Annotated in this window: 45 protein-coding genes and 1 riboswitch (2 of these 46 running past the window's edge); of the genes, 15 read left to right on the top strand and 30 right to left on the bottom strand. The window is 61.5% G+C overall.

Annotated features, from left to right (window positions below):
- Both HKK57_RS11815 and asd read left to right on the top strand, forming a co-directional pair.
- Positions 1-811, top strand: partial view of a rhodanese-like domain-containing protein gene (locus HKK57_RS11815; protein WP_070996439.1) — the 3' portion only. 5 nt of this gene lie to the left of the window's left edge; 811 of the gene's 816 nt are visible here — the last part of the coding sequence; the start codon falls outside the window, past its left edge; the stop codon is at positions 809-811.
- A gap of 16 nt (positions 812-827) precedes the next feature.
- On the top strand, positions 828-1,688 hold the full coding sequence (gene asd, locus HKK57_RS11810; protein WP_070996440.1) for an archaetidylserine decarboxylase: 861 nt from the start codon (positions 828-830) through the stop codon (positions 1,686-1,688).
- A 140-nt stretch (positions 1,689-1,828) separates the two neighbouring features.
- Here the strand turns inward: asd and serB are convergent, their stop codons facing one another.
- A complete protein-coding gene (gene serB / locus HKK57_RS11805) occupies positions 1,829-3,043 on the bottom strand; it encodes a phosphoserine phosphatase SerB (RefSeq protein WP_169390202.1) in 1,215 nt (404 codons plus the stop codon).
- Positions 3,044-3,176: 133 nt separating this feature from the next.
- Between serB and HKK57_RS11800 the strand changes: the two genes are divergently transcribed.
- Positions 3,177-4,709: an AhpA/YtjB family protein gene (locus HKK57_RS11800; protein ID WP_029299144.1), complete on the top strand. Its 1,533-nt coding sequence runs from the start codon at positions 3,177-3,179 to the stop codon at positions 4,707-4,709.
- A 173-nt stretch (positions 4,710-4,882) separates the two neighbouring features.
- Here HKK57_RS11800 and HKK57_RS11795 read toward each other — a convergent pair whose 3' ends face one another.
- From HKK57_RS11795 to HKK57_RS11755, 9 genes are all read right to left on the bottom strand, one after another.
- Positions 4,883-5,590: a PqiC family protein gene (locus HKK57_RS11795; protein ID WP_029299146.1), complete on the bottom strand. Its 708-nt coding sequence runs from the start codon at positions 5,588-5,590 to the stop codon at positions 4,883-4,885.
- Between the two features lie 176 nt (positions 5,591-5,766).
- Positions 5,767-8,031, bottom strand: coding sequence for a DNA topoisomerase IV subunit A (parC, locus tag HKK57_RS11790; RefSeq protein WP_057437367.1), 2,265 nt, complete (start codon positions 8,029-8,031; stop codon positions 5,767-5,769).
- 10 nt (positions 8,032-8,041) lie between these two features.
- A complete protein-coding gene (locus HKK57_RS11785) occupies positions 8,042-8,563 on the bottom strand; it encodes a retropepsin-like aspartic protease family protein (protein WP_029299149.1) in 522 nt (173 codons plus the stop codon).
- On the bottom strand, positions 8,560-9,555 hold the full coding sequence (locus tag HKK57_RS11780) for an esterase-like activity of phytase family protein (RefSeq protein ID WP_169390201.1): 996 nt from the start codon (positions 9,553-9,555) through the stop codon (positions 8,560-8,562). The genes HKK57_RS11785 and HKK57_RS11780 overlap by 4 nt, the downstream gene beginning before the upstream one ends.
- Positions 9,555-11,459: a DNA topoisomerase IV subunit B gene (gene parE / locus HKK57_RS11775; RefSeq protein WP_032862074.1), complete on the bottom strand. Its 1,905-nt coding sequence runs from the start codon at positions 11,457-11,459 to the stop codon at positions 9,555-9,557. Before parE ends, HKK57_RS11780 begins: the two co-directional genes overlap by 1 nt.
- Before the next feature lie 44 nt (positions 11,460-11,503).
- A complete protein-coding gene (locus HKK57_RS11770; protein WP_029299153.1) occupies positions 11,504-12,112 on the bottom strand; it encodes a YqiA/YcfP family alpha/beta fold hydrolase in 609 nt (202 codons plus the stop codon).
- A 205-nt stretch (positions 12,113-12,317) separates the two neighbouring features.
- Positions 12,318-13,133, bottom strand: coding sequence for a 3',5'-cyclic-AMP phosphodiesterase (gene cpdA / locus HKK57_RS11765; protein ID WP_029299155.1), 816 nt, complete (start codon positions 13,131-13,133; stop codon positions 12,318-12,320).
- A gap of 97 nt (positions 13,134-13,230) precedes the next feature.
- The gene (locus tag HKK57_RS11760; RefSeq protein ID WP_029299156.1) at positions 13,231-13,680 is read right to left on the bottom strand and encodes a DUF1249 domain-containing protein; all 450 of its coding nucleotides are present in this window, start codon (positions 13,678-13,680) and stop codon (positions 13,231-13,233) included.
- Positions 13,671-14,288, bottom strand: a complete 618-nt coding sequence (locus tag HKK57_RS11755) for an NUDIX domain-containing protein (RefSeq protein ID WP_029299158.1) — start codon at positions 14,286-14,288, stop codon at positions 13,671-13,673. Before HKK57_RS11755 ends, HKK57_RS11760 begins: the two co-directional genes overlap by 10 nt.
- 202 nt (positions 14,289-14,490) lie before the next feature.
- Here HKK57_RS11755 and HKK57_RS11750 point away from each other — a divergent pair, with 202 nt between their 5' ends.
- Positions 14,491-15,237, top strand: a complete 747-nt coding sequence (locus HKK57_RS11750; protein ID WP_029299159.1) for an RsiV family protein — start codon at positions 14,491-14,493, stop codon at positions 15,235-15,237.
- Here HKK57_RS11750 and cytX read toward each other — a convergent pair.
- Positions 15,206-16,495, bottom strand: coding sequence for a putative hydroxymethylpyrimidine transporter CytX (cytX, locus tag HKK57_RS11745; protein WP_029299161.1), 1,290 nt, complete (start codon positions 16,493-16,495; stop codon positions 15,206-15,208). The two genes, HKK57_RS11750 and cytX, sit on opposite strands and share 32 nt — an antisense overlap.
- A 130-nt stretch (positions 16,496-16,625) precedes the next feature.
- Positions 16,626-18,515, bottom strand: a complete 1,890-nt coding sequence (gene thiC / locus HKK57_RS11740; RefSeq protein WP_159906283.1) for a phosphomethylpyrimidine synthase ThiC — start codon at positions 18,513-18,515, stop codon at positions 16,626-16,628.
- 150 nt (positions 18,516-18,665) lie between these two features.
- Positions 18,666-18,771, bottom strand: a riboswitch (TPP riboswitch).
- A gap of 196 nt (positions 18,772-18,967) precedes the next feature.
- Between thiC and HKK57_RS11735 the strand changes: the two genes are divergently transcribed.
- Positions 18,968-20,407, top strand: a complete 1,440-nt coding sequence (locus tag HKK57_RS11735; RefSeq protein WP_070996444.1) for a TolC family outer membrane protein — start codon at positions 18,968-18,970, stop codon at positions 20,405-20,407.
- Between the two features lie 110 nt (positions 20,408-20,517).
- On the opposite strand, the gene waaA is transcribed toward HKK57_RS11735, so the two are convergent.
- Positions 20,518-21,795 carry a lipid IV(A) 3-deoxy-D-manno-octulosonic acid transferase gene (waaA, locus tag HKK57_RS11730; RefSeq protein ID WP_169390200.1) on the bottom strand — a complete coding sequence of 426 codons (1,278 nt, stop codon included), beginning with the start codon at positions 21,793-21,795 and terminating at the stop codon, positions 20,518-20,520.
- 23 nt (positions 21,796-21,818) lie between these two features.
- A complete protein-coding gene (locus tag HKK57_RS11725) occupies positions 21,819-22,709 on the bottom strand; it encodes a LysR family transcriptional regulator (protein WP_029299167.1) in 891 nt (296 codons plus the stop codon).
- Between the two features lie 201 nt (positions 22,710-22,910).
- Between HKK57_RS11725 and HKK57_RS11720 the strand changes: the two genes are divergently transcribed.
- The 4 genes from HKK57_RS11720 to HKK57_RS11705 all read left to right on the top strand — a co-directional run bounded on the left by HKK57_RS11720 (position 22,911) and on the right by HKK57_RS11705 (position 26,323).
- Positions 22,911-23,246: a DMT family transporter gene (locus tag HKK57_RS11720; RefSeq protein WP_029299169.1), complete on the top strand. Its 336-nt coding sequence runs from the start codon at positions 22,911-22,913 to the stop codon at positions 23,244-23,246.
- A gap of 85 nt (positions 23,247-23,331) precedes the next feature.
- Positions 23,332-24,507, top strand: a complete 1,176-nt coding sequence (locus HKK57_RS11715) for an NAD(P)/FAD-dependent oxidoreductase (protein WP_133713929.1) — start codon at positions 23,332-23,334, stop codon at positions 24,505-24,507.
- A complete protein-coding gene (locus tag HKK57_RS11710) occupies positions 24,504-25,316 on the top strand; it encodes an aldo/keto reductase (RefSeq protein WP_029299173.1) in 813 nt (270 codons plus the stop codon). Before HKK57_RS11715 ends, HKK57_RS11710 begins: the two co-directional genes overlap by 4 nt.
- A 41-nt stretch (positions 25,317-25,357) precedes the next feature.
- Positions 25,358-26,323, top strand: a complete 966-nt coding sequence (locus HKK57_RS11705) for a hypothetical protein (RefSeq protein WP_029299175.1) — start codon at positions 25,358-25,360, stop codon at positions 26,321-26,323.
- A 46-nt stretch (positions 26,324-26,369) separates the two neighbouring features.
- Here HKK57_RS11705 and HKK57_RS11700 read toward each other — a convergent pair whose 3' ends face one another.
- From HKK57_RS11700 to msbA, 3 genes are all read right to left on the bottom strand, one after another.
- Complete coding sequence (locus HKK57_RS11700; RefSeq protein WP_029299177.1) at positions 26,370-27,299, bottom strand: NAD-dependent epimerase/dehydratase family protein; 930 nt, start codon at positions 27,297-27,299, stop codon at positions 26,370-26,372.
- 11 nt (positions 27,300-27,310) lie between these two features.
- Positions 27,311-28,747, bottom strand: a complete 1,437-nt coding sequence (gene hldE / locus HKK57_RS11695; protein ID WP_029299178.1) for a bifunctional D-glycero-beta-D-manno-heptose-7-phosphate kinase/D-glycero-beta-D-manno-heptose 1-phosphate adenylyltransferase HldE — start codon at positions 28,745-28,747, stop codon at positions 27,311-27,313.
- 105 nt (positions 28,748-28,852) lie between these two features.
- Positions 28,853-30,673: a lipid A export permease/ATP-binding protein MsbA gene (msbA, locus tag HKK57_RS11690; protein WP_029299179.1), complete on the bottom strand. Its 1,821-nt coding sequence runs from the start codon at positions 30,671-30,673 to the stop codon at positions 28,853-28,855.
- Positions 30,674-30,797: 124 nt separating this feature from the next.
- Here msbA and HKK57_RS11685 point away from each other — a divergent pair, with 124 nt between their 5' ends.
- Positions 30,798-31,454, top strand: a complete 657-nt coding sequence (locus HKK57_RS11685) for a phosphotransferase (protein ID WP_092233006.1) — start codon at positions 30,798-30,800, stop codon at positions 31,452-31,454.
- A 2-nt stretch (positions 31,455-31,456) separates the two neighbouring features.
- Here HKK57_RS11685 and HKK57_RS11680 read toward each other — a convergent pair whose 3' ends face one another.
- From HKK57_RS11680 to HKK57_RS11665, 4 genes are all read right to left on the bottom strand, one after another.
- The gene (locus HKK57_RS11680; RefSeq protein ID WP_237150393.1) at positions 31,457-32,821 is read right to left on the bottom strand and encodes a hypothetical protein; all 1,365 of its coding nucleotides are present in this window, start codon (positions 32,819-32,821) and stop codon (positions 31,457-31,459) included.
- Positions 32,822-33,089: 268 nt separating this feature from the next.
- The gene (locus tag HKK57_RS11675) at positions 33,090-34,016 is read right to left on the bottom strand and encodes a glycosyltransferase family 2 protein (protein ID WP_169873739.1); all 927 of its coding nucleotides are present in this window, start codon (positions 34,014-34,016) and stop codon (positions 33,090-33,092) included.
- On the bottom strand, positions 33,988-35,742 hold the full coding sequence (locus HKK57_RS11670; protein WP_029299183.1) for a carbamoyltransferase family protein: 1,755 nt from the start codon (positions 35,740-35,742) through the stop codon (positions 33,988-33,990). The genes HKK57_RS11675 and HKK57_RS11670 overlap by 29 nt, the downstream gene beginning before the upstream one ends.
- Positions 35,743-35,892: 150 nt before the next feature.
- Positions 35,893-36,234: a YceK/YidQ family lipoprotein gene (locus tag HKK57_RS11665; protein ID WP_032867448.1), complete on the bottom strand. Its 342-nt coding sequence runs from the start codon at positions 36,232-36,234 to the stop codon at positions 35,893-35,895.
- Between the two features lie 162 nt (positions 36,235-36,396).
- Here HKK57_RS11665 and HKK57_RS11660 point away from each other — a divergent pair, with 162 nt between their 5' ends.
- Positions 36,397-38,508 carry a TonB-dependent receptor family protein gene (locus tag HKK57_RS11660; protein ID WP_178121978.1) on the top strand — a complete coding sequence of 704 codons (2,112 nt, stop codon included), beginning with the start codon at positions 36,397-36,399 and terminating at the stop codon, positions 38,506-38,508.
- Between the two features lie 180 nt (positions 38,509-38,688).
- Here HKK57_RS11660 and HKK57_RS11655 read toward each other — a convergent pair whose 3' ends face one another.
- From HKK57_RS11655 to glnE, 9 genes are all read right to left on the bottom strand, one after another.
- Positions 38,689-39,093, bottom strand: coding sequence for a hypothetical protein (locus HKK57_RS11655; protein WP_169390198.1), 405 nt, complete (start codon positions 39,091-39,093; stop codon positions 38,689-38,691).
- A gap of 343 nt (positions 39,094-39,436) precedes the next feature.
- Positions 39,437-40,888, bottom strand: coding sequence for a lipopolysaccharide kinase InaA family protein (locus HKK57_RS11650; RefSeq protein WP_169390197.1), 1,452 nt, complete (start codon positions 40,886-40,888; stop codon positions 39,437-39,439).
- Positions 40,888-41,640 carry a lipopolysaccharide kinase InaA family protein gene (locus HKK57_RS11645; RefSeq protein WP_092232987.1) on the bottom strand — a complete coding sequence of 251 codons (753 nt, stop codon included), beginning with the start codon at positions 41,638-41,640 and terminating at the stop codon, positions 40,888-40,890. Before HKK57_RS11645 ends, HKK57_RS11650 begins: the two co-directional genes overlap by 1 nt.
- A complete protein-coding gene (locus tag HKK57_RS11640) occupies positions 41,637-42,371 on the bottom strand; it encodes a lipopolysaccharide kinase InaA family protein (RefSeq protein WP_029299192.1) in 735 nt (244 codons plus the stop codon). Before HKK57_RS11640 ends, HKK57_RS11645 begins: the two co-directional genes overlap by 4 nt.
- Positions 42,371-43,177 (bottom strand): lipopolysaccharide core heptose(I) kinase RfaP, encoded by an 807-nt coding sequence (gene rfaP / locus HKK57_RS11635; RefSeq protein WP_029299193.1) that lies wholly within the window; start codon positions 43,175-43,177, stop codon positions 42,371-42,373. Before rfaP ends, HKK57_RS11640 begins: the two co-directional genes overlap by 1 nt.
- The gene (locus HKK57_RS11630; RefSeq protein ID WP_159906261.1) at positions 43,177-44,298 is read right to left on the bottom strand and encodes a glycosyltransferase family 4 protein; all 1,122 of its coding nucleotides are present in this window, start codon (positions 44,296-44,298) and stop codon (positions 43,177-43,179) included. Before HKK57_RS11630 ends, rfaP begins: the two co-directional genes overlap by 1 nt.
- Entirely contained in the window at positions 44,298-45,359 is a 1,062-nt protein-coding gene (gene waaC / locus HKK57_RS11625; RefSeq protein ID WP_169390196.1) for a lipopolysaccharide heptosyltransferase I, read from the bottom strand. Before waaC ends, HKK57_RS11630 begins: the two co-directional genes overlap by 1 nt.
- Before the next feature lies 1 nt (position 45,360).
- A complete protein-coding gene (waaF, locus tag HKK57_RS11620; RefSeq protein ID WP_029299199.1) occupies positions 45,361-46,395 on the bottom strand; it encodes a lipopolysaccharide heptosyltransferase II in 1,035 nt (344 codons plus the stop codon).
- A 198-nt stretch (positions 46,396-46,593) separates the two neighbouring features.
- A complete protein-coding gene (glnE, locus tag HKK57_RS11615) occupies positions 46,594-49,533 on the bottom strand; it encodes a bifunctional [glutamate--ammonia ligase]-adenylyl-L-tyrosine phosphorylase/[glutamate--ammonia-ligase] adenylyltransferase (protein ID WP_070996455.1) in 2,940 nt (979 codons plus the stop codon).
- 383 nt (positions 49,534-49,916) lie between these two features.
- Here glnE and aceE point away from each other — a divergent pair, with 383 nt between their 5' ends.
- The 4 genes from aceE to msrA all read left to right on the top strand — a co-directional run.
- Positions 49,917-52,562, top strand: coding sequence for a pyruvate dehydrogenase (acetyl-transferring), homodimeric type (aceE, locus tag HKK57_RS11610; protein ID WP_029299202.1), 2,646 nt, complete (start codon positions 49,917-49,919; stop codon positions 52,560-52,562).
- Between the two features lie 11 nt (positions 52,563-52,573).
- Positions 52,574-54,220: a dihydrolipoyllysine-residue acetyltransferase gene (gene aceF / locus HKK57_RS11605; RefSeq protein ID WP_169390195.1), complete on the top strand. Its 1,647-nt coding sequence runs from the start codon at positions 52,574-52,576 to the stop codon at positions 54,218-54,220.
- Between the two features lie 412 nt (positions 54,221-54,632).
- Complete coding sequence (locus HKK57_RS11600) at positions 54,633-57,323, top strand: putative bifunctional diguanylate cyclase/phosphodiesterase (RefSeq protein ID WP_029299205.1); 2,691 nt, start codon at positions 54,633-54,635, stop codon at positions 57,321-57,323.
- Positions 57,324-57,390: 67 nt separating this feature from the next.
- Positions 57,391-57,671, top strand: the 5' portion of a protein-coding gene (gene msrA / locus HKK57_RS11595; RefSeq protein ID WP_029299207.1) for a peptide-methionine (S)-S-oxide reductase MsrA. 367 nt of this gene lie beyond the right edge of the window; the window shows 281 of its 648 coding nt (coding positions 1-281); its start codon is at positions 57,391-57,393; its stop codon lies off the right edge, out of view.

The following is a 57,671-nucleotide window of genomic DNA, read 5'->3' as shown; positions in this document are numbered from 1 at the left end:
TGACTTTTCTGGCTTGCCGCTGGTGATCGAGCCCAGCGATCTGCTGGGTCGCCTCGCCGCCGAGCAGTTGATTCTGGTGGACCTCACCAGCGCCGCCCGTTATGCCCAAGGGCATATCCCCGGCGCGCACTTCGTTGATCCCAAGCGCACCCAACTGGGCCAGCCACCCGCGCCGGGGCTGTTGCCGGCCAAGGCCGACCTGGAAAAGCTGTTCGGCGAACTGGGCCACACCCCGGACGCCACCTACGTGGTGTACGACGACGAGGGCGGCGGCTGGGCCGGGCGGTTCATCTGGTTGCTCGACGTGATCGGCCACAAGAAGTATCACTACCTCGATGGCGGCCTGCTGGCGTGGCTGGATGAACAGCATCCGGTGTCCACCGAGGCCGTTGCCGCCGTCGCCGGGCCGGTCAGCCTGACCCTGCACGACGAGCCCACCGCCACCCGCGAGTACCTGCAAAGCCGCCTCGGCGCTGCCGACCTGGGGATCTGGGATGCACGCGGGCCGCTGGAGTACTCGGGGGAGAAAGTCCTTGCGGCCAAGGGCGGGCATATTCCCGGCGCAGTGAACTTCGAATGGACTGCGGGCATGGACACGGCGCGCAACCTGCGAATCCGCCGCGACATGCCGCAGATCCTCGAAAGCCTGGGCCTGACCAAAGACAAAGAAATCATTACCCACTGCCAGACTCACCACCGTTCTGGCTTCACCTACCTGGTGGCCAAGGCGCTCGGTTATCCGCGAGTCAAAGGTTATGCCGGTTCCTGGGGCGAATGGGGCAACCACCCCGACACCCCCGTCGAGATTTAAGGTTTAAGGACAGTTCATGAAAAAGCGTTTGTTTATCCTCAGCCAGTACCTGCTGCCCCATCACCTGCTGTCGCGCCTGGCCGGCTGCATTGCCGAGTGCCGCGTGCGCTGGTTCAAGAATGCCTTCACCACCTGGTTCGCCAAACGTTACCAAGTGGATATGTCCCAGGCACTGGTGGAGGACGTGACCGCTTACGAGCACTTCAACGCCTTCTTCACCCGTGCCCTGAAAGACGGCGCGCGCCCATTGGACCCGACCCCGGGCGCAGTGTTGAGCCCGGCAGACGGCGCAGTCAGCCAACTCGGCCCGATTGAACACGGGCGCGTGTTCCAGGCCAAGGGCCACAGTTTCAGCGTGCTGGAATTGCTCGGTGGCGACGCGGCCGTTGCTGCGCCCTTCATGGGCGGTGACTTTGCCACCATCTACCTGTCGCCGAAGGACTACCACCGCGTGCACATGCCATTGGCCGGCACCCTGCGGGAAATGGTCTACGTGCCAGGGCGGATTTTCTCGGTCAACCAGACCACCGCCGAAAACGTGCCGGAGTTGTTTGCGCGTAATGAGCGAGTTGTCTGCCTGTTCGATACCGAACGCGGCCCGATGGCCGTGGTATTGGTGGGCGCGATGATTGTGGCGTCGATCGAAACCGTATGGGCTGGGTTGGTAACACCACCCAAGCGCGAGTTGAAAACCTTCCGTTACGACGAAGCCGCCCGTGCGCCGATCCACCTGGAAAAAGGTGCGGAACTGGGGCGCTTCAAGCTTGGCTCCACGGCGATCGTGCTGTTTGGCCCGGACCAGGTGCAGTGGGCGCAAGAGCTGGCGGCAGGCACCCCGGTGCAGATGGGCCAGGGTATCGCGCTGCCAAAGGCCTGATCCCCCAGCAGATTTGAAGCTGCAACCCAATCAATGTGGGAGCTGGCTTGCCTGCGATGACGATGGTAAATCCAACACCGCTATCGCAGGCAAGCCAGCTCCCACATTTTCGATCCCATTCCTACAGGGGGATCGGGTGCTTATAGTTGGCCGTCGCGGTCGCGAAAGCCCAACAGATACAGCACACCGTCCAACCCCAACGTCGAAATCGCCTGCTTGGCCGACTGCTTGACCAACGGCTTGGCACGGAACGCTACACCCAACCCGGCGATAGCCAGCATCGGCAAGTCGTTGGCACCGTCGCCGACCGCAATGGTCTGCTCCAGACGCAAACCTTCCTTGTGCGCCAACTCCTTGAGCAAGTCAGCCTTGCGCTGCGCGTCGACAATCGGCTCGACCGCCACGCCCGTCACCTTGCCATCCATTACTTCCAGCTCGTTGGCGAACACATAGTCGATGCCCAGCTTGGCCTGCAATTGCTTGGCGAAGTAGGTAAAGCCGCCCGACAGAATCGCTGTCTTGTAGCCCAGGCGCTTGAGCTCGGCGAACAGGGTCTCGGCACCTTCGGTCAAGCGCAGGGATGCACCGATGGAGTCCAGCACGCTGACGTCCAGGCCCTTGAGCAGCGCCAGGCGCTCCTTGAAGCTGGCGCGGAAATCCAACTCACCCGCCATGGCGCGCTCGGTGATCGCAGAGACTTGCTCGCCAACGCCCGCCGCCTTGGCCAACTCGTCGATGACTTCGGCTTCGATCAGGGTCGAGTCCATGTCGAATACCGCCAGGCGGCGATTGCGCCGGAACAACGAATCTTCCTGGAAGGCGATATCGACGTTCAACTCCTGGGCGACGCTGAGAAACTCGGCGCGCAGGGCCTGCGGATCGGCCGGCTCGCCACGCACAGAGAACTCGATACAGCCCTTGCCCTGGTCCGCCGGCATATCCAGCGGCATGCGGCCCGACAGACGGTCGATATGATCGATATTCAGGCCATATTGCGCGGTGATGGAACTGACCCGCTGCAATTGCTCAGCGGTCACCCGGCGCGTCAACAGCGTGACGATATGGCGTTTTTTACCCTGGCCAGCGACCCAATGCTGGTAATCCTCCTCGGAGACCGGGGTGAAACGTACCTGCTGATCCAGCTTATAGGCCGTAAACAGGATGTCCTTGAGCACGGACGAGGCTTGCTCAGTGCTCGGGATCTCGACCAGGATGCCGAACGACAGGGTGTCGTGGATCACGGCCTGGCCGATATCGAGAATGGTCACACCACCCTGGGCGAGGACACCAGTAATGGCTGCGGTAAGACCCGGACGGTCCTCACCTGTGATGTTAATCAGGACAATTTCGCGCAAAGCGCACCCCCGGGCTGGAAAAAAACCGCATTCTACCCACTTTCAGTGACCATCGGGCACAGCCAGCGCTTTGCCGGTCTTGGGCCTGTCGCTATACTGCGCGTCAACTTCACGGACCAAGAGCCGAGCGCAAGTGAACCGGCCCACGCCAGTAAAAACCGATAACTTCTTCCTGCTGATCTTCCGGGCACTGCGCCACCGCCGTGTACCGATCGCATTACGCATCGCCAGCCATAACGTGATCCTGGTCGCCTTGGCCCTGGTGATCTATGCGTGCGTGATGGGTTTGCAGTTCAAACAGGCCATGCACGAGCAAGCCGACGCCCTGGGCGAGAGCTTGACGACCCAGACCGCCACCTCGGCGACTGAGTTGCTGGTGTCCAACGACATCCTCAGCCTCAACGTGCTGCTCAACAACCTGACCAAGAACCCGCTGGTGGCCCACGCGGCCATCTACAGCGTAGACAACCGGATCATGGCCGAAGCCGGGCAACGCCCGAAGAACGGCCTGCTGGGTGAAGCCGAAGGCCTGTACCAGAGCAATATCACGTTTCAGGATGTGAAAGCCGGCCAACTGCGCATCAGCCTGGACATGCAACAGTTCCAGCAGCCGATGACCATCAGCCTGCAAAGCATGGGCATCCTCAGCGCGATCCTGCTGGCCTTGGCCCTGGCCTTGAGCCTGCGCCTGGGCCGGCATATCTCCACGCCCCTGATGCAATTGCGCATCTGGCTGCGCGATATCGACGAGCACACCCCGGCCACTGACCGCCAGGATGAAATCGGCGACCTTGCCCGCCAGTTGCACACCAGCTTCGCTCCAGAGCCGGTGGTACAGGAGGTCGAGCCTGAACCGGAGTTTGACGACGCCGATTACGACGACGAACCCGAGTTTGAAGTGCGCAACCTGCGTGACCCGAGCTTCGACGAGTCGGCACCGGTCGCGGGCCTCAAGCCAGTACCGCGCACAGTCATCAAGGCCGACGAAGACAGCCTGGACGATGACGACCCGTTTGCCGACCTGCGTGACGACTCAACGCCTGCAACGTTGCCGACCCCGACACCTGCCGTCTCCCAGAACACCCAGCCACAGCACAGCGCCGTACTGGCCGTGCAACTGGGTGCCCAGGACCAACTGCGCCGCCTGCCCCGTGCACGCCTGACCGAACTGCTGGAACGCTACCGCGACTGCCTCGACCAGGCTGCCTCGCTGTATCAGAGCGAGCTGCACACCCTGAACGACGGCAGCACCTTGATGCTGTTCCACAGCGAAGACAGCGGCGAAGACTACCTGACCAATGCCATCTGCTGCGGCGAGCTGCTGCGGGCCCTGGGCCATGCGTTGCAAATTGAAGTCGCTGACAGCGGCATCACCCTGCAACTGCAACTGGGCCTGACCCTGGGCGACGACCTGTATGGCATGAGCCAGATCGACCTGCTGCTGACCGAAAACGCCCAGGACGCCCTGGCCTTGTCGCAACACAGCCGCAACCTGCTGCTGGTGGAGCGCAAGATCAGCGACGACGCGCTGATCCGCCAACGCGCGCGCATCCGCCCGATTGCCAGCCCGGAAGGCGCGTGCTGTGTTGAGCGGTTGATGGAGCCTTATCCGTCGATGCTGGAGCGCCAGTTGGCGCGGATGCATGAGACCCGCAACAAGGGGTGAATTCTCCCCCAACAAAAAGCCCACCCATGATCACTCATGGGTGGGCTTTTTATTGGCTCTGTGTAGGAGCGAGCTTGCTCGCGAAGATCGTCAACGTTAACGCGCTTATCCTGAATGAGCGCGTTGCCCTTGAGTTTTTCGCGAGCAAGCTCGCTCCTACAGGGGCTGTTACCTCAGAAGCGGAACACTTCCATGTCGGTGCGAATCGGCGAAGCCATTGGGATCTTCGGCTTTTCCGGGGCTGCCGGCTTGGCGGGTGCCGGGGCCTGTTTGCGCGGGGCTTCGGCAATCGGTGGCTGGTTGGCCAATGGCTTGAGGGCTACCGACAGCTGTTCTGCCAAACGCTGCAACAACACGCCTTGGGCCTGGACCTGGGAGGCCGTGCTGCCAGCATGCTGCTCCTGCAGATGCACGATGCGGTTGTCCCGCACCTGGCCGCGGCGGTCGATCAGGCGCCATTGCGCGTCAAGGATGGCCGGCTGCGACGCCCCGGAATCCAGGCGCGTGATGGTCAGCAAGACCTGCACATCGGGCGAGAAGCTGGTGGGCGCCGGCGACAGCACCACACGCTGGCTGTCCAGGTGGCCAGCCACCTGGCGCAGCATCAACTGGTTGATATCCGACGACAGGCTACCGGCCCAACGGCCGTCGATGGAGCCTTGCAGGCTGCCATCGTCCTGGCGTTGCAGCAGGGTTTCACGTTGCAGGTAATCGGCAACCACGACCGGCCCGAGCAACACCGCCATGCCAGCACTTTGCGCTGGTTGCGCAGGATTTCCGCTATCCAGCTGGTACAGCGACACCGGCTGGTGCGTGGTGCAGCCCGCCAACCCCAAAAGGCCAGCGAGCATCAAAAATAAAGGAAGGCGTGGAGCAGTCATCATCCCATCCAGGTGGCTGCCACAAGGCAAACCACAATGTAATACTAAAAATAACCTATACGCGCTCAGCCACGCCGGCGCTGGAAAGGCCATATCATCCGTGAATATGCGCCATGACTCCAGCGCGAAAGCGCCGATCTACGCGTTAAATCGTAGATCGGGCGCTCTATATCGCTTTAAGCGGGCGTTTCTACCAGCAATGCATCTACCCGCTGGAAGCCACGGGGCAATTTATTCCCACGGCGTCCACGTTCGCCCTTGTAGTGCTCCAGGTCGTCGGGACGCAGGGACAACGTGCGCTTGCCGGCCTGCAGCACCAGGGTCGAGCCTTCCGGGATCACTGCGATGTCGGTCACGTACTCTTCGCGACTGGCCACCCGCTCCCCTGGGATACCAATGATCTTGTTGCCCTTGCCCTTGCCCAACTGCGGCAGGTCGCTGATCTTGAACACCAGCAAGCGCCCTTCGGTGGTCACCGATGCCAGCCAATTGCCTTCGCGGTCCTCGACCGGACGCGGCAAGATCACCTTGGCGTTGTTCGGCAGGCTCAACAGGGCCTTGCCTGCCTTGTTCTTGGCCTGCAAGTCCTCGCCCTTGACCACGAAACCGTAGCCAGCGTCGGAGGCGATGACGTACAGCGAGTCATCATCAGGCAGCAATACACATTCAAAACTTGCCCCTGGCGGTGGCGCCAGGCGACCGGTCAAGGGTTCGCCCTGGCCTCGTGCAGACGGCAGGGTATGAGCCGGCACCGAATAACTGCGCCCGGTGGAGTCGATAAACACCGCAAACTGGTTGGAGCGCCCAGCCGCAGCAGTCTTGAATCCATCACCGGCCTTGTACGACAGGCCAGTGGCGTCAATATCATGCCCCTTGGCGGAGCGAACCCAACCCTTTTCCGACAGAACGACGGTAATTTTCTCGTTGGGCAACAGCTCGGTTTCGGTCAGGGCCTTGGCCTCGGCGCGCTCGACAATCGGCGAGCGGCGGTCGTCGCCATAGGTTTCTGCATCTTTGATCAATTCGCTGCGCACCAGCTTCTTGAGCTTGGCTTCGCTACCCAGCAGCGCTTGCAGCTTGGCTTGCTCCTTGAGCAAGGCGTCCTGCTCGTCGCGCAACTTCATCTCTTCCAGGCGCGCCAACTGACGCAAACGGGTATCGAGGATGTAGTCGGCCTGGATCTCGCTCAGCTCGAAACGCGCGATCAGCTCGGCTTTCGGGTGCTCGGCGGTACGGATGATATGGATCACTTCATCCAGGTTGAGGTAAGCGATCAGCAAGCCGTCCAACAGGTGCAGGCGACGCTCGACCTTGTCCAACCGGAACTGCAAGCGGCGGCGTACGGTATTGACCCGGAACTCCAGCCACTCCACCAGCAGGTTGCGCAGGTTTTTCAGTTGCGGCTTGCCGTCCAGGCCAATGATGTTGACGTTGACCCGGTAACTGGATTCCAGCTCGGTGCTGGCAAACAGGTGCTGCATCAGCACTTCATGATCGACCCGGCTGTTGGTCGGAATGATCACGATGCGGCACGGGTTTTCGTGGTCGGATTCGTCACGCAGGTCAGCGACTTGCGGCAGCTTCGACGGCTTGGCCTGCATCAGCGCGGCAATCTGTTCCAGCACTTTGGCGCCGGAGACCTGGTGCGGCAAGGCGGTGACGATGATGTCGCCATCTTCGATGTGGTACACGGCACGCATACGCACCGAGCCCTTGCCGGTCTCGTACATTTTCAGCAGGTCGGCGCGCGGCGTGATGATTTCCGCTTCGGTCGGGTAATCCGGGCCCTGGATATGCTCGCACAGCTGCTCGACCGTGGCCTTGGGCTCATCGAGCAGACGCACGCAGGCGGTGGCGACTTCGCGCAGGTTATGCGGCGGTACGTCGGTGGCCATGCCCACGGCGATACCGGTGGTGCCGTTGAGCAGGATATTGGGCAGGCGCGCCGGCAAGACCAGCGGTTCGTCGAGGGTGCCGTCGAAGTTCGGGCCCCAGTCTGCGGTGCCCTGGCCCAGCTCGCTGAGCAGTACTTCGGAGTAGCGCGACAGCCGCGCCTCGGTGTAACGCATGGCGGCGAAGGACTTGGGATCGTCCGGCGCACCCCAGTTACCCTGGCCATCGACCAGGGTGTAGCGGTAGCTGAACGGCTGGGCCATCAGCACCATGGCTTCGTAGCACGCCGAGTCGCCGTGGGGGTGGAACTTGCCGAGCACGTCACCGACGGTACGCGCCGACTTCTTGTGCTTGGAGTCCGCGTCCAGGCCCAACTCACTCATGGCGTAGATAATGCGCCGCTGTACCGGCTTCAAGCCGTCGCCGATATGCGGCAAGGCACGGTCCATGATCACGTACATGGAGTAGTTGAGGTAGGCATTTTCGGTGAAGTCAGCCAGCGACCGGCGTTCTACGCCGTCTAAGCTGTCTGCAAGGATGTCACTCATGCGGGCCTCATCATTGTCTGGTCTGGCGCAGCAGCATGGTGCCGCCGCGCTGGGTAAATTCAAGTTGTTTCAATGCGCTCATGCCCAACAGCACTTGCTCGCCACCCAGGCCCGGCGCCACCAGGGCGCGTACGTCCTGCAGGACGATATCGCCCAGTTGCAGGCGCTCCAGGTGGGTGCGATAGCCCTGGCTGCGGCCGTTGGCGGTGCTCAAGGTCACCGGCAAACCGCGCTTGAGCCCCAGGCGTTCGGCCAACTCGGCCGGTACCGCCACGTCGGTGGCGCCGGTATCGAGCATGAAATCCACCGGCTGGCCGTTGATCTGGCCAGTGGCGACAAAATGACCCTGGCCGTTGCCGACCAGTTTCACTTCTATATAACCCGCGTGTTGCTGCGAGGTGACCACGGCGTTGGGGTTTTCCTGACGCGCTTCCCATTGCCCAAAAAACCGTGTTGCCAGAAACAGCCCGGCGCCCCACGCCACGAACATCAATATGCGTCCGGCGCGCTTGCCAGGCGGCTGCGTACTCATGGCTGGGCACTCCAACCACCGGCCGGAGCAGCAAAACGATAGACCATCGGGCGTTTTTCACCGTCGGCCCGGGTGCCGAAGTTATTGTCGATGCCAATCCAGGCTCCATCGGCGTCAATCAGCAAGGCTTCTGCCAGGCCGTAGCTCTGGGCGTAACGTCGGTTGGGCTGCAGCGCCTCGTCGGCGTACGACCAGCACAACTCGACCTTGGCCGTCACGCTGTCGCGTCGGCAGACCTGGAACGCATTGCGCTCCAGGGTAAACAACTTGCCTTTGAACAGCGCCAGGTCGGCAAAGTCCTTGGACACCGCCTTGGCTCCCGGAAACTGCGCCGGCTGCATTTCCTGGCCGGCTTCGCTCAACAGTACGCAGGGGCCGTCGCAATCCCAAACGCTCTGCCCACGCTTGATCGAAATCAGCCCGCGCCGCTCACGCTCGGCCGCCAGCCAGATCTGATTGCCCTCGGGATTGACCGCCAGCCCTTCAAACAACGCATTGAAGTGCAGCAGCAAGCCACTGGCCCGCGCCTCGCGAACCATGCCAGGGGCAATCTTCAGCCACTCCGGATCGCCGCTTGCCGGCACTTGCAGCACCGCCGCGTGGGCTTCGCTGACGATATAACGATTACCGACGGCGTCACAGCTGATGCCTTCAAAATCCAGGTCGCCACCACGAATCACCGAAGCCGCCGTGGTGCGTGCGCGCAAACCCCAGGGCAGGCCCGATTCAGGCACCGGCGGCACGTCGATCTTCACCATCTCGGCCTGCCAGGTCTCGGCGCGGGTATCGAGGCGGTAGATCTGGTCGTCGTCGCGGTCAGAGACCGTCCACAACTCCTTGCCACACAAGGCCAGGCCCGACAGGTTACCGCCGCGCATGCCGTCTACCGGGTGTTCGGACAGCAGCTTGAGCTCGACAGCTGGCTGGGCCACGACCTGGGTCGCTGCCAACCCGCTCAACAACAGTATCGCCAGGGCGAAACCGCTGCGCATCAGCCCAATACCTCGGCCAGGTTGCCTTTGGACTCCAGCCAGGCCTTACGGTCGCCGGCGCGCTTCTTGGCCAGCAACATGTCCATCATTTCCGAGGTCGCGGCGTAGTCTTCCAGGGTCAACTGCACCAGGCGCCGGGTGTTCGGGTCCATGGTGGTTTCCCGCAGTTGCGGTGGGTTCATTTCACCCAGGCCCTTGAATCGAGTGACTTGCGGCTTGCCACGCTTCTTCTCGGCCACCAGGCGATCGAGGATGCCGTCGCGCTCGGCTTCGTCCAGGGCGTAGTAGATTTCCTTGCCCAGGTCGATACGGTACAGCGGCGGCATCGCCACGTAGACGTGACCGGCATCCACCAGCGGGCGGAAATGCTGGACGAACAGGGCGCAGAGCAAGGTAGCAATGTGCAAGCCGTCGGAGTCGGCGTCGGCGAGGATGCAGATCTTGCCGTAGCGCAACTGGCTCATGTCCTCGGCGCCGGGATCCACGCCAATGGCCACGGCGATGTTGTGCACTTCCTGGCTGGCCAGCACTTCGCTGCCGTCGACTTCCCAGGTATTGAGGATCTTGCCGCGCAGCGGCAGGATCGCCTGGAACTCCTTGTCCCGTGCCTGCTTGGCCGAACCGCCGGCGGAATCACCTTCCACCAGGAACAGCTCGGAGCGCATCGGGTCCTGCCCGGCGCAGTCCGCCAGTTTGCCGGGCAATGCCGGGCCCTGGGTGATGCGCTTGCGCTCGACCTTTTTGCTGGCCTTGAGGCGACGCCCGGCGTTGTTGATCGCCAGCTCGGCCAGGGCCAGGCCCAGTTCCGGATGCTCGTTGAGCCACAGGCTGAACGCATCCTTGACCACACCCGAGACAAACGCCGCCGCCTCACGGGACGACAGGCGTTCCTTGGTCTGGCCGGAGAATTGCGGCTCCTGCATTTTCATCGACAGAACGAAGGCGATGCGCTCCCAGACGTCTTCCGGCGCCAGCTTCACGCCGCGCGGCAACAGGCTGCGGTACTCGCAGAATTCGCGCATGGCATCCAGCAGGCCCTGGCGCAGACCGTTGACGTGAGTACCGCCTTGGGCGGTGGGGATCAGGTTGACGTAGCTTTCCTGGACACTGTCGCCACCTTCGGGCAACCACAGCAAGGCCCAGTCCACGGCCTCCTTGTTACCGGCCAGGCTGCCGCAGAAGGGCTCGTTGGGCAAGCGTTCGAAGTCGCTGACCGAGTCTTCCAGATAGGAGCGCAGGCCGTCTTCGTAGTGCCACTCGACCTTTTCGCCGGTGCCTTTGTCTTCAAAACTGACCAGCAGGCCCGGGCACAATACGGCCTTGGCCTTGAGTACGTGCTTGAGGCGGCTGATGGAGAATTTCGGGGAATCGAAGTATTTCGGATCCGGCGCGAAGTACACGCTGGTCCCGGTATTGCGCTTGCCGACAGTGCCGACGACTTCCAGCTCGGTGGCCTTGTAGCCATCGGCGAAGGTCATCTGGTATTCGTTGCCGTCGCGCTTGACCTTGACCCGCACTTGCGTGGACAGGGCGTTGACCACGGAAATACCCACACCGTGCAAGCCGCCGGAGAATTGGTAGTTCTTGTTGGAAAACTTGCCGCCGGCGTGGAGCTTGGTGAGGATCAGCTCGACACCCGAAACGCCCTCTTCGGGGTGGATATCCACCGGCATGCCGCGCCCGTCGTCGGACACTTCCAGGGAATGGTCGGCGTGCAGAATGACCTGGACCGACTTGGCGTGCCCGGCCAAGGCTTCGTCGACGCTGTTGTCGATGACTTCCTGGGCAAGGTGGTTCGGCCGACTGGTGTCGGTGTACATGCCGGGGCGTTTGCGCACCGGGTCGAGGCCCGAGAGGACTTCGATGGCGTCGGCGTTATAAGAGCTAGCGCTGGGAGTGGCCATGGGGTCTCGTCGTGAGTCGTTCGATTAAAAAGTAACCTGCGGTTTCACAATGCGGTGAAATCGAAGGATTGGTACTGATCTGCGCCAATGCCGGCAAAACTCAACAGGGCCGGTAACTGTCGGCCAAAGCCCTGGTAACCGTGGTCGCCGCCAGCCTGGATACGCAAGGCACAGGCCCGGTAATACTGCTCGGCGAGGCGATAATCCAGTGTTTCGTCCCCGGTCTGCAACCACACCTGATAGCGCTGGGCATCCTGGGGCGCTGCAACCTCAAGCTCAGCCAGGGCCGCGACGTGATCGTGGGTCAATTCCCAGGTCTCATCGGTGTAAAGGTTCTTCTGGGTGCCCAGGTAACCGTCGAACATGCGATGGGGGCTGACCGCCGGGTTGACCAGCAGGGCCTTGAGGCCATGGCGTTCGGCAAGATGGGTTGCATAGTAGCCGCCGAGTGAGCTGCCGACCAGCAGCGGCCGCCCCAGCTCGCCGATCGCCTGCTCCAACTGGGCAATCGCCTGGCGTGGATGGTGATGCAGGGCCGGCACCCGCAGTTGGTCGGCCAGCCCGAGACTGTCCATCACGCCCATCAGGTAGCTGGCCTTGGTCGAGGCCGGCGCGCTGTTGAAACCGTGGATATACAAGATCGAAGCGGACATGCCGGGCTCTCCGTGCGTTATCGGCCAAAGGGGCGCAGTTTACAGGGAATGACGCGGTGTGAGCAGGGTTACTGCCGAACGCGGCCTGCCAGGGGTGTGGGAGCGGGCTTGCCCGCGATGGCGCTATATCAGTGATAGATTTGTTGGCTGACCCACCGCAATCGCGGGCAAGCCCGCTCCTACATTTTGATGTGTGTTTGCAGGTTTAGTAGCCGTTGCTGCCGTAATCCACGGTAAAGGTGAAGCCTTCGACCCGTTCTACTCCAGTTTCCAGCCGCCCGTCCGGGTGCAGACGCAGCCAGCGATAGCCAGGCGCCTGTTCGCTGACCTTGAAATCCTCACTGCCGGGGGCGAACTGGATGCAGGTGGACGGCGACGCCAGCAAGCGCACGCCATTACGCTGGCGGTCGATCTCCTGGTGCACATGCCCCCACAACACCGCCCGCACCTGGGGAAAACGGTCGAGCACGGCAAACAGCGCCTCGGGATTGCGCAAACCGATGGGCTCCATCCAGGCACAGCCGATGGGCACGGGGTGATGATGGAAGCACACCAGATGATGGCGACCCGGTGCTTCACTCAAGGCTTGCGCCAGCAATTGCAGTTGCGGCTCGGCCAGATAGCCCGGCACCGAGCCCGGCACGGCGGAGTCCAGCAAGGTAATGCGCCAGTTGCCCACATCCACCACCGACTCCAGCAACGCGCTGCCCATGGTCGCCTGGGCCATGACCTGCGGCTCATCGTGATTGCCCGGAATCCAGCGCGCCGGGGCGCCAATCTGCTGGCTCAGGTCGCGAAACAGCTGGTAGGACTCAAGCGTACCGTCCTGGGACAAGTCGCCGGTGGCCAGCAGCAAATCAATCTGCGGTTGCCGGGCCCGCACCAGCTCGATCACCCGTTGCAGGCTGTCGCGGGTATTCATGCCCAGCAGCGTGCCGTCGGCCTCGGCAAACAGGTGGCTGTCAGACAGTTGCACCAGCAACGCCGGCGCATCGGGGTTCACGGTGGATACGCTCGGCAAGGCGTTCTCCCAGGGCAATCACATAAATGGACAATGGGTGCAATTATGCTGGGGCAGGACACAAAGAGGAAAGCCGTCAAACGCACGCCGTCGAACGCTATCGGACGACTTCAAACTCATGGCCCAGGGCCAGGCAATGACTCAACCATTCACCGAGGAACACATTGAGCTGTGCTTTCTCATCGGGCTGGTGCATGAACATATTGGGGTAAGGATAGATGCTGCGAAAGCGCCGTGCATGTTCGGCGCTGACCACTTCGGCCATTCGCGCATCGTGATACACCTGCACTTCCAGCTGCGGCACCGGCAGCCACGGCAGGCTGTGCTCCTGGCGCACGCGCAGGGTGCTGGTGTACGGGCAAGTGAGGATGACTTCCAGGGTCAGCACGCCGAGCATCTGGTCACCGTGGGTCACGGCGATCCGTCGTGCTTCGGGCGTATGGCGCATGTCCGGCAACAGGCGCATCAGCCGCGCATAGTTAGCCTCGCAAGCGGCTTGCAAGCCGATCAGGTCGACCCGGTAGCGTTCCCGTGCCTTTACTGCCATAACCCCCTCACTTCCGCGCGATTAAGCGCAAGCCATTGCAGGGCGATAATGCTGGCTGCGTTGGAAATTTTACCGTCGCGTACCGCTTGCAGGGCATCTTCAAAGGCCCACACGGTAACGCGGATATCTTCTGCTTCTTCGGCCAGGCCATGGATACCGCCAGCACCGCTACTGTCGCAACGTCCCAAAAACAGGTGGACGAATTCGGTGCTGCCCCCCGGCGACGGGAAATACTTGGTGATCGGCCATAGCGCAGAGAAGGTCAGCCCAGCTTCCTCCTCGGCTTCGCGGTGCGCAACCTCCTCCGGTTGCTCGTCTTTGTCGATCAGACCGGCAACCATCTCCACCAACCATGGATTGTCGGTGCGGCCCATGGCGCCAACCCGGAACTGCTCGATCAACACCACTTCATCGCGTTGCGCATCGTAGGGCAGGACACAGACGGCATCGTGGCGGACAAAAATCTCGCGGTTGATCACCGGGCTCATGCCGCCGTCGAACAGCTCGTGGCGCAGCTGTACACGATCAAGCTTGTAGAAGCCCTGGTAGGCATTGTCGCGCTGAACCACTTCAAATCTGTTCGGCGTCGATTTCGCACTGTCGGTCATATCAACCCTCGTTTATTGCGGTGTGTGTCTCGGCATCGCGCCATCCTACAGCGCCCGCGCCCGTCGGTGCAGCCCCTTTCCTGTTGCCGGGACAGGCGGCGGCGGTCAAACTCACTGTAATCAGCTTAGTGGCGAACTGACTGGGATGCCGACAGTCGAAGCCCCATATCTTTCGCTCCTCTCCGCTTTATGAAGGACGCCCATGTCGCTGTTAAAAGTCGCCTCCGTGGCCTGTATTGCCTTGACGCTCGGCGCTTGCCAGAGCCTGTTCCAACCCAGCTACCGCGCGCCGCTGGAAGCCACCCGCGATGCATCCGAAGTGGTGCAACCGGGCTGCACCACTGCCGATTGCCCACTGGTGAACATCGATACGGTGCATTTCGCCAACGAGCCCAAGCTCGACGCCTTGATCGAGCAACGCCTGCTGGAAATGACCCGCACCACCCCCGGCGCGCCACTGCCGGCGTCGCTGAACGCCTATCGGGAAAAATTCCTGCGCGAGTCCGGCCCACGCAACAGCATGTACTTGCAGGCCAAGGTACGGGAGCAGCATGACGGCTTGGTGATCATCGAACTGTCCAGCTACCTGGACACCGGCGGCGCCCATGGCGAACCTGGCCGCGGCTTCATCAACTACTCACGCCAACAGCAAAAAAACCTGACCCTGGCGGACATGCTGCGCCCTGGCAAGGAAGACGCGTTCTGGAAAGCCGCCCAGGTAGCCCACAACAGTTGGCTGATCAGCACCCGCCTGAGCCTGGAGCCGGAGTACGTGAAAAGCTGGCCGTTCCAGAAAACCCCGAACGTGGCGCTGACCTACGGCGCGGTGGTGCTCAAGTACCCTACGACCACCATTGCGCCCTACGCCATGGGCCACGTCGAGTTGCAGATTCCTTACACGCGCCTCGACGGCATCATCAAGCCGGAGCTGGTGCCCGTACGCCCCTGAAGGCGCGCCCGAGGATAAATTGCAGCAGCCCTGCCAGCGCCAGTGCCGGTAGGGTCGCGCCAATATCCGGGTACAGATTGGCCAGCAGATGATAGGTGCTGATACCGCCCAGCCAGGCCAGCAGCGCCGGCCAGCGCAGGCTTGCAGGCCGCGCCTGGCCACGTCGGCGCAGGATGAAGTGGTCTACCAGCACCACGCCAAACAGCGGCGCGAATACCGAGCCGATCAACAGCAGGAAATTCTGATACTGGGCCAAGGGCGCGAAGCAGGCGATCAGCGTGCAAACAAGCCCGATCGCCAGTGCCAGGTGTTCGACTTTCACCCGTAGCAACATGCCGCTGGATACCGCCGCGGAGTGGATATCGGCGAAGGCGTTTTCTGATTCATCCAGCAGAATCAACAACAGCGGAATCCCCAGGCCAGCCCCGGCCAACGCCAGCAGCAGCGCGTTGACTTCACCACTGGGCGCAAACGCCAGGGTGTAAGCCACGCCCAGGCTCATCAGCCAGAAATTGCCGATAAAAAAGCCCAGGGCCGTGCCGCCAAACACTCGGGTTGCGCGTTTGCCGAAGCGTGAGTAGTCGGCAATCAGCGGCAACCAGGACAACGGCATGGCAATGGCGATATCAAACCCGACAGCAAACGGCAGCGAACCATCGCCCGCCTGGGCCCACAACGCGGCCAGGTCGGCCTTGGCGAACAGGTTCCAGGTCAGCCACAGGCAGGCCGCCAGCAGCAGCCAGATCCCCCACTTGCGCAGGATCTTTCGCACGAAGGTCAGCGGGCCACTGACCGCCAGCAAGGTGGCGAGGCCGCCGAAGAACAGCGTCCAGAGCAACGGGCTGGCCCACAGACTGCCTTCGTTGAAGGCACGGGTGCCCAGCAGGCTGGCGGCATCGCGCATGACGATGATTTCGAACGAGCCCCAGCCAATCAGTTGCAGCAGGTTCAACAGCGCCGGCAGGCTAGCGCCTTTGGCGCCCAGGCTGAGCTTGAGGGCGGCCATGGACGATAGGCCGGTGTCACTGCCGATCACCCCGACGGCGGCCAACAGCAGCACGCCTACCAGGGTGCCGAGGAAAATCGCCAGCAACGAGCCCGACAGACCCAAGCCAGGCGCCAGCAACGCACCGGTCTGCAGGACCATCAGGCCGATGCCGAGGGAGAACCACAGGGAAAACAGATCGCGGGCGCCAAAAACTCTTTTGTCAGCAGGCACCGCGATGTCCGGGGAATAGGTGCTGGGTTGAGTGTTCAAGGGTGTTATCTCAGAGGGACATTTGTTGTTGGGGAGATTGCTATCGCGGGCAAGCCCGCTCCCACACATTCAAAAATGTGGGAGCGGGCTTGCCCGCGATGAGGCCAGTAGAAGCGCCTTCAATCCCAAGTCAGACCTTTTTGTAGAGCTGGCTGCCTTCCTGCTTGAACCGCTGCGCCTGCTCGGCCAAGCCCTTGGCCACATCCACATCCACCGCCTCGATGCGCTGGTTGGCCGCGTACTCACGCACTTCCTGGGTGATCTTCATCGAGCAGAATTTCGGCCCGCACATCGAGCAGAAATGCGCGACCTTGGCCGAATCCTTGGGCAGGGTTTCGTCGTGATAGGAGCGCGCGGTGTCCGGGTCCAGGCCGAGGTTGAACTGGTCTTCCCAGCGGAACTCGAACCGCGCCTTGCTCAAGGCGTTGTCACGGATCTGCGCGCCTGGATGGCCCTTGGCCAAATCCGCGGCGTGGGCCGCAATCTTGTAGGTGATGATGCCGGTCTTCACATCATCCTTGTTCGGCAGGCCCAGGTGTTCCTTGGGCGTGACGTAGCAGAGCATCGCGCAACCGAACCAGCCGATCATCGCCGCGCCGATGCCTGAGGTGATGTGGTCGTAGCCCGGTGCAATGTCAGTGGTCAGCGGGCCGAGGGTGTAGAACGGCGCCTCGTCACAGCACTCCAGTTGCTTGTCCATATTCTCCTTGATCAACTGCATCGGCACATGACCAGGGCCTTCGATCATGGTTTGTACGTCGTGCTTCCAGGCGATCTTGGTCAGTTCGCCAAGGGTTTCCAGCTCGCCGAACTGCGCGGCGTCGTTGGCGTCGGCAATCGACCCCGGGCGCAGGCCATCGCCGAGGGAGAAGCTGACGTCGTAGGCCTTCATGATTTCGCAGATTTCATCGAAATGCGTGTAGGTGAAGTTCTCTTTGTGATGCGCCAGGCACCACTTGGCCATGATCGAGCCGCCACGGGAAACGATACCGGTCACCCGCTTGGCGGTCAGCGGTACATAGCGCAGCAGCACGCCGGCGTGGATGGTGAAGTAGTCGACGCCCTGCTCGGCCTGTTCGATCAGGGTGTCGCGGAACAGCTCCCAGGTCAGGTCTTCGGCAGCGCCGCCGACTTTTTCCAGGGCCTGGTAGATCGGTACGGTACCAATCGGCACCGGCGAGTTGCGGATGATCCACTCGCGGGTTTCGTGGATGTGCTTGCCGGTGGACAGGTCCATCACGGTGTCAGAACCCCAGCGAATGCCCCAGGTCAGTTTCGCCACTTCTTCTTCGATGGACGAGCCCAGGGCGCTGTTGCCAATGTTGCCGTTGATCTTCACCAGGAAGTTACGGCCGATGATCATCGGTTCCAGTTCGGTGTGGTTGATGTTGGCCGGGATGATGGCGCGGCCACGGGCGATTTCTTCGCGCACAAATTCGGGGGTGATGATTTTCGGCACGCTGGCGCCGAAGCTGTGGCCGGCGTGTTGCTGGGTCAGCAGGCCGGCCGCGCGGGCTTCTTCAAGCTTCATATTTTCGCGGATGGCGACGTATTCCATCTCGGCGGTAATGATGCCCTGGCGCGCGTAGTGCATTTGTGTGACGTTGGCCCCGGCCTTGGCGCGGCGTGGGTTCTTCACATGGGCAAAACGCAGGGCGGTCAGCTCGGCATCGCTCAGGCGCTGCTGGCCGAAGTGCGAGCTCAGGCCGGACAGGCGCTCGGTGTCGCCACGGGATTCGATCCACGGCGAGCGCACATCGCCCAGGCCTTTGCGCACGTCAATAATCACGTTGGGGTCGGTGTACGGGCCGGAGGTGTCGTAGACCACCACGGGCGCATTGATCTCGCCGCCGAAGTCGGTGGGCGTCACGTCGAGGCTGATTTCGCGCATCGGTACGCGGATGTCCGGGCGGGTGCCCTGCACATAGACTTTTTGCGAGCGGGTAAACGGCTGCACGGATCCCGAGTCAACCTTGGCCGACTCACTCAAATGCACGGTGTTTTTTAGTTTTGTACTCATCACGGGCTCTCCAGACACATCCAGGCAGTGGATTTTTGTCGGAGCGAACCTGTGACGGACGGACGCACTGGAACCAGTGCTGTGCTTGGTGCACGAGGGCTGTTCGATGGTCGAACAACATCCCGGACGAAGCACAAGAGGACTCGCCGGGTGACGAGAAATCTTGTTCCCTACGCAGGCGCTAACCTGATCAGGTTCAACGGGATCCGGTATTTACCGATCTCAGCCTCATAGCAAGGCACCCCGACAAGAACGCGGCCAGTCTAGACCATGGAGCAGGCAAATTGCCAATAGCGGTGCATTCAGCGTGATGAATGGCGCAATTACAGGATTGTTGTGCCGCAGTGCGGCCACTACACTCGGCTACTGTCTCAACGCCTTGACGCTATGGATTGCTCGTCGTAGCCTTGGGCGCTAAATTATCGCCGTAATATTTATCTAGGGATCGCCTCATGCTGCGCAAACTTTCACTGGCTCTTGCCGTGTCTTGTGCGACCAATGGAATGGTCTGGGCAGCAGAAGCGCCCTTGTCGACCAAAACCGATCTGGTCAGCGTCTACCAGGAAGCGGTGGACAACAACGCCGACCTGGCCGCCGCCCGTGCCCAATACGGCGCGCAAAAAGAAGTGGTGCCCCAGGCCCGTGCCGGCCTGCTGCCCAACCTCTCGGCCGGCGCCGACGTGAACAACGTGCGCACCCAGATCGACACACCCTCGGCCACTGCCAATCGCGACGCCCACACCTGGCGCGCGACCCTCAGCCAGCCGCTGTTCCGTGCCGATCGCTGGTTCCAGCTGCAGGCTGCCGAAGCCGTGAATGAACAAGCCGCCCTACAGCTCTCGGCCACCGAGCAGGAACTGATCCTGCAAAGCGCCGAAAACTACTTCGCCGTGCTGCGCGCCCAGGACAACCTGGCCTCGACCAAGGCCGAGGAAGCGGCCTTCAAGCGCCAACTGGACCAGTCCAACGAGCGTTTCGACGTGGGCCTGTCGGACAAGACCGACGTGCTGCAATCCCAGGCCAGCTACGACACCGCACGCGCCAACCGGATCCTCGCCCAGCGCCAGGTGGATGACGCGTTTGAAGCGCTGATCACCCTGACCAACCGCCAATACAACGCGATCCAGGGCATTGTCCACACGCTGCCGGTGTTGCCGCCGGCACCGAACGACGCCAAAGCCTGGGTCGACACCGCCGGGCGACAGAACCTGAACCTGCTGGCCAGCAACTATGCGGTGACGGCTGCCGAAGAGACCCTCAAGCAGCGCAAGGCCGGCCACGCGCCGACCCTGGACGCGGTGGCGCAATACGAGAAAGGCGACAACGACGCCCTCGGCTTCAGTAACCCCAACGCCTTCGGCCAGCCCTATCGTGGCGATGTCGAGCAACGCACCATCGGCCTGCGCCTGAATATCCCGCTGTACAGCGGCGGCCTCACCAGCTCCCAGGTGCGCGAGTCATATTCGCGCCTGGGCCAGACCGAGCAGCAACGCGAAGGCCTGCGCCGCCAGGTGGTGGAAAACACCCGCAACCTGCACCGCGCGGTGAATACCGACGTGGAGCAAGTACAGGCCCGCCGCCAGTCGATCATCTCCAACCAGAGCGCAGTGGAAGCCACGGAAATCGGTTACCAGGTGGGCACGCGCAATATCGTCGATGTGCTGGACTCGCAGCGCCAGCTCTACTCCTCGGTGCGCAACTACAACAACAGCCGCTATGACTACATCCTCGACAACCTGCGCCTGAAGCAGGCGGCGGGGACGTTGAACCCGGGGGATCTGCAGGATCTGGCGCGGTACCTGAAGGCTGACTACAACCCGGACAAGGACTTCCTGCCGCCGGACCTGGCCAAGGCTGCGGCCGAGCAACTGAAGGCCCGCCCCAGCAACTAAACCCACCGCATAACAAATGTGGGAGCGGGCTTGCTCGCGAAGACGGTGTGTCAGTCAATACATGTGTTGACTGACACACCGTCTTCGCGAGCAAGCCCGCTCCCACAAGGTCAGCGGTTGATCAGGCGATCGATACCATCGAGCAAGCGCTTCAACGCCCCCTGGTTGCCCTGCATCACCTTGAGCCCCGCCTGCGCCATCTTCTGCGCATCCTGCGGCAGCTCAAACAACTGCCGCACCGCCTCGGCCAAGCCCTCGGCATCCTCCACCTCCCGCAACGCCCCGGCTTCGCGCATCATCGCGGCGATTTCGAGGAAGTTGAACAGGTGCGGGCCGCTGATCACCGGCTTGGCCAGCGCAGCGGGCTCCAGCAGGTTATGCCCACCATTGGGCACGAGGCTGCCGCCGACAAAAGCGCTGTCGGCCAAGGCATACAAAAACAGCAGCTCGCCCATGGTGTCGCCCAGCAATACCGAGGTCTGGGCGTTGACCGGCGCGCCGCTGGAGCGCCGCACGGTGGCAAAACCCTGCTGCTGGCACAGCTCAAACATCGTGTTGAAACGCTCCGGATGCCGTGGCACCAGAATCAACAGGGCGTTGGGATAGCTGGCGAGCAACTGCCGATGGGCCGCCAGCACCACTTCATCTTCACCCTCGTGGGTACTGGCGGCGATCCACACCGGGCGCTCGCTGGCCTGCCACTGCTCACGCAACGCAGCGGCGCGCGCCAACAGCTGCGGATCGATGGTCAGGTCAAACTTGATCGAGCCGGTGACTTCGACCGTTTCCGCACGTGCGCCCAGGCTGCGAAAGCGCTCGGCCTCGGTGGCGGTCTGCACGGCGAACAGGCTCATTTCTGCCAGCATCGGCGCAGTCAGTTTGGCGAAACGTGCGTAGCCCTTGGCCGAGCGTGCCGACAGCCGCGCATTGGCCAGGACCACCGGAATCCCGCGCTTGGCGCACTGGTGGATATGGTTGGGCCACAACTCGGTTTCCATGATGACCGCCAGCCTGGGCTGGACCCGGTCCAGAAAGCGCTTGGCGGCACATGGCAAATCGTAGGGCAGGTAGCAATGCTGGATGCGCGGCTCATTGGCGAACAATGCCTGGATCCGCTCGGAACCGGTGGGCGTCATGCAGGTGACGGTGATCGGCAACTGTGGATGACGCTCCAGCAAACCACGGATCATCGGTGCGGCGGCGATGCTCTCGCCCACCGACACCGCGTGCACCCAGATCCCACCGGGTTTGAGTAGCGGCAACCCGTAGGAAAAGCGTTCGCTGACGCGCTTGGCGTAGGCCGGCGCCTTGCGTGCCCGCAGCCATAGACGTAAGGCCACCAACGGCAGCGCCAGGTAAAACAGACAGCTGTAGAGAGTTCTATTCATGGCGGCGGAGTTTATCGGCTTTTTCAGCCGATCGCCTGCAAACACTCGGTAAAACGTTCGGCCAGAAAGCGCGCCGCCGGGCCCAGGGGTTCATCCCGACGCCAAACCAGCTCCACCACCAGGGCCGGCGGCGTCCATTCGCTATCCAACTCGACCATCTGCCCCTGATACGTCGGGTATTGCACCACATGTCGCGGTAACCAGGCCCAGCCCAGGCCACGCGCCAGCCACTCGGCCAACACGTAAAAGCTGTCGGCACGCCACACCTGCGGGCTGGCCGCCTCGCTACCGGGGTAGACGCTGGTCTGGGTCGACATCAGCAACTGGCGAAACTGCGCCAGGCGCTGGCAATCGACAAAACCGCCGCTGGCCAGCGGATGCCCGACGCCGCACACCGTGACCATCTCCACGCTGCCGACCACCCGCCGCTCAAGGGCCTCGGGGATCTGGTCGTGGTAGAACAGCAACCCCAGGTCCGCTTTGCGCTCGACTAATTTGCGTGCGACATCACCTTGGGCCGTGCTCGACAATTGCACTTCCAGGCTAGGAAACTTCCCGGCCAGCGCCTCCAGGCTATCGAGTACCGGCTGATACAACATGGCTTCGTCCTGGGCCAGGCGCAGCCGCGCTTCTTCGCCACGCATCAAGGACAGAGCGCGGCCGTTGAGACGCTCGCACTGACGCAGCACTTCCCGGGCCTCCTCCAGCAGCACCGTACCGGCCTCCGTCAACCGGGGCTGGCGACCACTGCTACGATCAAACAGGCTCACCCCAAGGTCAGCCTCCAGCAAGGCAATACCATTGCTTACCGCCGACTGCGCCTTGCGCTGGTCCCGGGCCACCGCCGAAAACGACCGCTGTTCGGCGACGCTGACAAACAGGCGCATCTGCTCCAGGTTCCATTGCACGCTCATTGGTCAAACCCATCTTAAATTCGGATAGGTAATGACTTTACCCCATCTGATAACGCACTAAAATGCCAGCCTTTGTAGGAGCGAGCTTGCTCGCGAAAAACCCAAGAACACCACGTTCAACCAGGCTATACGCGTAATCGTTAACGATTTTCGCGAGCAAGCTCGCTCCTACAGTATTGAGCCCATCCCGAGGATTGCCCCATGAACGTCGCCTACTACTACCTGGCTATCGCCATCTGCTCGGAGGTGATCGCTACCGTTTCCATGAAAGCAATCAAGGGCTGGAGCACGCCGATTCCCCTACTGTTGGTGATCGTGGGTTATGGCGTGGCTTTCTGGATGCTGACTCTGGTGGTGCGCACCGTCCCGGTGGGCGTGGCCTATGCGGTATGGGCCGGGATGGGCATTGTCATGGTCAGCATCGCGGCGCTGTTTATCTATGGGCAGAAGCTCGATCTGCCGGCGATGCTCGGGATGGGCTTGATTGTGCTGGGGGTGGTGGTGATTCAGTTGTTTTCGAAAACGGCAGGCCACTGACCTCCTACAGTTGTTGATCCTGAGCAAAGATCCCGCCGTCGAGTCTGTATACTTGGCCTCTTGTTCTGAACACTGAGGTCGCCCCATGCCATCCGTTATTTCCACCGACGTCCTGATTGTCGGCGCCGGGGTTGCCGGCCTCTGGCTCAATGCGCGCCTGCGCAACCAGGGGTTTTCCACGATTGTGGTGGAGAACGCGACCCTGGGTGGCGGGCAGAGCGTGAAGTCCCAGGGGATCATTCACGGTGGTGCGAAATACGCCTTGCACGGTGCCCTGACCGGCGCCTCTGAAGCTATTGCCGATATGCCACGACGCTGGCGCGAGGCGCTGGCCGGCACCGGCGAGCTGGACCTGACGGGCGTGCGCCTGCTGTCCCAGGCCCATTACCTGTGGTCGCCAGGCACCCTGGCCGGCAACCTCACCAGCTTCTTCGCCAGCAAGGCGGTGCGCGGCCGCGTCGACCAGGTCAAGGGCGACGATTTGCCGCTGGCCCTGCAAGACCGCCGCTTCAAGGGCAAGGTCTATCGCCTGGCCGAACTGGTGGTGGATGTGCCGAGTCTGATCGAGCGCCTGGCGCAATTGGCCGGCGACGGCCTGCTCGCCGGGCAACAGATCGAGCCGCTGCTTGAGGGTGGCATCCTGGTTGGCCTGAAAGTCGATGGCCGAGCGATTCGCGCCCAGCGCATCGTGCTGAGCGCCGGCGGCGGCACCGCCGAACTGCTGACCACCCTGGGCCTGAGCCAGCCGGCCATGCAAAAGCGCCCGCTGCATATGATCATCGCCAAGGGCCCCGGCCTCAAACCCCTGTACGCGCACTGCCTGGGCGGCGGCACCAAGCCACGGATCACCATCACCACGCACCCGGCCGCTGATGGCAATTGGGTGTGGTACATGGGCGGCGATATTGCCGAGACCGAAGGTGTGCACCGCACGCCCGCCGAGCAGATCGCCACGGCGCAAAAGGAGCTGGCGCAACTGCTGCCGTGGATCGACATGAGCCAGACCCAGTGGGCGACCCTGCGGGTGGATCGCGCCGAGCCCCTGCAAACGGGCCTGACCCGGCCGGACAACGCATTCCTCGCCGAACAGGGCCGGCTGCTGGTGGGCTGGCCAACCAAGCTGGCCCTGGCGCCGGACTTCGCCGACCGGGTGCTCAACGCCCTGGAACGTGACGGCATCCAGCCGACACCCAGCGAACCATTGCCGCAACTGCCCCGCCCCGCCATCGCCCAACCCGCCTGGGAGCAATTGTTGCCATGAGCCTGCCGACCCTGCATGACCTTCATCGCCCCCTGGGCAGCACCGGCCTGCTGGTCTCGCCACTGGGCCTGGGCACCGTGAAACTGGGGCGCGACCAGGGAGTGAAGTACCCCAATGGTTTCCAGATCCCCAACGATGAGGAGGCGCGGATGTTGCTGCGCCAGGCGCGCGAGCTGGGGATCAACCTGATCGACACCGCCCCCGCCTATGGTCACAGCGAAGAACGCCTGGGCCCGCTGCTGCGTGGCCAGCGCCAGGACTGGGTGATTGTCAGCAAGGTCGGCGAAGAATTTGCCGACGGCGTGTCCCGTCACGACTTCAGCGCAGCCCACACCCGGCTGTCCGTGGAGCGCAGCCTGAAACGCCTGGAAACGGATTTTATCGACCTGGTGCTGGTGCATTCCGACGGCAACGACTTGCATATTCTCAACGACTGCGAGGTCTACCAGACCCTGGCGGACCTCAAGGCCGAGGGCAAGATTCGCGGTTTCGGCTTTTCCGGCAAAACCGTCGAGGGCGGGGTGAAGGCTCTGGAACAAGGTGATTGCGCGATGGTCACCTACAATCTGAACGAGCAAGACGAAAAAGCCGTGATTGATTATGCCGCCGCCCACGGCAAAGGCATCCTGGTGAAAAAGGCCCTGGCCAGTGGGCATGCGTGCCTTGAGCCGGGAGTGGATCCAATTCACGCCAGTTTCATCTTGTTGTTTGCGCAAACGGGCGTGGCCAGTGCTATTGTCGGGACCATCAACCCGCTGCACCTTGCCCATAATGTGGCAACCGCTGCCAAGATCATTCGCCAATCCTGATGCCGCCGACGCGGCCGACCCCGACGCAAGAAGGAGCCGACATGCCGCGAACGCTCATAAGAAAAAACCCCAGTAACTTTAAAACTCTGCCGCTGTACGTCGAAGCCACCCCCGAAGGCCTGAGCTACCAGAGCGTGGGCATGCCGCTCAACTTTGCCCAGACTCTGCAGCGGCGCAAGCCGGTGGAAGTGGCGGATGCCGAGCGCTTCGCCCTGGAACTGGCCAACCTCGGGGTGTCGGTGCGCCTGACACTGCACTGGCAAAACCGCGATTACTGGGTACTGGTGCGCCAGCGTCGCCAGGACCGTGGCGACGTGGTGCTCAAGCTGATTTCCGGCTACGTGCCGGCCCACGAACTGAACTTGCCACTGCACACTGCCATTCAGGAAATCGCCGAGGAGTGCCTGCTGGAGACCCCGGAAGGCTGGCTGGGCGGGCGCTTCAACGATACCTGGCTGCCGGCGCCCTACTCCAGCGCGCTGCATTACCGCGAGGCCTTGCCGTTTCGCCTGTCGCCGCTGTCCGGCGCTGCCCGCCCGGTGCGCTGCGCCAACATGCAATTGATCGAACGCCCCCGGGCCTATGTGCACCTGCCCACGGCCTCACTGCAATTGATCTACGACCTGCGCCTGGAAGTGCCCAAGGAAGCCAAGTCCTTGAGCCTGTTCCATGTGGACGAACGCCTGGAGGGCGACCAACTGGTGGCGCGCCTGGACCGCCAGCGCCCGGACTTGTACCTGATGCCCCTGAAGGACGGCCAGCCTTGCGCCGAGCTGTTTACCTTGAAAAAGGATCAACTGGTGCCAGCGAGTACGCGCGGGTTGTACCTGGCCGAAAGTTTTGCCCAGCAGGAAGGTTGGCTGGTGCGCGATGAGCGGATCCGCTGGAAGGACTGGCTCAGGCAACAGGGCCTGAGCGCGCCGGAGAAGGAATCGAAGTTGAGCCAGCTGACCGGGCGGGCCAGACAGATCTTGCGCAAGATGGTGCCGAAAAAAGCAGGACGCTGACGCCTCCCCTGTAGGAGCCAGGCCGGCTCCTACAGAGAATAAGGGCTCAGCCGTGCAGCAGTTTCTCCAGGCCCGTCTTCAGCGGCGTCGCCTCAGGCAACGTGAAGCTCGCCGCCAGGCGCTGGTTATTGGCCCTGGAGTGCCGAATATCCCCTGAACGCGGCTCTGTGTAGCTGACAGCCGGCAACGAGCCGACGATTTCCGACAGTGCCTGCAGCAACTGTTTGAGCGTGGTGGTGCGGTTCCAGCCGACATTGATCGCGCCCAGAGGCGCTTCGGCCATTTCCACCGCTTGCACCAGCACCGCCACCAGATCCCCGACGTACATGAAGTCCCGGGTTTGCTCACCGTCGCCGAATACGGCAATCGGCAGGCCTTTTTGCGCGCGCTCGCTGAAAATGCTGATCACCCCGGAGTACGGCGATGAAGGATCCTGGCGCGGGCCAAAGATGTTGAAGAAGCGGAAAATCACCGGTTCCAGGCCATGCTGGCGACGGTAGAAGTCAAAGTAGTGCTCGCTCGCCAGCTTGTCCGATGCATAAGGCGTCAACGGTGCCTTGGCGGTTTGCTCGTCGATAGAGTCGCCTTCGCCATTGTTGCCATACACCGCAGCGCTCGAGGCAAACACCACGCGCTTGACCCCGGCCTGGCGCATGGCCTCGCAGACATTCAGGCTACCCACGAAGTTGCTCTGGTGTGTACTGACCGGATCATCCACCGACGCCTGCACCGACGCGACTGCCGCCAGGTGCACTACGGCTGTCGCCCCCACCGCCGCACGAGCGACCAGCGCAGCGTCGGCCACGTCGCCTTCCAGCAGTTGCAGGCGCGGGTTGTCCAGCGCCAGGTTGCTGCGTTTGCCGGTGGACAGGTTATCCAGCACGCGCACTGCATAGCCCTTGGCAAGCAGTGCATCGACCAGATTGGAACCGATAAAGCCGGCACCGCCGGTAATCAGTACGAGAGCATCAGACATAGCGGTAAAACCTATTGAGCGGCATCGTTGGTTTGGCGGATTTTTTCGACAATCGCGGTCGTCGAGCTGTTTTCCACCAACCCCAGGACTTTGACCTTGCCACCATAGGCGTTGACGATATCGGCACCGACCACCTGGTCGACCGAGTAGTCACCACCCTTGACCAACACATCTGGCTTGACCTGAGCCAGGAGGTTTTCCGGAGTGCCCTCGGAGAAGCTGATCACCCAATCCACCGCGCCCAATCCAGCCAGGACCGCCATGCGCCGGTCCACGCTGTTGATTGGTCGGCCAGGGCCTTTCAGGCGGCTGACCGAAGCATCATCGTTGATCGCCACGATCAGGCGATCACCCTGGGCGCGAGCCTGCTCCAGGTAGGTCACATGGCCGGCGTGCAGGATATCGAAGCAGCCGTTGGTGAAGACAATGCTCTCGTTATGGGCACGGGCATCGTCAATCGCCAGCAGCAATTGCTCCAGGCTCAACACACCACGCTCCGAGCCTTCCTCGCGCTGGATCGCGCGACGCAGTTCCGGGGCACTGATGGACGCCGTACCCAGCTTGCCCACCACGATGCTCGCTGCCAGGTTGGCCAGGGCTACCGCATGGGGCAACTCCTCCCCCGCCGCAATCGCTGCCGCCAGGGTGGAGATCACGGTGTCGCCAGCGCCCGTGACGTCGAACACTTCCCGCGCACGCGCCGGCAAGTGCATGGCCGGGTGACCGGGACGCAGCAGGGTCATGCCGTGTTCGCCACGGGTCACCAGCAAGGCGCCGAGGTCGAGGTCGGCCATCAGGCTTGCGCCTTTGCTCACCAAGTCGTGCTCATCGACGCAACCGCCGACGATGGTTTCAAATTCGCTGAGGTTCGGCGTGATCAGGCTGGCGCCTCGGTAGACCGAGAAATCCTTGCCCTTGGGATCGGCCAGCACCGGGATGCCACGGGCCTTGGCGGCCTGGATCAGCATCTGGTGGTTTTTCAATGCGCCTTTGCCGTAGTCCGACAGCACCAGCACCTTGATGCCTTCGAGCAGTTCGTCGACCTGCTCACTGAGGGCCAGGGCGTCGGTGGCGAAGGGTTCTTCAAAGTCGATACGCAGCAACTGCTGGTGCCGGCTCATGACCCGCAGCTTGACGATGGTCGGCTGGTGGGCGATGCGCTGGAACAGGGCACGCACGCCAGCGCCGCGCAGGCTGTTGGTCAGGCTGTCGGCGGCTTCATCGTCGCCGGTCACGCCGACCAGGGAGGCCGGGGCGCCGAGGGCGGCGATGTTAAGGGCAACGTTGGCAGCGCCGCCTGGGCGGTCTTCGATTTGCTCGACCTTGACTACCGGTACCGGTGCCTCAGGGGAAATCCGTGAGGTACCGCCATGCCAGTAACGGTCGAGCATGACATCGCCGACCACCAAGACAGGGGCTTGATCGAATCGCGGCATGGACAACTTCATGGAGCAACCCACATACAAAATGAACAGGGGCGCGATATTAGCACAGGGAAAAGCATCGACCGATTCAATCCTGGCGGTCGATCCCAGCCCGGCGCCCCTGGCACCTCAATAGGCATCCGTCACATGGGAGGGCGCCACTGGGTCGCCTTCTTCGAACTCCTTGGCGTGCAGGCGGGCGTAGTAGCCATTCTTCGCCAGCAACTCGACATGGGTCCCGCGCTCGACAATCTGGCCGTCGTCCATCACCAGGATCAGGTCGGCTTTCTCGATGGTGCTCAAGCGGTGGGCAATCACCAGGGTGGTGCGGTTCTTCACCACATGGTCCAGGGCCGCCTGGATATGGCGCTCGGACTCGGTATCCAGGGCCGAGGTTGCCTCGTCGAGAATCAACAGCGGCGCATCCTTGAGCAAGGCCCGGGCAATTGCAATGCGCTGGCGCTGGCCGCCGGACAGCAGTACGCCGTTCTCGCCTACCAGGGTTTCATAGCCCTGGGGCATCTTCACGATGAACTCATCGGCATACGCTTCGCGAGCGGCATGATGCACCGCATCGGTCGGCGCGCCAGCCAGGTCGCCATAGGCGATGTTGTTGGTCACGGTGTCGTTGAACAGGGTGACCTGCTGGGTCACCAGGGCGATTTGCCGGCGCAGGTTGCGCAGGGTGAAATCCTGCACGCGTACGCCATCGAGCAGAATCTGCCCCTGCTCATGCTGGTAGAAGCGAGGGATCAAGCCGGCCAGGGTCGACTTGCCGCTGCCCGAACGCCCCACCAGCGCGACCATTTGCCCAGGCTCGACAATAAAGCTGATGTCGTTGAGCACCTTCTTGTCGCTTTCCGGGTATTGGAAGCTGAGGTTGCGCACTTCAATGCGCCCAGCCAGGCGTTCATGCTCGATCACGCCCTGGTCGACTTCTACCGGCTCATCCAACTGCTCGAAAATACTCTCGGCACCCGCCACACCCTTCTGGATGGTCGAGCTGACCTCGGAAAGCTGGCGAATCGGCTTGGGCAGCAGGCCAGCCATGGTGATATAGGCCACCAGGTCGCCGGGCGATGCATCGCCGCGCAAATACAGGACCAGGAACATGACCACGGCCATGGCACTGTAGGTCACCAATTGCAGCATCGGCGTGTACACCGCGCCGGTCTTGGTCATCGCCAGTTGTTTCTCGGTATTGCTCAGGCTCGCTTGCTCGAAGCGCACCTTTTCATACTGCTCGCCGCCAAAGCTGCGGACCACACGGTAGCCGTGGATCGTCTCGGAGGCCACATGGGTCACGTCGCCCATGGACACCTGGATTTTCTTGCTCTGCTTGCGGAATTTACGGCTGGTGCTGTTCACCATCATGCCGATCACCGGCAGGATCGCCAGCATCACCAGGGTCAGTTTCCAGTTCATCCAGACCAGGGTGCAAAACAGGAAAATCACGGTCATGCCTTCACGGATAACCACCTTGATCGCATCGGTGGCAGCCCCGGTGACCATGGTGACGTTGAAGGTAATGCGGGAAATCAGGTGGCCGGAGTTGTTCTTGTCAAAAAAGCGGTTGGGCAACTCCAACAGCTTGTTGAACAGCACCACGCGCAGGTCGTGGACCAACCCGAGGGAAACCCGGGCCAGGAAGAAGTTACCGAGGAACGAGCCCACGCCCTGCCAGGCTGCGATCAGCACGATCATCAGCGGCACGGTTTCCAGCAACTGCAACTTGCCAAGATAGGGGTTGCCGGGGAACAGGCTGGCCTCGGGGTTCGCCAGGCCATCGACGAAATACTTGAGGATGTAAGCGAGCATCGGCTGGGTCGATGCGAAGATCAGGAACCCGACGATACTCAGGATGAACAGACCCACATAAGGCCGTACGTAAGTCAGGAGGCGGAAGTAAATCGCCAGCGTCGACTGGGTTTTCGGTTCAGGACTGCTCATAGGAATCCGCGCAAATCAGTAAGGCGCGGATCATATCACAGGCCTCTTCGCCCCAAAAAACATGAGCATGGGCCAGCTTTGCGCCAAGTCGGTTAAGATAACCGGCTATTGATGGGAGTCAGGCATGCAAGTAATCGATCACAACACCTATGAGGCATTGCGTGCTGGCGCGCAGGTGCTGGAAGCCGATGGTTCTGGCGACAAGGTGCTCCGGTTGACCGATGGTTGCATGCTCAAGCTGTTCCGGCGCAAGCGCCTGCTCAGCTCGGCACTGTTCTACCCGTATGCACAACGCTTCGCCAACAACACCCGTGCACTACAGCAACGGGATATCCCTTGCCCGCGCATCATTGCGGTGTATCGCATACCCAGCATTGCGCGGGATGCGGTGTACTACAGCCCGCTGGCCGGGGAAACCATCCGCCAGCTTAAACTCGCCAAGGCCGAGGCCGACGCCCTGCGTGAGCGCCTGGGCGGCTTCATTGCGCAATTGCACGAGAAGGGCGTGTACTTTCGTTCGCTGCACTTTGGCAACGTGGTCCTGACACCGGAAAACACCCTGGGCTTGATCGACATTGCCGACCTGAGCTGCCAGGCCACCCCGCTGAGCCAGAGCAAGCGGCGGCGCAACTTCAGCCACCTGCGGCGCTATGCCGAGGATCGGCAATGGCTACTGGGCGATGACGCCGGGCAAGCCTTCTTCAATGGCTATCGCCAGGCCTTGCCGGCGGGCAGTCAACAGGCGCCACTGATTGAGCGCCTGCGACAACTACTGGACTGATCTCACTGGGTGATGACCAGTACCGTGGCGCCTCGGCGATTGGCGAAGCGCTCGACGATGCGCAGGTTGCGCTCGGCCAGCCAACTGGTGAGCCAGGGTTCGTTGCCGCGGGCTTCGATCAGGAAGTAGCGGAATTTCCCTGCATGCGCCGGTGACATCGCGGCTTCCCGGGTCAATTTCTTGAGCAGATAACCACGCCCTGCGTAATAACCAATACGCCCATCATCGAAATACGCAGGAACATCCGGCTCGACATTCGCCGCCATCCAACGTCCCGCCTCGACGTACTGGACCTTGCCCGGCCCGGTAGACACCACATTCGACAACATCACCAACAGGCAGACCGCCACCAAGGCCTTGCCCAGGCGCGGGAACTGCTGGGCAAACATCTGCAGCGCCAGTGCCAGCGCCGGTACAAACAGCAGGTTCAAGAAGCTCATGTAACGCACGTTCATGAACTGCTGCTGAATAAAGAACAGCAGCAACACCAACAGGTACAACACCGCTGCCCAGGCAAAAGGCCGGTATTGATGCCAGTAGAGCTTGATTGCCTGCCAGTTGCGCCCCCGTAAAAAAGGCACGGCAAAGGGCCCGCAAATATTCACAAAACTGATGACCATGGCCGCCAGGATGCCAAAAAAGATGATGCGCCCTGTTTCATCTTGGGAGTACTTGTTGATCAGCGATCGGGAGAACTGCTCGCGCAGCAAATCAAACGACGCCAATACACTGTTTGGATTGATCAAGTCCAGATAGTAGGCAACGCGGCCCGATGAAAAACCACCCGTGGCCAAGACCAGCACCATCCCCGCCACCACGCCCAGCAGCGGCAACGCGACGAATTGCAGGAGCGCCAGACGCCGCTCGCGAACCCACAGGCCAGGCAACTGCCACAGGCCCAACGCCGGCAGCAGCAACAACGCTTCCAGGCGGAAAGCTGCCGCTGCGACAATCGCCAGATGGATGATTGCTGCCCGCAGCCATCCACCACGGGCCTGCCAGCGCATGGCCAGCCACAGCGTCAGGATGCAGAAAAACCAGAAGCCGAACTCGCGCAGGATCTCGCCACGAAACTGGTTGAACGCCGGCATCGCCAGCACCACCAGGCAGGCCCAGGGTGCAACCTGCACCGAGCGCTGGCGAACGCAGTCAACCAAGAGCGCGCAGGTGCCAGCTGCAAACAGCGAACACCACAGGTAAGCACTCAGTTCTATGGGCAGGGCTGAAACCGAATGGGTACCCGCCAGGAGCAGGGAGAACCAGGGCCAGTTGAATACCGCAAAGGCGGATTTCGGACCATGGACGTAGACGTCCTGGGCAATGGTCAGGTAGAACGCAGCATCACGCCCTACAGTCGCGGCGCCCAATACCGCGATCAGGGATAGCAGCAGACTCCCAAAAAATGCCACTCGAACGGGATGTTCGACGACAACGCCCAAAGCCCGAGCCCACAACTTGCTGCCTATACCAACCACACCCCCCCCTTAAAACCTGGCGTCACATCGTGTGCACAAGATTTGAAAACATATATTCCAGAAAAACCACTGCACCACGAAAACCCAACGCCTAGTCATTGCCATCAAACCGGGCGCTGTACCGGTCATTCTCGGCGTAGCGTAACAGGCTATAAAACGCTTACTTGAACATCAGCTGAAGCGCCTTGCGTGTGTACGACCAGCGCGTCAGGGCACGCCAGTCTGTACGTACCGCCTGGCAGTAAAACTGCTTGGCAAGCGTATATTCCCCAGCACTGAAGCAATTGCGAAACAAAGACAGGCAGCGCTGTGCGAGAAACGCACGACGCAAGCCTTGCAGCTCTGCCGGCATACGTACCGGCGAGAACACCTCGTCCACCAGGCTCACGCCTGCCGCGACACTGTGATTGATGTCATGGCGCAAGCTGTCCGCATGCTTGTAGATCAGCACCAGAGGCTGGTCGATGACACTGCATGAAAAACGTGCCAAGGCCTGAGCAAATACAGGAATATCTTCAGCATTACGCAAACTCTCCGGATAGTTGCCCACGCTAAAAATATCTTTATGCATCGCGCAAGCGCCATTGGAAAGCGCTATCGTCTTGTCCAGCAAGTAACCACGCACCCGCAGATAGGCGCTGGCTGGAAGCTGCTTGACCATATGCAAGCGGCGCTTGCCATCCCCGAACACAGACCAGTGGCCACCGACGATCAAACGACTCTCCGGATGTGCGGCAATATGCTGAGCTACCGAAAGCAGTGCGCCTGGCGCCATTTCATCATCGGCATCCAAGAACATCAGGTACTCGCCCGCAGACTCTTCAAGCCCTAGGTTGCGGGCCGAGGCCGCACCTCCATTGGGTTTGCGCAACGCCCGAAAACAGCCTGGGTACTTTTCCATCAACGCTGCCAGCACCTGCGGCGTCTCATCGGTCGAGCCATCATCAATCACCAGTAACTGTGCATTCGCCTCATCGAGCTGTGCCAGCACCGATTCAACCGCGCGTCCCAACGTGTGTGCGTAGTTATAGGTGGGAATGACGACGCCAATCCGCCTCTCAGTCAATGACTTGCCCTTCCACACCATCTTTGACGACCAGGATGTCTTCCATGATCAGGTACTGCAGGTCCGAGCCGAAGAACATGTTCAGGGCGTCGGTCGGCGAGCAAATCATCGCTTCGCCACGGCGGTTGAGCGAGGTGTTCAGGGACACACCGTTGCCGGTCAGCACTTCCAGCTCTTTCATCATGTCGTAGTAACGCGGGTTGTACTCGCGCTTGAGCACCTGGGCGCGGGAGGTGCCATCTTCATGGACCACTTCCGGCACGCGGGTTTTCCATTCTTCCGCCACTTCAAAGGTGAAGGTCATGAACGGGGCCGGGTGATCGACCTTGATCATCTGCGGGGCCACGGTGTCGAGCATCGACGGGCAGAAAGGCCTCCAGCGCTCGCGGAACTTGATCTGGTGGTTGATCCGGTCAGCCACGCCCACGGCGCTCGGGCAACCGATGATCGAACGTCCGCCCAAGGCACGCGGACCGAACTCCATGCGGCCCTGGAACCAGGCCACCGGGTTGCCGTCGACCATGATCTGGGCGATGCGCTTGGGCATGTCCTCGATCTGGCGCCACTTCGGCTTGCTCGGGTGCTTGGCGCACGCGGCAATCACTTCCTCGTTGCTGTAGGACGGGCCGAGATAGACGTGTTCCATCTTCTCTACCGGTACACCACGGGCATGGGACACATAGGCCGCCGCACCTACCGCGGTACCTGCATCGCCGGACGCTGGCTGCACGAACAGCTCCTTGACGTCGTCGCGGGCAATGATCTTCTGGTTCAATTTGACGTTCAGCGCGCAGCCGCCGGCGAAGGCCAGCTTGCCGGTTTCCTTGAGGATATCGCCCAGGTAATGGTCGATCATCTGCAACGCCAGCTTCTCGAACAGCGCTTGCATGCTGGCTGCGTAGTGGATGTACGGCTCGTCAGCGATGTCGCCTTCGCGCTTGGGACCCAGCCACTCGATCAGTTTTGGCGAGAAGTAGAAGCCCTTGCCTTTCTCTTTATAGCGGCGCAGGCCAATGACGTTGGCGTAGTCGGTATTGATCACCAACTCGCCGTTTTCAAAGGAGGCCAGGCGCGAGAAGTCGTACTTGCTGGCATCGCCATACGGCGCCATGCCCATGACCTTGAACTCGCCATCAAGCATCTCGAAGCCAAGGAACTCAGTGATCGCGCCGTACAGGCCGCCAAGGGAGTCCGGATCGTAGAACTCCTTGATCTTGTGGATCTTGCCGTTCTCGCCATAGCCAAAGAAGGTTGTGGCGTACTCGCCCTTACCGTCGATCCCCAGGATCGCGGTCTTCTCCTGGAAGCCCGAACAGTGATAAGCGCTGGAAGCGTGGGCCAGGTGGTGCTCGACCGGCTCGATCTTGATCTTCTTCGGATCAAAGCCCAGTTGCTCCAGGCACCAGACAATCTTGTTGCGGTAGCGCTTGTAGCGACGGTTGCCCATCAGGATCGCATCGAGTGCGCGGTCCGGTGCATACCAGTAACGCTTGGCATAGTGCCAGCGGGCCTCGCCGAACAAGCTGATCGGGGCAAACGGGATCGCCACCACATCAACGTCGGAAGGTTTGATACCGGCCTGCTCCAGACAGAACTTCGCCGATTCGTAGGGCATGCGGTTCTTTGCATGTTTATCGCGTACGAAGCGCTCTTCTTCGGCGGCCGCGATCAGCTTGCCGTCGATATACAACGCTGCGGAAGGATCATGGCTAAGGGCGCCGGACAGGCCAAGAATCGTCAATGCCACTGGGGTCTAGCCTCTTTTAGTCTGCATGCAGGCGCTGGCGCCTGAAAAATGTGTGCTCCTCGCCTCGGCGAGAAAAGCTAAAGGGCGGGATTATAGCTTAAAAGCGGCAAAACGCCTCTAGCGGCAAATGGCACGGAGAAACAAGCGGTATCAGCGGAAGATCTCGATACTGCCATCACGGTTCTGTCGGTAGACGGTGTAGGGCAGTACCAAAGTATCGAGAACACCTGACAGTACCAAGTCAACGGCAATCCAGGGCAGCGGGCCGATCTGCTGCTCATCCAGGCTTTTTTTGCTGTTGGGTTCGCCATTGAGGGAGCAGAAGTCGTACACCACGCCGCTGTAGATACGGGGCACGCTCTCGCAATGGCTGCGCAGGCTCTTGAGGCGCTGGCTGGCCACCGCATCTTCGCGAAACACCGTATCGAGGGTGCCGCAGGCCGTGGTCGAAAGGACAATGGCGGCAAACAGCAGAATGTTTGTAGGATTCACGGGCAACCCTCTTTGGCATGAGGGGGCAGCCTAACCCAAGACTGCGTAAGACGAATATGCCGGTAACGCGCGGGAATATTCTTCGGAAAAGCCTCGCAGAATCGTTAAACTCGCGCCCTTTTTTCCGCGCCTGCGCTGCGCGTCATGGAAGTTGGCTTGCTCATGAAAGTTGTTGTTCCCACCTGTATTGCGATGCTGCTCCCTAGCCTGCTGGGCCTGCCGCAAGCCGCCCAGGCAGAAGATGCCCCACTGATCCTCGACCCCAGTGTGGTGACAGGCTCGCGCAGCGCCAGTCGCAGCTTCGACCTGCCCTACTCGGTGGACAGCATCAGCCGTGAGCAGATCAGCGATGGCCAGTTGGGCATCAACGCCTCGGAGGCCCTGTCCCGCGTGCCGGGGCTGGTGGTGCAGAACCGTCAGAACTACGCCCAGGACTTGCAGATTTCGTCCCGTGGCTTTGGCGCGCGCTCGGCGTTTGGCGTACGCGGGATCAAGCTGATTGCCGATGGTATCCCCGCCAGCACCCCGGACGGCCAGGGCCAGGCGGCAACGTTCAACCTCGACACCGCCGAGCGCATAGAAGTACTGCGCGGCCCAGCCGCCACCCTGTATGGCAGCAACGCCGGCGGGGTGATCCAGATGTTCTCGCGCAATGGCGAGGGCGCACCACGTATCGGCGCCGAAACCCTGTTCGGCAGCGACGGCCTGAACAAGAACCACCTCAGCGCCGAAGGCGCGGTACAGGGCGCCGGGTTTGTCCTCGACGCCTCGCGCATGGACACCGACGGCTACCGCGACCACAGCAGCGCTCGCCGCGACCAGACCTTCGCCAAGCTCAACGTCGAGCCCGATGACGACAGCAAGCTGGCCCTGATCTACAGCAGCCTGGAGCAGAACGGCACCCAGGATCCGCTGGGGCAGACCTGGGCGGGCTACAAGGCCGACCCACGTTCGGTCAGCAGCAACGCCTTGACGTACAACACGCGCAAGAGCATCGATCACCAGCAATTGGGGATGAATTACGAGCGGTACATGGGCGATGCGACGTTGCAGGTCAATGCCTATACGGGGCGGCGGAGTGTGATTCAGTATTTGTCGATTCCAGACAAGTTCGCCAATGGCAATCCCAACCCCGCCAACGCGCGCGGAGGGGTAGTGGCCTTTGACCGCAAATTCTATGGAGGCTCAGCCCACTGGCTGCAACCTATCATCAGCGCTCCAGGAGAACTGACCCTGATTACTGGCCTCGACTACGACCGTAGTGAGGATGATCGTCAAGGGTATTCCAACACCGTCAATGGTGAGCATGGCGTAAAAGGCGCCTTGGGCCGTGACGAAATTGATACTGCCACCAGTATCGATCCATTCATCCAGGCCAACTGGCTACTGGGCAATTGGACCCTGCAAGCTGGACTACGCCACAGCACGATGAAAATGGACGTTGATGATCACTTTGTGAGTGGCAATGACGGCAACGATAGCGGCAGCAAGACCTACCAAAAAAACACACCATCGATCAGCGCCATGTATGCCTTCACTCCGGACTTGCACGCTTATGTGAGCGCAGGGAAAGGTTTCGAAACACCAACACAGGCAGAACTGGCCTACTCCAGCGCAGTAAATGGCTTCAACTTTGCGCTAAAACCCTCAGTCAGCAAGCAGTATGAGGTCGGCCTGAAAGCACGGGTTGGTCAAGACACCCGAATCAACGCTGCGCTGTTCCAGATCACTACGGATGACGAGTTGGTGGTACAGCAGTCCAGTGGCGGCCGCAGCACTTACCAAAACGCCGGCCGCACCCTGCGCCGCGGCTTTGAACTGGGCATCGAAAGCCAACTGAGCGAACAGTGGAGTGCCAACCTCGCCTACACCCGCCTGCAAGCTACCTACGACAGTGACTTCAGCAACAACAGCAAAACCATCGACAAAGGCAACTACCTGCCCGGCGTCCCGCAGACCCTGCTGTTTGCCGAGCTGAACTGGAAACCAAGGGATTGGCTAAGCACTGCTGTCGAAGGCATGTACCGCAGCAAGATCTATGTCGAGGACACCAACCAGGAGCGCGCTGCGCCGGGCTACAGCGTCTTCAACTGGCGCGCGCGGTTTGAGCAGAAGGTCGAACACTGGACCTTTCACCAGACCTTGCGCCTGGATAACCTGCTGGACCGCCAATATGTCGGCTCTGTGATTGTTGGCGACAGTAACGGGCGCTATTACGAAGCGGCGCCAGGGCGATCCTGGTATGCCGGAGCCGGCGCCCAGTATCAGTTCTGACCCCACCAGAAGGCGCCGGCTTGCCGGCGCTTACTCGGTCGCTGTAAAACCACGACATATCGTTAAACAAAGGCACAACCGGAAAAAGTGACGCCACATGCCTTAACTGCACTAGACGCCACTCCTCAATTGCAACCAAACAAACGTCGGCCAAACTATTTACTTAAGAAACCACCCAACTTACCGAATAGAACTCAAGTGAGTACGATGAGTGCTAGCGGGTTTATCGGTTTCGTTCTTGTCCGGAGTACTACCATAGAGCCCGGTAGGATCATGAGGAATTTCCACATCAATCAATTGACCATGCTTCAGATCAATCAGTGGATCAACAGGTTTGGCCAGTACATACTCGCCGGTCTTAGAATCATAGACAAACTCTACATCGATCGGCTCCCCAGGATCCCTTTGCTGCCCCTCGTCGGCAGCGACCGCTGGCCCCCAGGTGCCGGTGCGGGGATCAAGCACTTGCGCATCCTCTCCAGCGGTAAGATCCAGTTTATTGGGCCGAGCTATATCTTTTTCCTTATAGCCAACTCCCTCATAAGGTTGAAAGTTATAACCCGAAACACTACCAATATTAGACATGATAAAACTCTCCAAACTTAAAGACATTAACAGGCCACGCAACCTGTTAACGTAAAAGCTACATCCCCAACCCACAACTTTCAACACCACAAAAAACTCAAATAAAGATCAAACATCACGAGATGTAAAACCACATAACCGAACACATACACACCCAAAGAGAAGTATCGGACTAATCCGAGACAGAACTCCCCACATACACTTCAGATCAGTTTTTCATGACATGATTTTGCGCTCTCAAACAATTCGAGCGCACAACGACTCAACAATCATTAATCAATATACAAGATGAAACACTACGCATGAGCTGAGCCCGCCCTGTCAGGAGCGGGCAAGCGTGCAGCTACAGGACGCCGTCGATCCTGCTGGGCAAGCGCAGATCGATTACTCGATACAACGCGCTATCGACCGGCCAGTTGCGCATGAACCGCGCACGATCCTTGGCAAACGCCGGCGCAAAACTACTCAGTGAGCCGTGCTGGCACATCGAGTCCAGATCTATCAGCACCCAGCGCCCCCCCTGCCAGAACAGGTTGCGCCCCTTGAAGTCGCCATGACTGATCCGCTCGCGTATCAGTTCGCCAAACAGGCGCTCCAGGGCCAACAGTTCGGGCTCGGGTACCTCGCCGCTTTCGACATAAGGGGCCAGATGCTCAATCAGGTCTGGCCCGGCCAAATGCTCGGTGACCAGATACGCCCGGCTGCGCAGCCAGAAAAAACGCCGTTCCAGGAGTGCCAGGGGCTTGGGCGTGGCGATCCCCAGGAACGTCAGGCGATTGCCTTCGTACCAGGCGTGCCAGGCGCGGCTTGGCCGCCAGAAGCGCTTGAGCCAGTGCACAAACCCCTTGATGTTGTAGCGCTTGATCACCAGTGGTCGCCCGGCCACATCCACTCGGGCCACCGTGGCCGAGGCACCGGCCTTGTACATCTGGCCTTGGCCGATGAGCCCATCGACGTTTGCCAGTACCGGTAGCAGGGCCGCCTCCTCTTCCCGGCGGATCGCCCGCAGCCCAAAGGCCCCGCGCACCACGCTGAACAAGGTGCACTCGCGGCCGACCTTGCCCAGGAAGTCTTTCAAGCGCCAGGCCCGCACTTTGCGCACCTGCTTTTGCAGGGCTTCCAGGGGCAAGGCGTGTTCGCCATTGCTTAACAGGTAGTACACCAACAATTCTTCGGTAAACGGCTCGAGGTCGCTCGGCAACTGGGCAAAAAACACCCCGAGGTTTTCCAGTACCCGGTTGCGTGACAGGGGCTTGCCCGCCTGTTCGACGCAGATCCCGCCACCATCGATCAAATATAGCTTGTCGCCCTGGCGCATCAGGTTGTCCAGGTGCAGGTCTTCCTGCCACAGGCCCTTGGCGTGCATCTGTGCAATCGCGCCCAGCGCTTCGGCCAACACAGCCTGCTGTTCATCCGCCAGAGGCGGCATGCTTTCAACCGCTGCCCAGGCCTCGGCCAGGCTGTGTGCGCCGTCGAGAAACTCGAACAACAGCCAGCCGCCCTCACCGTCTTGCAGACCGTCAGCCAGCAACAGCGGCGTGGTCAGGCCTTGCTCGGCCAGCAGGCGCACACCCTGGAGTTCACGCTGGAAATGCCGGGCGGCGCTGCCACCCACCAGCAACTTGGCCAGCACCGGCCGGCCGCGCCAGATAGCCGCGCCCACATAACGCTGGCCCGGCAACACCCGCAGCAGGCTCAGCAACTGCAATTGCCCTGGGCCGGCCGCATCCGCCAACTCGATACTCAAGGGCAGCGCAGGCGTGCGCCCGGCATTTTTGAGTTCAGACAAGCGCATCAGCGGGCCTCCTTGTGACTGCGCCGCCCTGCCAGGTAACGTGCCCAGGTATCCACCAGGGAGCTGTCCACCGGCTGGTCGAGGTAGGCCGCCAGAAACTGCCGCACCTGCTCTGCTGTCCAGGCCCCGGCACGCCGCAGCAACGGCTCCAGGTCCTTGACCCGGTCACGCCGGCCGAGCAACAGCGGCCGGGTTTTTTCCAGGTCGATCAACTGCGCTGCGTAACCGTCGCCGGTGGCCTGCAGGAAGATATGCTTGGGGTAAAAACAGCCATGCACCTGGCCGACGCCATGGAGCTTGCGCGCCAACTGGCCGCAGGCCACGAGGATCGCATGGTGCTGGGCGTCGCTCAGGGCTGGCCACTGCTCCAGCAGCGAATCCAGGTCATTCCAGCCATCCAGCGCGCGGGTCAGCAGCAAGGCGCGGTATTCGCCCGCAACTTTGCGCTCACCATAAAAGGCGGCCTGCAAAGCCGGGATCGCCTTCTGCCGATAGCGGCTGATATTGCGAAACTCGCGGGCAAAGGTCGGCTCGCCAAACGGCCGATGCAGGGTGCGCGTCAGGTAGTTGCTCTGGCGCTTGAGGTAAAAACCGCGCCCCTCCAGCTCCAGGCGAAACACGCTGCTCCAACCGCCACGACTGGTGTTGGGCTCGTCCACTGCGTCCAGTTGCCTGGCCCACAGGGCATCAAAGTCAGCCAGGCCATTGCGCTCCAGCAAGGCCCGGTCTTCAGTTGCCAGGAAGTCATTCATTCGCGTCCCTCGAAAAACTTCAGTACATGGCGGATCCGCTGTTTATCCGATACGCCCAGGTGCTTGCGCCGACGATATTGCATGTAGAAGCGTAGGCGCTGGGTGGCAGACAAGTGGTATTTGGCAACCTTGTCCAGGCACGCCAAGTCCTTGGTGATCCGATACTTGAGCCAGAACCCGCGCCAGAAGTCACCGTTGGGGCAGTCGATCAGGTACAGGGTCTGCTGGTCGTCGATCAGCAGGTTGCGCCACTTCAAATCGTTGTGGGTAAAGCGGTGGTCGTGCATGGTCCGGGTGTATTCAGCGAGCTGGCGGCTGACCTTGTCGACCCACACCGGGTCGGACAATTGCGGGTCCTTGCGTTCAGCCAGGGCCGCCAGGTCTTCGGTGCGCGGCAACTCGCGGGTGATCATCGCCCCACGATCATAGGCCAGGCCCTTGCGCTCCAGGCCCCAGGCCACGACTTCGGCCGTTGGGATGCCCCACTTGGCGAAGCGCTTGAGGTTCTGCCACTCGGACTTGACCCGGGGCTTGCCCAGGTAACGGCGCAGGCCTTTGCCGGCGCCGGTGTAGCGCTTGACGTAATAGTTGATCCCACCGCGCTCCACGCGAATGACTTCGGACAGCGGATCACGGGTCAGCCGCTCGCCCTGCAGGGCGAACACTGCGTCGAGGCTACCAAAATCGTCCACAAGCTCCGAGTAAGCAGGTTCCAGGTTCCAACCCGCCATCAGAGTGCACCTCCGTACCGGACTTTGCGGTCATAGAGCTTGCTGGCCTTACGCTCCAGCCACTGCAGCAACGCGCCTTCCTCGGCCAGGATCTGGCGCAGGGGCTGCTGGAAGTAGCCTTTGAGGAAGCGCAACTTGTCGCGGCGGGTCAGGCCAATATCCAGGATCGAGAAATACAGGGCCGCCAAATCCTTGTTGCGCCAGCGCTGGCTGATGCGCGGCCGCACCTGGGCGCGGTGCAGGTCGATCACCGAGAGTTTGAAGTCATCGGCGGTCACCGGCTTGTCGGTGTGCAGCAGGAAGTGACAGATGTAGCAGTCACGATGGTTGACGCCAGCGCGATGCATCATCCCGGTCATGCGCGCCACTTCGGCAATCAGCGCGCGCTTGAGACGCGGCTCGGGCGGCTGCTTGAGCCAATCCATGCTCAAGTCTTCCAGGCTGATGGTCGGCGCCAGCTCTTCGGTGACAATAAAGGAATGCTGGTCGGCCGGGTTGGCGCCGCGTTCGCCATAGGCCACGGCGGTCATGGTCGGTACGCCAACTTCGTGCAGGCGCTGGATTGCCTGCCACTCCTGCCCGGCGCCCAGCACCGGCAACTTGGCGGTGAACAGGTTCTTGAAGATTTCACCCCAGCCGATGCCACGGTGGATTTTCACAAAGTAGCCGCGCCCATCCACCTCGGTACGCAAGGTACGACGGGCTTCCAGTTCACGGTAAACCTCACCGTCCAACAGCTCGACTTCGGCGAACGCATCGCGCCCGGCCCAAAGGCTCTTGAACGGTTCGGCAAGAATCAACTTCATCAGTGTTGCTCCGCCAGAATTACATCCGCAGCGTGCTGCGGCATGCTATAGAGGTCGGCCGTCTCGGCGAAGGCCAGACCATTGCGGCTCCAGGCCGCACGTTGCTGCTGATCGCTGAGCATCCCGGCCAGGTACTGGTTGAGCTGGGCCTGCTCGAACGGCTCGTCCAGCACACGCCCGCAATCGGCCTCGCGGATGTAATGGGCATACCCACACACCGCCGTGACCAACACCGGCAACCCGGCCACCACTGCTTCGAGCAGCACAGTCCCGGTATTTTCGTTGTACGCCGGGTGAATCAACAGGTCGGCGCCCAGCAGGAAACGCGGGATATCACTGCGCCCCTTGAGGAACTGCACGTTGTCGCCCAGCCCAAGGGTAGCACTCTGCAGTTGGAATACTTTGGGGTCGTCCTGGCCAATTACAAACAGGCGGGTGCGCTTTTTCAGATCCGCAGGCAGTGCGGCCAGCGCCTTGAGGCTGCGGTCCACGCCCTTGGTCTTGAAGCCCGAACCGATCTGCACCAGCAGCAAATCATCGTCCGCGAGGTTGAATTCGGCCCGGAACCCGGCCCGGATCTGGGCCGCATCCGGCGGCGCCCGACGATCCTGGGCGATGCCCGGCGGCAACAGGTGGAAGCGCTCCAGCGGCGTGTCGTAATGCTTGATAAACAGCGGCTGCTGGACCTCGGAGATCATCAGGACTTCAGTCTTGGCGTCCTTGGCAAACACCGCGCGCTCGTACTCGGAAAAATGCCGATAGCGGCCAAAACTGCGGTACAGCGAGTGGCGCAGGTTCTGCGCCTTGTCTTCAAAACAGCCGTCTGCGGCGTAGTACACATCCAGGCCCGGCATTTTGTTGAAGCCGATCAAGCGGTCCACCGGGCGCTTGGCCAGGTCGGCCTGCATCCAGGCGGTCAATTTTTCGTTGCGCCGATGATTGAAGAACGCCTTGACCGGCGCCACCAGCACTTCAAAACCCGGCGGGATGTCGCCTTCCCAGATCAGGGTGTAGACACGGATCTGGTGGCCGCGCTGCTGGCACTCCAGGGCGATGCGCATAAAGTCGCGCTGCAAGCCACCAAAGGGGAAATATTTGTACAGAACAAATGCCAGTTGCATCAGTGCAGCTCCTCAGCCAATAACAACGTGCTCAGTCGGCTGGCCACACGCTCAGGGTTCAGGCGAGTAAAGCACAGCGGCCACTCGCGCTTGAGATCAAACCGGCGCTGGTCTTCAGCGGTCGGTTGGTAGGTGCATTTCTTTTGCAGGCACGGCGCGCAGGGGAAATCGCTGCCCAAATGGATCTGCGCCTTGCCATACGCACCGGTCAGGCCCGGGTTGGTCGGGCCGAACAGAGAGATCGTCGGCACATCCAGCGCAGCCGCCAGATGCCCCAGGCCGGTATCCACGGCGACACAGGCCCGGGCACCAGCCATGACGCGCGCCACACCGGCCAGATTCAATTTAGGCAACACTTCGGCGTTGGCCAGGCCTTGGGCCAGGCGCTCGGCCCGAGCCTTTTCGGCGGCATTGCCCCACGGCAACTTCACATCCACCCCCAGGCTGCCCATGCGTTCGGCCAGGTCGCGCCAGTAGGCTTCGGGCCAATGCTTGGTGTCCCAGGTGGTGCCGTGCAGCAGCAGCACGAACGGTTTCTTTGGCGGCAAGCCCAGCAGTTTTTCGGTGCTCAGGCCGTAATCCCCCAGGCCCTTGGGCAGGTCATAGCCCAGGGCCACGGCGAACAACTGGCGCAAGCGCTCAACTGCATGCTGGCCACGGGCAACCGCCAGGCGCCGGGAGTAGAAACGTGCGGCAATGGGCTCGCGGGCCGACTGCTTGTCGAAGCCGGCCACCGGCGCCCGCACATAGCGGGTCAGCCAGGCGCTTTTCAGCAGGCCCTGGGCGTCGATCACCAGGTCATATTTGGTGGACTGGATCTGCTTCTTGAAGCGCCGCCATTCGCCGCTCTTGAAGGTCTGCCAGAGGTTCTTGCGCCAGCGGCGAATCGCCACCGGGATCACCTTGTCCACCGCCGGGTGCCAGGTGGGGATTTCGGCGAAGCCTTCCTCCACCACCCAGTCGAAGCGAATCCCCGAAATCGCCCGGGCCGCGTCGGTCAATGCCGGCAATGCGTGGATCACATCGCCCAGGGATGAGGTCTTGATTACCAGTACCCGCAACTCAATGAACCTCGACCACGTTGCCCTGCAACCGCTGCAAGGCCTCGGCTACCGAATCGGGCAGCAACTGACGCAGGCAATTGTAGTGGCCGAAACGGCAGGTGCGTTCAAAACACGGGCTGCAATCCAGGCCCAGGCGCACCACTTCAACCTTGTCGGCCAATGGCGGGGTGAAGCCTGGGGACGTGGAGCCATACACCGCCACCAGCGGGCGGTTCAGCGCAGCGGCCACATGCATCAGGCCGGAGTCGTTGGACACCACCGAATCGGCGCAGGACAGCAGGTCAATCGCCTCGGCCAGCGAGGTATCGCCACTGAGGTTGACCGCTTCTTCGCGCAGGCCGGGGATCAGGCGTTGGCGGATGTCTTCACCCACCGAGTGATCGTTTTTCGAGCCAAACAGCCAGACTTGCCAGCCTTCGCGGATTTTCAGCTCGGCGACCCTGGCGTAGTGCTCCGACGGCCAGCGCTTGGACTCGCCAAACTCGGCGCCCGGACACAGCGCCAGCACCGGCCGATCCAGGGTCAGGCCGAACTTGGCCAGGGCCGCATCGCGAGTAACCGGGTCGATTTGCAGGCTCGGCCGCGGATACGGCGTCGGCAACTCGGCATCAGGCGCGTAGGCCAGGGCCATGAAGCGCTCGATCATCAGCGGGTAGCGGGCCTTGTCGAGCTTGCGCACATCATTGAGCAGGCCATAGCGGAACTCGCCGCGCCAGCCGGTGCGCTTGGGGATGCCGGCAAAGAACGGCACCAGCGCCGACTTCATCGAGTTGGGCAGCAGGATCGCCTGGTCATACTGGCCGGCCAGGGACTTGCCGATGCGCCGTCGGGTCGCCAGTTCCAGCGCGCCATGGCCGAGCGGGAAGCTCAAGGCCTGCCGGACTTCAGGCATGCGCTCCAGGATCGGCCGGCTCCACTCGGGGGCGAGCACGTCGATTTGGCAGTCGGGATGACGCTGTTTCAGGCACTGGAACAGTGTCTGTGCCATCACCATGTCACCGACCCAGCTGGGCCCAACGATCAGAATATTCATGTAGTTTCCACAAACGATTCGGGGAGGCTCATGCCTCCCCGCCTCGATAATTACTGTAGGTCACGGTTTGTGTGGGAGCGGGCTTGCCCGCGATAGCATCACCGCGTGCTGCCAGCCAGACCGCAGCGCCTGCATCGCGGGCAAGCCCGCTCCCACATAAAGCCGGTCTCCACATTCAATTGGGGTCGCTGTAGTGTTTTAGCTTAACCCCAGTTCTTGCCAGATCCGTTTCACCTGGCGCCGTTCGTCAGCAAACTGATCCCCGGCAACCACCCCAGCCTCGTTCTGCAGGGCCTGGCGATGGGCCGCCGAGCGGTAGGCCTTATACACCTCGCGCAACAGGTGGGCATCGGCGGCGGGCATCAGCCCGACCTGCTCCAGGCCTTCCAGGATGCGGATATTGTCGGTATAGCGTAGCAACGACGGATGTTGCGCAGACCACGCCAAAGCGGCGTATTGCACCATAAATTCAATATCGACGATACCTCCGGCGTCCTGCTTGAGATCGAACACCGCCGTGGGCTCGAAGGCATTCGCCGCCGTGCCGGCCCCGGTCGACTTGGTGCCCAGGTTGTCGCGCATCTTGGCGCGCATCTCGCTGACCTCCTGGCGCAGCTTCGCCAGGTCCTGCGTGCGCCCCAACACCTGCGCCCGCACGCCTTCAAACGCGCGGCCCACGTCCTGGCTGCCGACCAATACCCGCGCCCGCACCAGGGCCTGATGCTCCCAGGTCCAGGCCTCGTTTTCCTGATAGCGGGCAAAGGCCCCCAGGGAGCTGACCAGCAGCCCGGATGCGCCAGAAGGTCGCAGGCGCATATCCACTTCGTACAATTGCCCGGAGTTGGTCTGGGTGGTCAACAGGTGAATGATCCGCTGGCCCAGGCGCGTAAAGAACTGCGCACCATCGATCGGCTTGGCGCCATCGGTTTCGGCCTGCGGGTCACCGTCATGGATAAACACCAGGTCCAGGTCCGAGCCATGTCCCAGCTCGATGCCGCCGACCTTGCCATAGCCGACGATGATAAATCCGGGATCGCACAAGGTGCCGTCCAGGCGCTGCGGCGTACCGTGGCGGGCCACGGTCTGGCGCCAGGCCAGGGCCAGCACTTGCTCGAGAATGGCCTCGGCAAGCCAGGTCAGGTAGTCGCTGACCTTCATCAGCGGCAGGCTGCCGGCGATTTCCGACGCCGCTACGCGCAGGCGGTGGGCCAGCTTGAAGTGGCGCAGGGCTTCCATCTGCTGCTCAAGGTCATCCTCGGGGATGCGCGTGAGGCGCTCGCGCAATTCGGCGGCCAACTCCGGCGCCAAGGGCGGTTTGAACAACCGGCCTTCGTTGAGCAATTCGTCCAGCAGCAGCGGGAAGCGGGTGATCTGCTCGGCAATCCACGGGCTGGCGGCGCACAGGGTCAACAGCCGACGCAGGGCGTCAGGGTTTTCGGTCAACAGCACCAGATAAGCGGACCGCCGCGCCACCGCTTCCACCAGCGGCAATACGCGCTCCAGCACCAAGTCGGGATTAGCGTGCTCGACCGCCTGGGCCAGCAGGCGCGGGATAAACGCGTCCAAACGCTCACGCCCCAGGCGCTGCATCGCCCGCAACTGCGGGCTGCCGCGCAGGCTGGCCAGGGCCTTGAGGGCCTTGGGTGCGTCGGCAAAGCCACCTTCGGCCAATTGGCGACAGGCCGCCTCTTCATTTTGGGATTCTTCCCACAGCGGCAACCACTCGCCGCCCACCACCAATTCGCTTTCTACACCCTCCTCTTCGTCCGGATCGGCAATCACCTGGCGAAAATGCCAGTCCACCCGGCCACGCCAGTACATCAATTGCTCATGGAACGCGGTCCAATCGGCAAAGCCCATCATGAACGCGATCCGCGCCTGGTCTTCGTCAGTGTTGGGCAGCATCTGTGTCTGGCGATCAGCGATGGCCTGGATCGCATGTTCGGTGTAACGCAGGAATTCATAGCCGCTGCGCAGCTCGGCAATCACCGCCGGCGGCAGGTAGCCCTGGCCTTCCAGAGTGCCCAGCACCTTCAACAATGGCCGTTGTTGCAGGCTGAGGTCGCGCCCGCCATGAATCAGCTGGAACGCCTGGGCGATAAACTCCACCTCGCGGATGCCGCCCGCGCCCAGCTTGATATTGTCGGCCATGCCCTTGCGCCGCACTTCCTGCTGGATCAACTGCTTCATGGTGCGCAGCGCTTCGATCGCAGAAAAGTCCAGGTAGCGCCGGTAGACGAACGGGCGCAGCAGGTCGAGCAATTGCGCACCCGCCACCTGGTCGCCGGCTACCACCCGCGCCTTGATCATCGCGTAGCGTTCCCAGTCGCGCCCCTGGTCCTGGTAGTACTGCTCCAAGGCATTGAAACTGAGCACCAGCGCCCCGGCTGAACCATACGGCCGCAAACGCATGTCGACACGGAACACAAAACCGTCGACGGTCATCGGGTCCAGGGCCTTGATCAGCTTCTGGCCCAGGCGGATAAAGAACTCCTGATTGTCCAGGGCACGCTTGGCGCCCACGGTCTCGCCGCCCTCGGGGTAGGCGAAGATCAGGTCGATGTCCGACGACAGGTTCAACTCCACCGCCCCCAGCTTGCCCATGCCGAGGATGACCATCTGCTGCGGTTCGCCGCTGCGCCCGCCGGTGGGGGTGCCAAATTGCGCACAATGGCGCTGGTACAGCCACTGGTAAGCCTGGTCGATGCTGGCGTCGGCCATGTCAGACAGGTCGCGGCAGGTCTGCACCAGGTCCGCCTGTCGGGTCAGGTCGCGCCAGATAATCCGCACCTGCTGGCGGGTCCGCTGGCGACGCAGGACGCGGCCCAGCTCGTCTTCTGTTTCAGCCTGTTGCACCGCTGCGGCAATCTGCCCACACAGCTCATCGGGTGCAAAGCCGCGATCCAATTCGCCCCAGGCCACCAGTTCCAGCAACATCAAAGGGTCACGAACACTCTGTTCAATCACAAAATCACTGGCGGCGCAGACACGGGCGAAGTCGGCCCAACGTTGCGGCGTCCACGCGGACAGGCCATGATCGGCATCCAGCATGGCCGCTGCGTCACGAAATGACTGCTCGGCCCGGCTGGCAAACGGCAACAGAACGGCAGGGAGTTCAACCAGCATTGGAAGGCTCATGGTCTATCCTTGATCGGCGTGTAAATGGCTTGTGGCTGTGAACGCAAGAACCACGCTTGGCGAAGGACTGTCGAACAAAAGTTAGAAATAGCTGAAAATTCATTAATTTTGGCAGGCAACATTAAACTTCTACCTTTTCTTGTTCGCAAAAGATCAACAATAACGATTATGCTCACCAGCCAGACCGAGTCATACACTCAGTCTTGTGTAGTTTTACTACTCGTATATACATTCGAAAGGCTGAAATGGCCGACGATTTGTAGTAAAACTACAGGACGCCGAAGCAACCTTCGGCCATCCAAGAATTTATGTCGTCTGCCCACAAGGCCAGTCGCAAACTTCAGGCAACCGATTCTGGTAGCCTTTCCGCCCTGGAGCAAGCCATGCAAGACCTCGATCCCGTCGAAACCCAGGAATGGCTGGACGCCCTGGAATCGGTTCTCGACAAAGAAGGCGAAGACCGTGCGCATTACCTGATGACCCGTATGGGCGAACTCGCGACCCGCAGCGGCTCGCAACTGCCTTACGCCATCACCACGCCATACCGCAACACCATCCCCGTTACCCACGAAGCACGCATGCCTGGCGACCTGTTCATGGAACGCCGCATTCGCTCGCTGGTACGCTGGAACGCGATGGCGATGGTTATGCGCACGAACTTGAAAGATTCTGACCTGGGCGGTCACATCTCCAGCTTCGCTTCCAGCGCAACCCTGTATGACATCGGCTTCAACTACTTCTTCCAGGCCCCGACCGACGAACACGGCGGCGACCTGATCTACTTCCAGGGCCACACCTCGCCAGGCGTCTACGCCCGTGCGTTCATGGAAGGTCGCATCACCGAAGACCAGATGAACAACTTCCGCCAGGAAGTCGACGGTGGCGGCCTGTCGTCGTACCCGCACCCTTGGCTGATGCCTGACTTCTGGCAGTTCCCGACCGTTTCCATGGGTCTGGGCCCGATCCAGGCGATTTACCAGGCACGTTTCATGAAGTACCTGGAAGCCCGTGGCTTCATCCCCGAAGGCAAGCAGAAAGTCTGGTGCTTCCTGGGCGACGGCGAGTGTGACGAGCCGGAATCCCTGGGCGCCATCTCCCTGGCCGGCCGCGAGAAGCTGGACAACCTGATCTTCGTCATCAACTGCAACCTGCAGCGCCTCGACGGCCCGGTTCGCGGCAACGGCAAGATCATCCAGGAACTCGAAGGCGTGTTCCGCGGTGCCCAATGGAACGTGACCAAAGTCATCTGGGGTCGTTTCTGGGACCCACTGCTGGCCAAGGACGTCGACGGCATCCTGCAACGTCGCATGGACGAAGTCATCGACGGCGAGTACCAGAACTACAAGGCCAAAGACGGCGCGTTCGTACGTGAACACTTCTTCAACACGCCTGAACTCAAGGCGATGGTTGCTGACCTCTCCGACGACGAGATCTGGAAACTCAACCGTGGCGGCCACGACCCGTACAAGGTCTACGCGGCGTACCACGAAGCGGTCAACCACAAAGAACAACCTACCGTCATCCTGGCCAAGACCATCAAGGGTTATGGCACCGGTGCCGGCGAAGCGAAGAACACTGCGCACAACACCAAGAAAGTCGACGTCGACAGCCTGAAGTTGTTCCGTGACCGCTTCGACATCCCGGTCAAGGATGAAGAGCTGGAGAACCTGCCGTTCTTCAAGCCAGAGCCGAACAGCGCCGAAGCCCGCTACCTCAGCGAGCGTCGCACTGCCCTGGGTGGTTTCGTGCCACAGCGCCGCGCCCAGAGCTTCAGCGTACCGACACCGGACCTCAGCACCCTCAAGGCAATCCTTGATGGTTCGGGCGACCGTGAAATCTCCACCACCATGGCCTTCGTGCGGATCCTCGCGCAGCTGGTCAAGGACAAGGAAATCGGCCCGCGCATCGTCCCGATCATCCCGGACGAAGCCCGTACCTTCGGTATGGAAGGCATGTTCCGTCAGTTGGGCATCTACTCCTCCGTCGGCCAGCTCTACGAGCCAGTCGATAAAGACCAGGTGATGTTCTACAAGGAAGACAAGAAGGGCCAGATCCTCGAAGAAGGCATCAACGAAGCGGGCGCCATGAGCTCCTTCATCGCTGCCGGTACTTCGTACTCCAGCCACAACCAGCCAATGCTGCCGTTCTACATCTTCTACTCGATGTTCGGCTTCCAGCGTATTGGCGACCTGGCTTGGGCAGCAGGCGACAGCCGTACCCGTGGCTTCCTGATCGGCGGCACCGCCGGCCGTACCACGCTCAACGGCGAAGGCCTGCAACACGAAGACGGTCACAGCCACATCCTGGCTGCCACCATCCCGAACTGCCGCACCTTTGATCCAACCTACGGCTACGAGCTGGCGGTGATCATCCAGGACGGCATGAAGAAGATGACCGAAGAGCAGCAGGACGTTTTCTACTACATCACCGTGATGAACGAGTCCTACCAGCAACCTGCCATGCCGGCCGGTGTTGAAGAAGGCATCATCAAGGGCATGTACCTGCTCGAAGAAGACACCAAGGAAGCGGCACACCACGTACAGCTGATGGGCTCCGGCACCATCCTGCGCGAAGTGCGTGAAGCGGCGAAGATCCTGCGTGAAGAGTTCAACGTCGGCGCTGACGTGTGGAGCGTTACCAGCTTCAACGAACTGCGTCGCGACGGCCTGGCCGTGGAACGCAGCAACCGCCTGCACCCAGGCCAGAAGCCTGCGCTGAGCTACGTCGAAGAGTGCCTGGCTGGCCGTAAAGGTCCGGTTATCGCCTCTACCGACTACATGAAGCTGTTTGCTGAACAAATTCGCCAGTGGGTCCCGTCCAAGGAATTCAAAGTGCTGGGCACCGACGGTTTCGGCCGCAGTGACAGCCGCAAGAAGCTGCGTCACTTCTTCGAAGTCGATCGTCACTTCGTGGTGTTGGCAGCCCTGGAAGCCTTGGCTGACCGTGGAGAGATCGAACCCAAGGTGGTGGCTGACGCCATCGTCAAGTTCGGGATCAACCCGGAAAAACGCAACCCACTGGACTGCTGAGGAAACTATCTGTGAGCGAGCTCATTCGCGTACCTGACATCGGCAGCGGTGAAGGTGAAGTAATTGAACTGTTTGTGAAGGTCGGCGACAAAGTCGAAGCCGACCAGAGCATCCTGACCCTGGAATCGGACAAGGCGAGCATGGAAATCCCTGCTCCCAAGGCCGGCGTGGTCAAGAGCCTGAAAGTGAAGCTGGGCGACCGCCTGAAAGAAGGCGACGAACTGCTGGAGCTGGAAATCGAAGGAGCCGCTGACGCGGCCCCGGCGGCGGCACCTGCTGCAGCTGCTGACCCTGCGCCGGCTGAAAAGCCCGCTGCTGCTGCCGAGGCCCCAGCGGCCCCGGCTGCTGCACCGCCAGCGGCCACCGTTCAGGACATTCACGTCCCGGACATCGGTTCGTCGGGCAAGGCCAAGATCATCGAGCTGCTGGTCAAGGTCGGCGACACCGTCGAAGCCGACCAGTCGCTGATCACCCTGGAGTCCGACAAGGCCTCCATGGAAATCCCTTCGCCGGCTGCCGGCGTGGTGGAAAGCATCGCGGTCAAGCTGGAAGACGAAGTCGGCACTGGCGACTTCATCCTCAAGCTGAAAGTCGCGGGCGGCGCAGCTCCTGCTGCAGCCCCTGCACCAGCCGCTGCTGCTCCGGCCGCCAAGGCTGAAGCTGCACCTGCCGCCGCCCCGGCTCCTGCGGCAAAAGCCGAGGCCGCTCCGGCCCCGGCTGCTGCCCCTGCGCCAAGTGGTGCCAAGGCCCACGCCGGCCCTGCCGTACGCCAACTGGCCCGTGAATTCGGTGTCGAGTTGAGCGCTGTCAGCCCTACCGGCCCACACGGTCGCGTGCTCAAGGAAGACGTGCAGGTCTACGTCAAATCCATGATGCAAAAAGCCAAGGAAGCTCCGGCTGCCGGCGCTGCCACCGGTGGCTCGGGCATTCCGCCGATCCGCACCGTGGACTTCAGCCGCTTCGGTGAAATCGAAGAAGTGCCGATGACCCGCCTGATGCAAATCGGCGCGGCCGGTCTGCACGCCAGCTGGCTGAACATTCCGCACGTGACTCAGTTCGACCAGGCCGACATCACCGACCTGGAAGCTTTCCGCGTTGCGCAGAAAGCCGTGGCCGAGAAGGCCGGCGTGAAACTGACCGTACTGCCACTGCTGCTCAAGGCCTGTGCGCACCTGCTCAAGGAACTGCCGGACTTCAACAGTTCGCTGGCACCAAGCGGCAAAGCGATCATTCGCAAGAAGTACGTGCACATCGGCTTTGCGGTCGACACCCCGGATGGCCTGCTGGTACCGGTCATCAAGAACGTCGACCAGAAGAGCCTGCTGCAACTTGCTGGCGAAGCCGCGGCACTGGCTGCTAAGGCCCGCGACAAGAAGCTGACTCCGGACGACATGCAAGGCGCCTGCTTCACCATCTCCAGCCTCGGGCACATTGGCGGCACTGGCTTCACGCCAATCGTCAACGCGCCGGAAGTGGCGATCCTCGGTGTTTCCAAGGCCACTATCCAGCCTGTGTGGGACGGCAAGGCCTTCCAGCCGAAGCTGATGCTGCCACTGTCGCTGTCCTACGATCACCGTGTGATCAATGGCGCGGCCGCTGCACGCTTCACCCAGCGCCTGAGCCAGTTGCTGAACGATATCCGCACCATCCTGCTGTAACCCGCAGCAGCCTCCCCCTTCATCGGGGGAGGCTGGCTGCACGATTTCCGAGCGCCACGCTCGTACCTCAACCCCGCCAATTTGGCGGGGCTTTTTTTGCCCACCCAAATTGCCCATGCCCTTGTGTAGGAGCGAGCTTGCTCGCGAAGAACTCAAGGACGCCACACTCATTCAGGTCAGGCGCGTTATCGTTAACGATTTTCGCGAGCAAGCTAGCTCCTACAAAGGGCATGCAGGATAACCGTCCATCATTGCGACTGTAGAAAACAGCTGCGCGGCCGATAACCCACTTATAGCACTTAGCCTTCATCCTCTCTTGTCAGTCCGCGCTGCATGATGCAACCTTGCCGCAGACAGCAGTAAAGAGGGCGATAGCCCGGCGCGATGCGCATTTTTCCAAGCGAGTTCCCCCATGAAAAGCCAACCCGATGTCGCCCGAACGGCGGCCGAGGTCGTGACGCAATTACCGGTGCCTTCGCGCCTCGGTATGCTGCGTTTCGAACGGCTTAATGAGGCTAGCTGGGCGCTGCTGTACCTCGATCCCAATTGTGAACGCCAATTCGGCTTGCCCGCAGTAGAGCTGTGCTCGCTGCTCGGCGCCCCCTACGCCAGCCTGATGGAACCCCAGGCACGCTACCAGTTGCATGATGCGATCCAGCAGCAACTGACCGCCAGCCCCCATTACCTGGTGCGCTACACCCTGCACACCAACGACGGCCCGCTGAGCCTGCTGGAGGTGGGCGAGGCCTACAAGCAACACAATCGTCACTTGCTGCGCGGCTACCTGATGGTGGTAGACGGCTTGTTCAGCAACCTGGCACCGATGCCCGCCGCCGACCTGGAAGACCAGAACAGCCGCCTGCAGATCGCCCTGGAGCTCAACCAGCGCGCGCAACAGGAGCAGTTGCAACACCTGGAGCGGGTGCGCGCCCAGCAGGAACTGATCCTGCTGCTGGCCCGCCAGCGCTACAGCACCACCAACTCCCTGCAAGAAGCCGCCGAACTGATCACCCGCAGCGCCTGTGATATCTACCAGATCGACTGCGCCAGCATCTGGAACCTCGAAGGCCAGCAACTGGTGCCGATCTCTGCGTTTCATCGCGCCGACCAACAGCACCATATGCCGGCACCGATCGATGCCAGTGGCTTCCCGGACTACCTCGAAGCCCTGCACAGCAGCCGCGCCATCGACGCCAGCAATGCAATGCGCGACCCGCGCACCCGGGAAATGGTCGAAAGCCTGCGGCCCATGGACATCCATGCGATGCTCGACGCCAGTATCCGTGTCGACGGTCAGGTCGTGGGCGTGCTCTGCCTGGAGCAAAGCACTGGCACCCGGGATTGGCTGTCCGATGAGATCGCCTTTGCCGGCGAGTTGGCCGACCAGTTCGCCCAGGTCATCAACAACCACAATCGTCGCACCGCCACCAGTGCCCTGCACCTGTTCCAGCGCGCGGTGGAGCAAAGTGCCAATGCCTTCCTGCTGGTCAATTGCGACGGCGTGGTGGAATACGTCAACCCCAGCTTCACCGCGATCACCCAGTACAGCACCGAGGAAGTCCACGGCCATCGCCTGGCCCAGTTGCCGGCCCTGGAAAACCTCAGCGAACTGTTGTTCGACGCCCCTTCCAGCCTGGCCAAGAGCAACAGTTGGCAGGGCGAATTCAAGAGCCGGCGCAAAAACCTCGAGCCGTACTGGGGCCAGCTGTCGATTTCCAAGGTCTATGGCGACAACCGCGAACTGACCCACTACATCGGCATCTACGAAGACATCACCCAGACCAAGCTCGCCCAGCAGCGTATCGAGCGCCTGGCCTACACCGACAACCTGACCAACCTGGGCAACCGTCCGGCGTTTATCCGCAACCTCGATGAGCGCTTTGCCCGTGATAGCGACGCGCCCATCAGCCTGCTGCTGGTGGACATCGACAACTTCAAGCGGATCAATGACAGCCTCGGCCACCAGACCGGCGACAAGCTGCTGATCAGCCTGGCCCGGCGCCTGCGCAACAGCCTCAATGCCGGCGGCAGCCTGGCGCGCTTTGCCAGTAACGAATTTGCAGTGCTGCTGGATAACGCCGACCTTGAGGTCGGCCAGCAAATGGCCTCCCAGCTGTTGATGACCCTCGACAAACCGATGTTCGTCGACAACCAGTTGATCAGTGTCACCGGCTCCGTGGGCCTGGCCTGCGCGCCGCTGCATGGCCGCGACCCGCAGACCTTGATGCGCAACGCCGGCCTGGCGCTGCACAAGGCCAAGGCCAACGGCAAGCACCAGGTACAGGTGTTTACCGAGGCGCTGAATGCCGAGGCCAGCTACAAACTGTTCGTCGAAAACAACCTGCGCCGCGCCCTGACCCAGAACGAGCTGGACGTGTTCTACCAGCCCAAGCTGTGCCTGCGCAGCGGCCGCTTGCTGGGCATGGAAGCGCTGCTGCGCTGGAACCACCCGGAAAAGGGCATGATCCGTCCGGACCAGTTCATCAGCGTCGCGGAAGAGACGGGGCTGATCATCCCCATCGGCAAATGGATCGCGCGCCAGGCCTGCCGCATGAGCAAGCAGTTGAGCGCCGCCGGCATGGGCAACCTGCAGGTGGCGATCAACCTGTCGCCCAAGCAGTTTTCCGACCCGGACCTGGTGGCCTCCATCGCCAGCATCCTCAAGGAAGAACAACTGCCGGCCAATCTGCTGGAGCTGGAGCTGACCGAAGGCCTGCTGCTGGAGGCCACCGAAGATACGCGCCTGCAACTGGACCAGTTGAAGAGCTTCGGCCTGACCCTGGCCATGGATGATTTCGGCACCGGTTACTCATCCCTGAGTTACCTGAAGAAATTTCCCATCGACATCATCAAGATCGACCGCAGCTTTATCCATGAAATCCCGGACAACCAGGACGACATGGAAATCACCTCGGCGGTGATCGCCATGGCGCACAACCTCAAGCTCAAGGTGGTCGCCGAAGGCATCGAGACCGCCGAGCAGCTGGCGTTCCTGCGCCGCCATCGATGCGACGTCGGCCAGGGCTACCTGTTCGACCGGCCAATCCCCGGCTCCGAGTTGCTGGACAAGCTCAAACGCTATCCACGTGGGCCAATCGCCTGACAGCGCTGTAACACTCGGGCACACTGGTGGTCTGAACTGTTAACTCAACCTGACGAGAGGACTGATCATGGTCTTGCGCTCGGAAATCCTGGTGAATAAAAACGTGCTGCCGACTGCCGAACAAGCCCTGCCTGGTCGTGAAACCCCGATGAACCTGCCGGAGACACACTTCGTCAACGGCAACCCGTTGCTGGGCCCGTTCATGGATGATGTGGGCTTTGCGATCTTTGGCCTGGGGTGTTTCTGGGGTGCCGAACGCAAGTTCTGGCAACGCGATGGTGTGGTCAGCACGGTGGTCGGCTACGCCGGCGGCTTCACGCCCAACCCGACCTATGAAGAAGTCTGCTC

Origin of the sequence: Pseudomonas sp. ADAK21, assembly GCF_012935735.1 — a bacterium.
Lineage (GTDB): Bacteria > Pseudomonadota > Gammaproteobacteria > Pseudomonadales > Pseudomonadaceae > Aquipseudomonas > Aquipseudomonas proteolytica.
The sequence above is the reverse complement of the archived record's forward strand: the minus strand, read 5'-3'. Positions and strand labels throughout refer to the sequence as shown.

What these genes read in the sequence shown, in the direction of transcription:
- asd (WP_070996440.1), top strand. Translation starts at nt 828, where the DNA reads ATGAAAAAGCGTTTGTTTATCCTCAGCCAGTACCTGCTGCCCCATCAC.
- HKK57_RS11795 (WP_029299146.1), bottom strand. Translation starts at nt 5,590, where the DNA reads ATGACTGCTCCACGCCTTCCTTTATTTTTGATGCTCGCTGGCCTTTTG.
- parC (WP_057437367.1), bottom strand. Translation starts at nt 8,031, where the DNA reads ATGAGTGACATCCTTGCAGACAGCTTAGACGGCGTAGAACGCCGGTCG.
- HKK57_RS11785 (WP_029299149.1), bottom strand. Translation starts at nt 8,563, where the DNA reads ATGAGTACGCAGCCGCCTGGCAAGCGCGCCGGACGCATATTGATGTTC.
- HKK57_RS11780 (WP_169390201.1), bottom strand. Translation starts at nt 9,555, where the DNA reads ATGCGCAGCGGTTTCGCCCTGGCGATACTGTTGTTGAGCGGGTTGGCA.
- parE (WP_032862074.1), bottom strand. Translation starts at nt 11,459, where the DNA reads ATGGCCACTCCCAGCGCTAGCTCTTATAACGCCGACGCCATCGAAGTC.
- HKK57_RS11770 (WP_029299153.1), bottom strand. Translation starts at nt 12,112, where the DNA reads ATGTCCGCTTCGATCTTGTATATCCACGGTTTCAACAGCGCGCCGGCC.
- HKK57_RS11760 (WP_029299156.1), bottom strand. Translation starts at nt 13,680, where the DNA reads ATGGCAGTAAAGGCACGGGAACGCTACCGGGTCGACCTGATCGGCTTG.
- HKK57_RS11755 (WP_029299158.1), bottom strand. Translation starts at nt 14,288, where the DNA reads ATGACCGACAGTGCGAAATCGACGCCGAACAGATTTGAAGTGGTTCAG.
- HKK57_RS11750 (WP_029299159.1), top strand. Translation starts at nt 14,491, where the DNA reads ATGTCGCTGTTAAAAGTCGCCTCCGTGGCCTGTATTGCCTTGACGCTC.
- thiC (WP_159906283.1), bottom strand. Translation starts at nt 18,515, where the DNA reads ATGAGTACAAAACTAAAAAACACCGTGCATTTGAGTGAGTCGGCCAAG.
- HKK57_RS11735 (WP_070996444.1), top strand. Translation starts at nt 18,968, where the DNA reads ATGCTGCGCAAACTTTCACTGGCTCTTGCCGTGTCTTGTGCGACCAAT.
- waaA (WP_169390200.1), bottom strand. Translation starts at nt 21,795, where the DNA reads ATGAATAGAACTCTCTACAGCTGTCTGTTTTACCTGGCGCTGCCGTTG.
- HKK57_RS11725 (WP_029299167.1), bottom strand. Translation starts at nt 22,709, where the DNA reads ATGAGCGTGCAATGGAACCTGGAGCAGATGCGCCTGTTTGTCAGCGTC.
- HKK57_RS11720 (WP_029299169.1), top strand. Translation starts at nt 22,911, where the DNA reads ATGAACGTCGCCTACTACTACCTGGCTATCGCCATCTGCTCGGAGGTG.
- HKK57_RS11715 (WP_133713929.1), top strand. Translation starts at nt 23,332, where the DNA reads ATGCCATCCGTTATTTCCACCGACGTCCTGATTGTCGGCGCCGGGGTT.
- HKK57_RS11710 (WP_029299173.1), top strand. Translation starts at nt 24,504, where the DNA reads ATGAGCCTGCCGACCCTGCATGACCTTCATCGCCCCCTGGGCAGCACC.
- HKK57_RS11705 (WP_029299175.1), top strand. Translation starts at nt 25,358, where the DNA reads ATGCCGCGAACGCTCATAAGAAAAAACCCCAGTAACTTTAAAACTCTG.
- HKK57_RS11700 (WP_029299177.1), bottom strand. Translation starts at nt 27,299, where the DNA reads ATGTCTGATGCTCTCGTACTGATTACCGGCGGTGCCGGCTTTATCGGT.
- hldE (WP_029299178.1), bottom strand. Translation starts at nt 28,747, where the DNA reads ATGAAGTTGTCCATGCCGCGATTCGATCAAGCCCCTGTCTTGGTGGTC.
- msbA (WP_029299179.1), bottom strand. Translation starts at nt 30,673, where the DNA reads ATGAGCAGTCCTGAACCGAAAACCCAGTCGACGCTGGCGATTTACTTC.
- HKK57_RS11685 (WP_092233006.1), top strand. Translation starts at nt 30,798, where the DNA reads ATGCAAGTAATCGATCACAACACCTATGAGGCATTGCGTGCTGGCGCG.
- HKK57_RS11675 (WP_169873739.1), bottom strand. Translation starts at nt 34,016, where the DNA reads ATGGTGTGGAAGGGCAAGTCATTGACTGAGAGGCGGATTGGCGTCGTC.
- HKK57_RS11660 (WP_178121978.1), top strand. Translation starts at nt 36,397, where the DNA reads ATGAAAGTTGTTGTTCCCACCTGTATTGCGATGCTGCTCCCTAGCCTG.
- HKK57_RS11655 (WP_169390198.1), bottom strand. Translation starts at nt 39,093, where the DNA reads ATGTCTAATATTGGTAGTGTTTCGGGTTATAACTTTCAACCTTATGAG.
- HKK57_RS11650 (WP_169390197.1), bottom strand. Translation starts at nt 40,888, where the DNA reads ATGCGCTTGTCTGAACTCAAAAATGCCGGGCGCACGCCTGCGCTGCCC.
- HKK57_RS11645 (WP_092232987.1), bottom strand. Translation starts at nt 41,640, where the DNA reads ATGAATGACTTCCTGGCAACTGAAGACCGGGCCTTGCTGGAGCGCAAT.
- HKK57_RS11640 (WP_029299192.1), bottom strand. Translation starts at nt 42,371, where the DNA reads ATGGCGGGTTGGAACCTGGAACCTGCTTACTCGGAGCTTGTGGACGAT.
- rfaP (WP_029299193.1), bottom strand. Translation starts at nt 43,177, where the DNA reads ATGAAGTTGATTCTTGCCGAACCGTTCAAGAGCCTTTGGGCCGGGCGC.
- HKK57_RS11630 (WP_159906261.1), bottom strand. Translation starts at nt 44,298, where the DNA reads ATGCAACTGGCATTTGTTCTGTACAAATATTTCCCCTTTGGTGGCTTG.
- waaF (WP_029299199.1), bottom strand. Translation starts at nt 46,395, where the DNA reads ATGAATATTCTGATCGTTGGGCCCAGCTGGGTCGGTGACATGGTGATG.
- glnE (WP_070996455.1), bottom strand. Translation starts at nt 49,533, where the DNA reads ATGAGCCTTCCAATGCTGGTTGAACTCCCTGCCGTTCTGTTGCCGTTT.
- aceE (WP_029299202.1), top strand. Translation starts at nt 49,917, where the DNA reads ATGCAAGACCTCGATCCCGTCGAAACCCAGGAATGGCTGGACGCCCTG.
- HKK57_RS11600 (WP_029299205.1), top strand. Translation starts at nt 54,633, where the DNA reads ATGAAAAGCCAACCCGATGTCGCCCGAACGGCGGCCGAGGTCGTGACG.